Raw genomic sequence first — 56,636 nt, 5'->3', positions numbered from 1 at the left:
AAATTTTTTACAGCCTTTTTTTTAAATATTTCTACTAAATAGATGCAAATTGCTATAAATCATCAACTTAATAATATTTGCTTTTTCTAAAGAAAGGCATATAAAACTGAAATAGTTTCATATTAAGCTTGTTTTTCCTAAAGTTTTTCTTTTGTAAAAAATAAAAAACCGACAATAACAAATCCAAGGTCTCCGTTGTTCTATAAATATATTCCTTTTAAATAACGGCAAATAAATATATCATGTACAGAAATTTATTTTTATTTCTTTGTTTTATTATGGTACTCACAGGACATGCTCAAAGTATTGAATCGCCCAATCACCAATTAAATCTGACATTTCATGTCGATAACGGTGTCCCATGTTATTCTTTACTGTATAAAGGGAAAACTATTATTGGAAAAAGTAGACTCGGTTTTGAAATGAAAAATATACCATCCATGGTAGATGATTTCAGCATTTTAAAAAGTTCGACATCTGCTTTTGATGAAACATGGAAACCCGTGTGGGGAGAGGTAAAAGAAATACGAAATCAATATAATGAACTGGAAATTACTTTGGAGCAAGGTAATCCGAAAAGAACTGTTATTATACGATTCAGATTATACAATGACGGACTTGGGTTTAGGTATGAATTTCCAAATCAAAAGAATCTTTCTTATTTTACAATTGCCAAAGAACTTACCCAATTCAATTTAGGGAGAGATTATACTGTATTTTGGATAAGAGGAGACTACGATACAAACGAATATAATTATACGACATCATTATTGTCAGAAATTCCCCAACAGATAGATGGCGCTACTGAAGAAATTTCGGCACAAACTCCGACTAAGGAAATAACCGTACAAACTCCTCTGATGCTTAAAGGTAACGGGGTTTATATAAATATACATGAAGCCGCTTTAAAAGATTACCCTGCTATGTTATTGGAACTGGATAGTACCGGCGTAATATTATCTACACACTTGACTCCGGACCCATTAGGTGGAAAAGGCAGAATGCAAACTGCAACTCAAACTCCTTGGAGAACAATATTAATAAGCGATAATGCCGCAGATATTCTGGCTTCAAAAACTATTCTCAATTTAAACGAACCCAATAAAATTGAAGATACTTCATGGATAAAGCCAATGAAGTATGTAGGTGTTTGGTGGGAAATGTTCATCCCTAAAGGGGGATCTTGGGCTTATGCAGACACTTCTAATATAAAACTCGATGAAATAGACTATTCTCGAATAAAGCCGAACGGACGACATGCTGCGAACACCGAGAATGTAAAACGTTATATAGATTTTGCGGCTAAACACGGTTTCGACGGAGTATTGGTGGAAGGTTGGAATATCGGATGGGAAGATTGGTTCGGAACAATGAAAGAAAATGTTTTCGATTTCGTTACTCCCTACCCGGATTTCGATTTAAATGAGCTTAAAAAATATGCTGCACAAAAAGGTGTGAAATTGATTATGCATCATGAGACATCAGCCTCGATTCCAAACTATGAACGCCGAATGAATGAAGCTTATCAATTTATGAAAGACAATGGCTACGATGCTGTAAAATCGGGATATGTCGGAACAATCATTCCTTTAGGAGAACATCATTATGGACAAACCATGGTAAATCATTATCTGAGAGCTATTGAAAAAGGTGCTGACTATAAAATCATGATTAATGCCCATGAACCTGTACGCCCGACAGGAATGCACCGTACTTACCCAAACTATTTAGCTGCTGAATCGGCTCGAGGGACAGAATATGAAGCTTTAGGAAATATTAAACCCGATCATCAAACCATATTACCATTTACCAGACTCATCGGAGGTCCAATGGATTACACTCCGGGAATTTTCCAAACAGATCTTAGCTATTATGATCCAAATGTAAAAAATAGGGTCAATACAACATTATCAAAACAATTAGCTTTATATGTAACGATGTACAGTCCTTTACAAATGGCAGCAGATTTACCGGAAAACTATGAAAGGTTTGCTGATGCTTTCCAATTTATTAAGGATGTCCCTGTTGACTGGGATGATACTCGAATTTTGGAAGCCGAACCCGGGGATTATATCACCATCGCCAGAAAAAAGAAAGGGGAAAACGAATGGTTCGTCGGCAGTATTACAGATGAAAATAAAAGGATTTCAAACATCCGCTTAGATTTTCTTGATCCAGACAAGAATTATATCGCAACCGTATATGCTGATGGAGAAGACGCCGATTACGAAACTCATCCACAATCCTATACCATCAAAAATTACCGAGTAGATTCTAAATCAGAACTGACTATTCCTATTGCACGTAGCGGAGGTTATGCCATTCATATAAAAGAAAATACTTCTCAAACAAATTAAAAAGACTATACTTTCTATAAGAAAAGGCTATTTTGTTATTTGTCAAAATAGCCTTTTCTTATAAATTTTTATTATTCAGAGGTCACATCAATTTTATTCTCGACCTTCTTTTTCCCCAATGGAAACCTATAGTAAATTGAATAAGTTATTCCCAGAACCGATCCTTTATTTCCATAACCGGGAATAAACCATGGAGTAGAAAACTCATTATTTTTCGCTTTTATCAACCATTTATAGCGTACAGTCCACCCCATCATCAAGTCTTTATACAAACGAACACGAATACCACCTAATGCCTCAATCCATTGTGCTCTGGACTTTTGTCCGGTAATACTTTCATTATATGAAGTTCCCCAATAGGAAGATTCCAACGTTATATTCGTTATATCATATTTAAAAGAAGAAAAGCCATATCTTAACCCTATAAAAAAATTTCCAGGCCCATCGTTATTGTAATGGAAATTATAATTTATACCAATGCGGTTATAAAGTGCCGGTTTACCAACATAAGTAAAATTCATTTCCTCTGGTCTATTATCAGCTCGTCCTATTCCAATTTCCCATGTAGGGAAGAAACGATTATGCATATTCAACTCCAAGCTCGCCTCATAATTTCCATACTTCTGCCCGAACAAATTTGCTACAGGGTTATACAAATCAACACCAAGTATAAGCCCGTTTAATAACGGGAATTTATATTTAGATTCTTTTTTCTCTTCTTTTTTTTGAGGAGTCGAGTTTGTCGATTGTCGTTGCTGAGCGAATGTTGCAGAAACGATCAACAAAAAAATGACCGACAACAAATTATTCCGCTTCTTCAACATGATAGAAAAGTTTTACATTCTCAATATTCATGTTATCGATCTCTTTGGTCAATAATGTCGCCGATACAAGTTGATGGGTCGTATATCTAAAATCATCGATTATATAGTTAAACATTGCCCCGCATTCGGCCGATTCAAATCTCACATACGAATGATACACAAATGTCAACGTATCGAATTTGTATCTGGGATTCAAGTTTTCCTGATCATACCGCAAAACATATTTTGTTGTGTCTACACCATCTCTCAATGGAGCCATAAATTGATTTACCGAAGCCGTATCCAAAAGCAAAGAATCATTTATCTGGCCGATTCCCCATACTGTCAACGAATCTATCGCAACTCGTTGCGTCGTATCAGCATCGGAATAAAAAGCAATCAACGGGATACTGCTACGATTCTCCATACAGCCATCATCCCCGCATGATACAAATCCTATTCCCAATAAAAAAACTACTAAAATAATATCTAAAATTTTTCCCATTTTACAATTTCATTAAACGCTTTTCGTTTTTTCGGTGTAGAAACAAATACATCGGGATTTTCTGGATAACCGATCGGTATCAACACTAAAGGTTCGATATCTTCGGGAAGATTCAAAACTTCAGCACATAATTTCGTGTCAAAATTACACACCCAACATGTGCCTAGCTCCTGCTCTGTTGCAGCCAAACAAAGATGTTCGACTGCAATTGCAACATCCACATCACAAAAATCCTTCATATCGCTTTTCCGCTTCCACGATTGCCGATGATCTCCACATGCAACAATATAAACCGGAGCTTGAGTAAACCAATCTCGATCATAACACTGTTGTAATTCTTTCCGGTCTTTCTCATCCTGAATTACGATAAAAAGCCAAGGCTGAAAATTTACTGCCGAAGGAGCTAATCGAACAGCTTCTAATATATATTCAAGTTTCTCCGATTCTACAGCACGAGATATATAAGCCCGGACAGAGCATCGCAAACGTGCTAAAGTCAGCAAATCGAAACCTTCATTATCACCATCGGTCTTTTTCATAATTATATATTTTTAATCCGGAAATTATTTTATCTCTTTTTCAATATTATATCGATTACGTTCTACCGAGTTTCGAGAAATTAATTCTCCTAAAAAACCCGCCAAAAAAAGCAAAGTTCCCAAAACCATAGCCGTAAGTGAAAGATAAAAATAAGGAGAATCTGTTACCAAACGGTACGGCATATTATGATACATCGAGTATAGTTTATAAGCGCCAACCGCTATTACCGAGAAAAATCCCAACACAAACATCAGACTACCCAAAAACCCGAAAAAATGCATGGGCTTCACCGCAAATTTATTAAAAAACCAAAGGGTTAGCAAATCTAAATATCCATTTACAAAACGGCTCAAACCGAATTTCGTTACACCATACTTACGAGCCTGATGATGAACCACCTTTTCTCCAATTTTCGAAAAACCTGCACTTTTTGCTAAATACGGTATATAACGATGCATATCACCATACACTTCGATATTCTTAATTACTTCATTCCGATATGCTTTTAATCCGCAATTAAAATCGTGCAAATATATCCCGGTAACTTTTCTCGCCGTTGCATTGAACAACTTCGTAGGAATAGTTTTCGATAGAGGGTCATAACGTTTCTTTTTCCATCCTGATACAAGATCATAGCCATCTTCCATAACCATACGATACAATTCCGGAATCTCATCAGGACTATCCTGCAAATCGGCATCCATAGTAATTACGACATCTCCTTTCGCTCTTCCGAAACCGACATGTAAAGCCGGAGATTTTCCATAATTACGGCGAAACTTAACACCCTTGATATGCTCGTCTTTCGCACTCAACTCCTCAATCACTCCCCACGAATTATCGGTACTTCCATCATTTATAAATAATATCTCGTACGAAAAATTATTCGCACTCATCACCCGGGTAATCCATTCTGTCAGTTCAGGGAGAGACTCGGCTTCATTATATAATGGTATAACTAATGAAATATCCATATTCTTATTTATAAGGTTTTTATTTTCTTTTTCCGAGAAACTATCAAAGCTATAATTATAGATAACAAAGAACCGAAAAACACATTTGCCCAAATCGTCTGGAACACCATCTCTATCGGAGAAGGTGCACCTCCTTTTGCCAAACCGTCCCTCATCATTTGTAACATTTCCGAATTCTGTGCTTGTGTCATCTTTTCGATCAAATCAAGTACTGCAGACATTTGCATCTCTATATAAGTCGGATTTATATATCTATAATAAACATATTCGGCAACTCCGCTTAATAACGACGCAAAGAAAAATAAGAATATCCCGAACATCCACAATTGTGAGAAACGAGTATTTCCTCCGTCTTGTTTCTTATAATGCCGCATAATATAATAAAGAATAAACGGAATCGCGATCAATAAAACTTCCGATATAAAATTCGCGACAAAATTATTCAAACTAAATGTAGTCAATACAAATTTCACAATCAAATATATCCCGAAATAAACCCCGTATTCCATTGCGTAACGCGCGATCGACTTTTTAGGTGCTTCTCGTAACATTCGTAACCCTATTTTACTAATAAGACTTATTATCAACAACGGCAAAGTTATTATTTTTTACGTCATGAGCTCTGATATGAGACAATAAAATGTGCAAATTAGGATTAATCGGAGAAAGATAAGCAAAAAAATACATCGAACTAACTATTTAGTTTCTAAACGGATGAACTCTTTCTGTATATTTTTTTCAAACACAACTATTGCAGAACAGAAAAAAATATCTACTTTTGCAGCCGGGTAAGTCCTACACGGTCAGCTCCCGGTCAATCCCCCAGGGCTTGACCGCAGCAAGGGTAGCCGGTCGTAGCGACGCGATGTAGATCGCTTACCCATCTGCCGATATAGCTCAGTTGGCCAGAGCACGTGATTTGTAATCTCGGGGTCGTGGGTTCGAATCCCTCTATCGGCTCAAAAGACAACTCTAAAGTTGTCTTTTTTTATTTTGCACTCTATGAGCTTGTCTAATTTTCTCAATGATAAAATTCTCAAACCTGACCTGAACAAAATTTTAGATAACCTTCCATAATCTTCTTACAAATCCATCAATAAGAGAATCCTATAAAACCTTTTTAAAAACAGTATAAAAGGAAGATTTTCTTCCCTATTCCAATTTATCCACATAAAGTATCAAAAATTCCCATTCTAAGGCATTTGATACAAATATATTTGCATATCGATCATTAACTAAAATTTATATATATGAAAAAGACATTTACCACTTTTCTTGTATTCGTAGCTCTTTCATTAGGAATTAAAGCACAAACTACGACATGGTCTTTTGAAAATCTCTCCGATGGTACAATTACGGGAAATACAACCATAAACGGATTAGAGATTAATGCCAGTAAAGTTTGGACAGTAGAACCCAATGTCAAAACTTTCGGTACTGACCAATATTCTAAAAGATTAAAATCCGGTGGAGGAGACCGCTCTCTCACTTTCCCCGTAACCGGACCGGGTACAATCGAAATAGCAGCTCTATCGAGCAGTACCAGTGAACCGGAAAGATCATTCACCATAGAGGGATATACTCTGTCAACAAAAGCTGAAGGCGATGAAAGTACAGATTACATAACGATGAATTATACCGGTCCGGCAACGACTCTTACTCTCACAACTAATGCCGGAATAAACTTTTATGCCATTAGATATACTCCTAACGGAGAGAAACCTGTAATAAGCAATAAATTATGGGATTTGTCAACATTCTACACCGAAAAAGTTGAGTTTACAGAAACATGTATTAAAGATGGGCTGGTTATATACGTAGGTCCAACACCGGAAGGATCTTCAAAGACTTTAGCTATGACTTGGGCGTCAAGTAATAAAAGTTTCAATATCGATGGAACAAAAACTAAATTAGCAGGACAGCTAAAAGCCGGAGGCGATTCAAAAATCGATCCTGTTACAAATATTCCGGCAAACCGCATTATAAAATTTAAACCTACTTCGGACGGATCGATTTCCGTAGGTGCAATTACCGGAAGTACGGGACAAGACAGAAATGTTATTATCAGCAAATACAATGCAGGTACAATATCTGTATTAACAACCGAAAACACGAATATTGTAGAAGGGACTAACGGATTTGAGCCGTTCTCAACAGATTACACATATAATGCCGGTGATGAAATTTGGATATATGCAGATAATAATATCCAATATTGGTTTGTACGATTTACCGGAAGTGTAGATCCTGACTTTAATGGAGAATTATCAGGAATTTCAACCAATACGATAGAGTTTTATCCTGAAATTGTTATCAGTAACAGAGAAATTCGAGCTACAGAACCAGTCGATATGGAAATATATGCTATATCCGGATCTAAAGTTGCCGAGCAAAAAAACACGACTACTATAACTACTCAGAATATGGAACGTGGTGCATATATTGTAAAATGCACATCATCAAAGGGGAAAGTCGTTACAAAGAAATTTATAAAATAATTTTTTCAATTCGCTCAATTGCATCCGAACGCCTGCCTAAAACAGGCGTTTTTCTTTTATAAAATCAAGTATCACGCTTGTTCTTTTAGAGTCTATTTAAATTTCCCAACAACAAAATATTATCAGGTCATTTTTGTGTTTTCTTTCGTCAAATAATAACCGGCTATCTTCTTTATAAAAAGGAAAAATAGAAAAGGCTGGAGTCGGGAATTCCCGACTCCAGCCTTTCTATGATTTTCCAGTGTAAATATCGAAGTTAACACCCCAATTAATATAGGGCACTATTTTAATCTACTTATATGAAGTAAAAACAGCGCTTTATTCTTTGTGATTACCAGCAAATTCTTTATATGAACTCATCAGACAAGTAATCTCATAAAAGAAGTGAACACATTCTCGCTTTTTTATGTATGCTTTATCTTATCTTGATGTTCTGCAAATTCTAAAATTTGAGCTAAACTATATTTATATCTTTCTCCCAATAGGGAAAAGTATTCTTTACAGAAATTATCATACGTATTTTTTGCCAGACCTTTTTTCCCCGAATTATATAAAATATAACATTTCGTAGTCAAAGCATCTTCATTTAACGAGTCATATAAGAAAATAACATCCGTAAGCTGCAACTTGGTTACATCGTTAGAATCACTTTCTTGTAAAAGCCTATTCAAAAAATCGATAGCAAGACTTGTATAGTCGCTCTTAAATTTATCTACCCAATCTATCTGCGTATGTGGAAGCAAAGGTCCTAACATCAAATAATCAAGCAGTTCCGGCAGGAGTTGTTCCTTTAACTCCGGATGCTCCTTGACCTTTCTCATTTGGTCTAATACCCGGTAATAATCACAAGACACGTCTTCCCCTAAAGTCAATTTCCAAAACCGATTATCATTGTACAGTTGAATGTTACCTATCTCTGAAAGAAGCGTTTTAAGTCGTGTAATAGAGACATTACGATTATTACGTGCCGACTTTTCTTCTTTATCCGGCCACAAGATCGCTTCTATATTTTTACTATTTATACCCTTCCCTTCATTTTCACTATACAATAATATAAGAAGCAAAAGATTTTTCAATATAGGAGTAAAGTGTACGGTAATATCTCGTCCCTCCTTATCTATTATATTGAATCCTCCGAGCAAATTGATACATTGTCGGAAGTTATTTTTCGTCTTATTCGTATGAGGTTGTTCAAATGTTTCTGTTTCATGGAGCATATCTTGAAAACGATTTTTTCTCTTTTTTCTCCGATAGATATAAATTGCAATCAGAGACAACAAAACAATCCCGCTTCCTACATAACTTCCCCAACGTATCAATTGGACGGACTTATCCGGAATCTCTTGTACAATATCGGTCTGAGCTATCGGAGGATAATTTATCTCGAATATGGAAATATCAGAACTCCCTGTCTTAAAATTTTTACAGAACAACGCATATAGTTTCGAATCTTGTTCTGAATGAAACAATGTATAAAACGTATAGTCCGATTCTATTACCGCCTGATTTATGGAACTCGACGCTTCTTGCAAATCCGACTGATTCAAAGAAATTTTAAATAAAGTTCCTTTCTGCCAATTGGTCAATACATAAAAACAAGAATCTGCAGGATTATAAACCATATTCCCACAAGGCAAAAATTGGCGTTTTTCTTTAAATTGCCGAATGAGCTTTGTCTCTTTTGTTTTCAGATTTACAGAATATAAATCATAATATATATGCGGATTCAGTTCTTGTTTGCCGGTTTTACATCCGCGTCCACCGAAAATATAAAGATGATCATCGACAATTACCGATGCAGAAGAATATCTCGGAGGAATCACAATAAGTTTATCATTTTCCCATTCCGCTTTTTCAGGAGTTATTTTGAATAAATCATTTTTATATAAATAAAAACCATATCCTCCAAAAGCAAATATAGAATGCTCTTTCTCATAAAAAGATGCGGTATGATGCCAAAAACTATGTTCTTTAACCGGAGGTGTCTCTTTGTTCCAACTCTCACTCTCAAACGAAAATTCCGACACGGTACGTTCATCCAAATTATAAGAAACAAGTTTGTTTCTTACCGTGTCAAAAATCAGTTGATTCGTACTTCTTGATGCCGGATATCCTCCCTTTACAAATATAGTACTATCTTTTCCCGACTCCGGATTATAACATATAACCGTCTGATGGTCAGGAACTATATATATAAGATTTTTTTGAGGATCGAAAGCGTATTGTGGATTAGTAAGTTCCGGAAATTCTTTGGAATATAAAAAATCCCATCGCGTATGATTGTCAATAATCCATTCCGGATTTACGGCAATAGCCGGAATATCTTGGATTTCATCATAACAACAATCTACCGTATGCCGTTTAAGTTGCCAATGCCGCACCAATTTATCATTGGAATAGATTTTTATATCACGGATATTCATCGGAGGGATTTCGGCTGATGAGAAATTAGGATGCCTGCATACTCCGAAATAAAGGCTCACTTCTCTCCAATCTTTAAAAGAAAAAGGTATTGCTATATGTATTTTATCATAACTTAACAATACTGAATCTTTTTTGGCAGAAAATCGAATATTTACAGGAAACCACTTATCCAGCTCAATTCTATTAGTTATAGGGTATATATTATCATTTATAGAAAGTATAGGGTATTGATTATTTCTTTCATCAGCAATAAAATTAAGCGATATGACATCTTGCGTGTCACTTATTATTTTAAATACAGTCCCGAAAATAAACTCATTTCTCAAACTCATATCGAATGAAAGAACAAGTTCTTTATTTAGCCTAAAGGGTTTGTTATTATTAAGAACTAATGCCGTACGCTCCGCCCCCATATATTTATGGGATTTGAAATACAGTCCGTAATTAGGTTCATTTGCATTGAGAAAGACTGGTAAGAATATAAGAAATAACAATATTATTTTTCTCATGGTTAAAAATGTATTTAATACAAATTCTTTTATTCTGTTCATGAACGTTTATGAGAATAAAATAAAATCAATGTGATGATCATATTTCTACATTTCAGCAAATCACTTTAAATAAACGTTCGTTTATTTGGATTCATTTTTCTGGAAAATTTTAAATTTTTTTTCTTACCTTAAAATGCTGAAGATAAAAATATTTTTAGCATAATTGTTTTTTGGGTTAAAAAATTCTATATTTGTCCAAATAAACGAACGTTTTTCTGGAAAATTCTTTAAAAAAAGCTATTTCCTATTTTAGCATCAATCACATATTTCCTTATAGCATATCATTAATTTACAAGGTTCTACATAGATTATTCCCGAACCTTATCGAATCTGTATTTTTTGAGTTATACTTCCGTTTTTAGTCAAAATTTTGACTATATAAATCTTTTTATCCAAAGATGCAACGGGAATACTCGTCTTATTTCCATCTAAAATAACCGATTTTAAATTTTGTCCGTACATATTGAAAATCATTGCCGTACCCTTTTCATTATTCGGTAACTGCACAATCAAATTGCCTCCATTTTGATATATCAGCGGCATATTTTCTGTCACTTTATTTACTGCAGACAGACTTGGAACTTTATATATATTTTCTCCCTGAGGTATCTTATAATAAAAAGCTACACTGAAATTGTACAACGGATAAGGCTGATCATAAATGATCTTGAAATTCTCATCTCTCGGTTCATAATTGGGTCTCAAAGTCGTCTCATTCTCATCTCTCGGATATACATATTCTCCATCAATTTTTTTATCTAAATCAATGTAGTTAAAAAACGCTTCGTAATCATCACTATCTCGGAGGTTTCCATGTCCGTTAGTCTTTTGCGTAGCATAAGACACTTCGACATTTCCGGTCAGCGGAGAAGCACTTGTCAATATTACACAATCATTTTTTATTTCTATATTTTTAATAGTCTGTTCTATACCGTTATTATAAAGAACAAATCCGAAATTTTTTTGAGACTCGACTAATTTTGCATCAAAAACAAGAGGTAACTTGGTTACCACGAACCGAATCGAAATTTCATTAGCATTTTCTGGATTACGAGTAATTTCAATCGGTTGTAACGGTTTAAAGTTCTCTCCTAAAATACAGGTCTTATAATATACTTTCCCCAACATTTCTCCATACCAACGATAACCGTTACTATCGAGATGACCTCCCCGATCGGTCATCGGATATACCGGTCCTGCACATACAATATCTTCATTTTCATTAGAGGCATTTAATTGAGCCATACCGACCTCCAACGTAGTACCTCGAGTATATTGAGCTCCCGTCTGATATGTAATAAACAACGGAGCATCGTCTTGTCCATAATATTTCTTTACGGCATCTTGCATATTGTTCTTTAACTGCAATAAATATTTATAATATAGTTCCCCGTCAGTAGTACTGCTAGATCCGACAGTCATACCTTTATTTTCGTACGATGTATAGTTATATTCACCTTGCATAAAAAATATTACCGGACAAGAAATACTTTTATTATTTTCGAAGGCAAGTTTCGAACCTTGTAGCAGAGTATTACTGAACTGGCTGTAACAAGTAGAAAATTCATTTTCTTTAGAAAGTTCCTCTATACTTGTTCCGCTCGTACCGGCAGATGTCGCCAAAATATTTGTTCCCGGTTGAAGTTTCTTTTGAATATGATTTACTGCACCCAATAACGGACATTCTGCGATTGTTCCGGCATTCCGACTCCGAATATTGCTATTATTGGCAAAAGCAGCCGACACATTTCCTATCAACGGTTTTATTTCGTCAAAATTTTTATTGCCATAATTAATCCATACCTGATCTCCGATCATAAAATTTCCCGGAATATTTTCCGTCGATATGACAGGCCAAGACTGATGACCAGTCGAAAGACTCTGTCCATACATGATTATATGCTGGTAACTTCCGTCTATCTTTTCCGGATCTAATGTTGCAGCCATTTCTACAGAGCCAACAGCACAAATCCCTTTTTCAAAAGAACGGATATTCCCTATTTGATCGGTATTTATTCCAAGATCTTGTAAGAATGAAGCTCTTCCTGCTGTCAATGCATCACAATTCGGAAACAAAGGAATGGAGTTTTGACGATTTATATATTCTTCTGTCGAAGAAATAAGTCCGGACAATCGAGACAACTCATACCCTGAAACATTTCCATTTCCTGTTTCCAATTTAAGAGGAGCACCCGTTTGAACACCAAAGCCTAAATAAGTATTAGAGATAAAAAGATCTTCTCCCTCCACAGGAGTATAACGAAAGCCCATGTCCGAAGATTGACTTTGAGGATCAGTCATATTCGATTCAATGATCGAATTATATATCCGTTTTTTCAAAAGTTGAGTAGAAGTATTGTCATTTTCTTTCCAAAAACATAATCCACAACCGAATCCTCTATTTCCAGAAGCCGTATTTTCAGTTACAGTACAGTTTACAATACTTATGCTGCTACCTTTCTGAGCCGAAGGAATATATAAAGCAGCTCCACCCTGAGTCTTCACAAAATTCCTCCAGATTGTGCAATTTATTATTTGCATATCCATAATATTATTGGAAAGGGCATTTTTTATAGCGATAGCACCTCCGGCATCAGTTGCATTATTTTCCGCAAGAAGAGAATTTTCGATACGTATCGAACTCCTGACTGTCTCAGCCGTGTTGATATTATTCTCTATATTGATACCTCCACCCCTTTGTGCTACCGAACAATCTCTAACAGTAGAATTTCTCAATTCAAAAGACTCTATTCCGAGTATTTGAAGACCTCCACCGTTAGAATTCGCAATCGACTGAAGGTTACAATTTTTGATCGTACATTGATCTAACACTAATTTCCCTCGCATTTCAGAGAAAATAGCTCCTCCCTGTTGGGCTTGATTATCTGTAAATATACAATTATTAAATTCTACTTGATTTGGAGTATAAAGATATACTGTTCCCTTGCAAGATACAGAAATATTATCTTTGAAAAGACAATTCGTGAATACGCATCTCGAGTTCTGAAGAAAAACTGCAGAACCTTTTGTCTGATTTTGCGCACCGTCTGTAAATGACAAATTCTTATATTGTGTCTCTTTATCATTAGAATTAATATAAAAAATTCGTGTAATACCGTTACCCGTAAAACCTGAAGTCGAAGGAGAATCTCCAATAACAGAAAATGCCATTTGAGGTATAGCAACACCCTCCATTCCGGAAACGTCTTTAGACACGTCTATTATACCGGATACCCTAATATTATCGCCTTCTTCTATCAACGAAAGAGCTTTTGTCAATGTAGCTACCGCTCTGCTTTCAGATAACCCATTATTCGTATCTGCCCCGCTAACAGACAAATATATATCTTTAGCCATAAGAGACTGAACCGACAACAGACATAAGGCAATGGCAAAATATTTGCCAATAAAAAGATTTTTCATGATAATCATTTATTTTGTGTGTCGTACAAAATAAATATGCGGATAATAAAAAAACGTATTATTTTCTATTACATAGAATATTAAATTTATAATAAATCGAGTTTTTAGGCAATAATACCTCCCTTTTGTATTAAAATAGATAAAATACAAACAACTAAAAGACTGTTTATTCTTTACAAAAGAATTTTAAAAACAGATTGTCAAAACATATTGTGGATATACTTTATAAAAAACCGTGTAAAGGTCACATTTTTGCGTATGCGATTCGCTGACCGTAAATAATCCGCTAATTTCAGGGATAAAGTCTTTTATATGGATACTCTCTCTGAAATCTACCCCTGTCGCATCCATCAGTTTAAATACAGACTCTTTGGCAGACCACAGTAATAATGTGTGGATGAGTTCATTGTTCGAGTCGATCGACTGTATTTCGGAAACACTTAAAAATTTTTCCTTTAAAGAGAGAACCTTTGTTGCAATTCTTTCGACATCGATTCCTATCGGCCGGGAAGATATTGCAACTGCAATACAACATCGAGTATGAGAAACAGAAACATATTCAGATGAAGAAACAAGATAGGGCTTTCCATTATCATTATATTCTATTTCCGTCTCCTTCTTTTGCAGCAAGTTTATCAAAATTCGGGTAGTAAGCTTTTCTATTTTCCGTTTTTCCGTTTTACAAGAAGTTATTATCGACTCATATAAATGTGCATTTCCTAATATCGATAACAGTTCTTCCGAATTTTCCGCAGGCTTCCAAAGAGCAATCCGGATACCCGGAATCATTTCTTGTATAGAGATTAACGGCATATTATTTTTGAGGTTGTACGGTTTCTATCAAATGCATAATGTCTTGCGTTATATATTCTATCACCGGGGCAACTGAATCTCTTTTAACAGGAATATCGAAGTATAATGCCCCCCGGAAAAGATAGGAAATACTATCGGTAACCGTAAATTGCAACGGAGTCGCTGCATTTCCGGCTAACAAATACAATGTCGCATATAAATGCTGTTCGGGATTTTCATATAACTGAGCCTGAATTTTTTCTGCTTTGATCCCATGACGATATACCAGCTCTTTACTTTCAGCAAAAATACGAGTTCTATTTTTTTTATCTATGGGTATATAACTGCAATAAACCGTAGCTTTATAACGAGGATATACAATATTTATCCACTCAGGTACAACAGTATTATCTATAATTCCTTGTGCGCTTTGCGATATTTCAAAAGAAAGAGGGAAATCGGCCTTATCGACCAATTTATATGTCTCCAGATGAGGATCGATTCGCAAATATCCATCGGGTTTAGGAGAGTAATCCTGACGGCATCCCGCCATCGTAAGCAGTATCAATAGGATAAAAAGAAACATTCCGAACCCATAGTGATACAAATCCCAAGGTCTTCTATTTTTTTTCTTCACGGTTGATCCTGACTTTAATTTTAATTATACGGCGTTTATCAACTTCTAAGATAGTAAACTGGTATCTTCCGTAAAAAATTATCTCTTTCTCAGCAGGAAAATCTTCCTTTATCTCCAAAATCAAACCGGCAAGAGTCTCCGCATCTTCCGAAATTTCATCGAAGTCATTTTCATCTATACCGGTAATTTTATAAAAGTCATTCAACAAAGTTTTTCCTTCAAAAATATAAGTGTCTTCATCGATTTTGACATACTGTTGTTCTTCTTCATCATACTCATCACTGATTTCGCCGACAATCTCTTCCAAAATATCTTCCATCGTAACGATTCCCGAAGTCCCGCCAAACTCATCTACAACGATAGCCATGTGAATTTTCTGTTTTCTGAATTCTTCCAACAGATCATCTATCATCTTTGTTTCCGGAACAAAATATGCAGGCCTCAACAAACTCGACCAATCAAAATCTTTCTCTTTTATATACGGTAGTAAATCTTTAATATAGATAATCCCTTTAATATTATCCTGTGAACCTTCATATACCGGCAATCGAGAATATCCGGTTTCAACGATTATCTTTATTAATGATGGAAGACCGATACGTATATCTATATCTGTCATGTCAACACGAGAAGTCATTATCTCTTCCACAGTCTTTCCTCCGAACTTGATAATTCCCTCAAGCATTTCTTTCTCTTCATTCTCATCGACCTGAGTCATCTCCAATGCCTGAGAAAGCTCGTTCATAGACAAATTTGTAGTTCTTCGCGAAATATGTTTATTAATAATATGGGTAGATTTAATCAACACCCAAGATAACCAGCGAAATATTTTTTCAAGGCGGGTAAGTGTTCCTACTGCTCTGCGTGCCATAGTCAAAGAGTTATGCTTCGCATAAATCTTCGGCATAATTTCCCCGAACAATAACAACAGAAACGTTAAAATTACAACCTGAAACAAAAACGAAATAACCGGACTCTTGAATATGATCGTTTCCGAAATGTAAAAATTGCAAAGCATTACCACTGCGATATTAACTAAGTTATTAGCAATCAATATTGTCGCCAATAGATATTCGGAACGAGCTAACAGATTTTTTATTAAAATGTCCTGAGTCTTTTTTTCTTCTTCGATTTCGGCTCGGTCTTGCGGAGATAAAGAGAAAAACGCAATCTCCGAAGCAGATACAAAACCGGAAAAAACTAAACACAAAAACGCCATAAAGAGTGCAAATATAGCACCTGATGTAACGGGTAAAACCTCTATTGAGGTAAGAAATGTCGATAAATAACTGTCCGGGTCCAAGTAAATAAGTATTAGTTAAACATATCGGAGATATCCCTCTCGGGATCTCTCCGGCATACGCAGAAACACTTTCTTCTCTTCAGATCGGGAAGGAACTATTTCTGTGTGAGTATGTTGTACTCGTTGCAAAAGTACAACTAAAAAATTAAAAAGGCAAATCATCTATATCATTATTCCCTGAATCCATGCTACTCCCTTGTGCAGGGGAAGTTAATGTCGGTTGCGCAGGATTCTCGATTTGGGAAACCGACGACATTCCTATCTGTTCGTTTTTACGTCCCAACAACTCCATATTGTCAGCATAAATTTCGGTAGTATAACGGGTAATATTGTTTTGATCGACCCAAGAACGTGTACGAATTTTTCCTTCGATGTAAAGCTGAGTCCCTTTACGGACATATTTTTCAGCTATTTCCGCTAATCCCCGCCATAAAACGATATTATGCCATTCTGTTTTTTCAGGAATCTGAACTCCCGCACGAGTAGTATATGCACGATCGGTTGTCGCTAATGGAAAATTCGCCACACACACATTATTATCGAGATATCTTATATCGGGATCTTTACCCACATTTCCTATGAGTATAACTTTATTTACTGACATAAATAATATTAATTAGATTATTTTTCAAATATACAAAACTCAAATGAAAACACCACCTCTTCGAATAATATTTTCCGGAGTTACTTGCTTGCTTTCATCGCCTTAATAATCGCAGAAGTAAATCCGGAATGGTCCAGCTCATTCAAGCCTTTGATCGTTATTCCTCCGGGAGTAGTAACTTTATCTATCTCAATAGCAGGATGTGTATCATTATTCAATATCAATTCGGCAGCACCTTTTACAGACTGTGCGATCATTTTCATTGCCGCTTTTGGGTACACCCCCATCTCCACTCCGGCTTCTGTTGCTGCATATATATATTTTAAAACATAAGCAATTCCGCAAGAAGTCAAAGCTGTTGTTGCCGCAATCTGCGACTCGGGAATAAGCATTGCCAATCCCATTTCATTAAAAATATCCGCAATTTGCCGCTCTTGTTTTTCCGATGCATTAAACGATGCGATCAAAGTCATACTCGCCAACTCCGAAATAGCCGTATTTGGGACTAATCTGAAAATCGTCATTTTAGAAGAAGTTATTTGAGCCAATTGTTCAAGACTTACGCCTGCAGCAATAGAAATCAAAAATTGTCTCTCCGGATCTATTTTCAACTGTCCCAATACTTCGGACACCAACCAAGGTTTCACAGCCAAAATAATCGCATCCGCACAATTTACAGCCTCTTGATTTTGAGTTGTAATTGATATTCCGGAAGCATGATTTTGTAACTGTTCCAACTTTTTTATATCCGGATCAGCTACTATTATGTCGCTGTTCTTGATGATTGTTCCCTGAGCTAATCCTTTAGCGATAGCTCCTCCCATATTTCCAGCTCCGATAATTGCGATTTTCATAATTGGATAAATTAAATTTTACTTAAAATATTCTATAACTGATTTTTATTTAGAGCCTGTTTAAATTTTCCGAAAACCAACTTCATTCAGACCGACTTGCTGTTTTTTGCTCTTTTTGCTGCTGTTCCTGCATCAAATCATCTCCGAGATGAGTCGTAGCTTCGATAATTTCCCGATCACGTATTTCTTTAGCCTTACGGGCATATACTATCATACGCATAGATTGATCATAAGTGAGATAATTCCATATCCAGTTCAACAACACGATTACCTTATTCCGTACTCCTAAAATAGATCGCAAATGAACAACCAACCACATTATCCAAGCAAACCAACCTTGCATTTTCACTCTATTGAATTCGGCTACAGCCCGATTACGCCCTACTGTTGCCATAGAACCCAAATTTCGATAACGGAAAGGCTTCATCTTCAACCCTTTTTCATACCGAACCAAATTTTTCGCCAATAATTCTCCTTGCTGTATTGCAACCTGTGCCAACTGGGGATGTCCGTTCGGGTATTTTTTATCAGTCAACTGAATGCATTGATCTCCAATCGCAAATACATTATTCAATCCTATTACTTGATTGTATTCATTAACTTTGATACGGCCTCCCCGTCCTATTAACGAAGAATCCATATTTCCGATCGGTACACCTGTTATTCCACTTACCCAAATAAACGTACGCGTTGCTATTGCACTACCATCTTCGAGAATAACTTTATGATCACGATAATCTATTACTTTTTTATTCAACAAAATATTTACTCCCATTTCCCGAAGGAATTGTTCTGCGTGTGCCGATGATTTTTCCGACATTCCCGCAAGCAAACGAGGCCCTGCTTCGATCAAATAGACATGCATCAGATTACTGGACATATCGGGATAATCATTCGGTAATACAAATTTCTTCATTTCCGAAAGAACCCCAGCTACCTCCACTCCGGTAGCTCCTCCGCCTACAACCACGACATTCAATAATTCTTGCTGTTCTTGTTTAGTCGCACAAGTAAGAGCCCGCTCAAAATTCGCTAATAAAGCATTTCTCAGCCCCATCGCCTCAGATACATTTTTCATCGGTATCGCCTCTTCTTCGATATGCCGATTTCCATAAAAATTAGTCGTCGTACCGGCCGCCAAAATAAGATAATCATATTCAATCTTTCCGATAGAAGTCTGAATTATATTTCTTTCGGGAAAGATCGCCCGAACCTCTGCCATACGGAAATAGAAATTTTTACGATGTTGAAATATTTTGCGGAACGGGAAAGATATAGAAGTCGGCTCCATCCCGGCCGAAGCGACCTGATATATTAACGGTGGGAATTGGTGGTAATTGTTTTTATCAATCAACACGACTTGGAAATTCGATTTTTTCAATTTATTCGCCAATTTCAAGCCACCGAATCCGCCCCCCACAATAACGACACGTTTTTTATCGTTCTTTGCAATATTAAAGCTCATATTTTTTTAATATTTATACTTAATCTTCCATAATATACCATCGAAATTTCAGACATCGACAGTAACTTAACAAAGGTACGCAATTTTACGCATGAACATAGCCTGTCAAGAAAAATTTATCTTTTATCCCCATTTTCTTTGAGATGCAAAACATGAGATATTATACATGATTATCAAACAGATAACAAAGTATATCTAAATTTTCCGATAAAAAATCTCTTTTGATGTACAAAAGACAAAATAATAGCTTAATTTTGCTTTTATATATCATCATGCGACCTAATATTCTTTGATTCAAAATCAATAACCTATACATAATGATAAAAATAAACAAATTGTTGTTGATCCTGACATGCAGTTTTGCGTTCGGATTATATCAACCGGAATGTTCGGCGGGTATTTTTAAGAAAAAGAAAAAAAATGAGGCGAACAAAGAAGCTGTTAAAGAAAAGAGTAAATACGAAAAATTCTTTTCTGAAAAGCATACTACCGTAGACGGATTGATAAAGATGCACAAAATGAAAGGGAAATTATATTTCGAACTCCCGGTAAGTCTTTTGAATCGCGATATGCTTTTAGGATCGACAGTCTCCGAGATCAGTGACAATGCAAATGCAATTATCGGTTCTAAACCGACAGACCCGATTCATTTCCGTTTTTCAAAAATGAACGATGTTATTTGTATGAATCTCGTTCAATCGGAAAATATAAATTCCGATCAAGATGAAAATATCCAACGCTCCATTGCAAAAAGCAACATAGATGCGATATTAGAAACATTCAAAATTTCGGTCTATACACCAGATAGTAGTGCGGTAGTATTTGATGTAACAGACTTTTTCGTGGGGGACAATAAATTGATGACCCCATTCGACAGATATAGTGCCAATCTGAGTTGGGGCATGAAAAGATCTGAAATTTTCCAAAGTGACAAATCGAGTTTAGGAGAGATAAAAGCCTTTCCCGACAATGTCTTAATTCGCAGTAATTTGTCCTACACATACACTATTTCGGGAAGTCGCGGAACATTGGCGAAAGACGTGCCATTCACGGCATTGATGACCCGATCTATTATTTTGTTGGATGAAAACCCTTACCGTCCCCGCATTACAGATAGCAGAATAGCCATATTTCCTGTACAAATAACTGATTATTCCGCAAAAGAGCAAAAAACCAAAAACATATATTATGCCTACCGATGGCGATTAGAACCTTCGGATATGGAAGCTTACAAACGCGGAGAAAAAGTCGAACCTAAAAAACCGATCGTTTTTTATGTAGATAACAACTTCCCGGAAAAATGGCGTAAATATATTAAAGAAGGCGTAAACCAGTGGAACGAGCTATTCTCGGAAATCGGATTTAAAAATGCCATCAAAGCTGTCGATTTCCCTGAAAATGATCCGGAATTCGATCCCGATAACATCAAATATTCCTGTATCCGTTATGCTCCGATTGCCATAGAAAATGCAATGGGACCCTCATGGGTAGATCCACGCAGCGGTGAAATTTTAAGTGCGTCTGTTTATTTATACCACGATGCAATAGAATTGTTAAACAATTGGTTATTTATCCAAACATCTCAAGCTGATAAACGGGTACGACATACTCTTATACCGGACGAAATTATCGGAGACGGACTACGCTATGTTATCTCACATGAAGTCGGACACTGTTTAGGCTTTATGCATAACATGAGTGCGTCTTCCGTAATTCCTGTCGATTCATTACGGTCTCCCTCTTTTACACAAAAATACGGTACGACAACTTCTATCATGGATTACGCCCGGTTCAACTATGTAGCACAGCCGGGAGATATGGAGAGGGGAGTAAAATTGACTCCGCCCCGTTTCGGAGAATATGACCGTTTCCTCGTTAAATGGAATTACACACCGCTACCGAACGCATCAACAGCTAAAGAAGAATATAAGATAACATCTAAATGGATCTCAGATTTATCCGGTAATCCCATATACCGTTATGGGAAACAGCAGGGACAGATTATCGATCCGAAATCCCAAACAGAAGATTTAGGCGATAATGCAATGAAAGCAAGCGAATACGGGATAAAAAATTTGAAATATATTTTGGAAAATCTAAATAATTGGGTGGATAAAGAAGATCCCGATTATTCTTATCGAACTTCTATTTATAACGGAGTAATCATGCAGTATCTTACTTATTTAATGCATGTTTACGGTAATGTAGGCGGTATTTACTTAAATGAGAAACATGTAGGAGATCAAGTTGAAGCGGTAATGAGCGTGCCTGCCGAGAAACAAAAAGCTGCCGTAAAATTCCTGTTAGACCAAATATCCTCTATGGACTGGATCGACAACAAAGAACTGATGAAAGAAATGTCTCTGATGGGTTCTCCTGCAGACCTGCTGAGAAATGAAGTTATGAAAGCGGTTATCGCCTCTCCGAATAAAGTAGAATTATCAGCACTCAAGGCAGGGAAAAATGCTTATTCTGTAACAGACTGTTTGGAAGATGTTTATCAATATGTATGGAAGCCTACCTTATACGGAGAAAAACTATCCGAGAATCAAATAAAAATGCAGAATCTCTTTGTAAAGTATGTAGGAATCGGTGCTGGAATAAAAATCGGGAAAGATGCCAAAACAAAATCTTTGTCGGGAGAAGGATTCATCGGTATTCCCGATTTTCTGAAAGGCTCATCTCCAATAGCCCACAGTTCTTTCTGCTCTTGCCATCCGGATGCATTAAAACACTCAGAAAAATTTTCTCTGAATCCGGTTGCCGGATATGAACCGTCATCGGCGACTTATTTTATTGCTCGCCCGCAAGATGGATTATATTACGGCTATTTGCTTAAAATACAGAATATTTTGAAAGGGAAAATAAATCATCCGGACAAAAACACCCGGTTGCACTACCAATTGTTGTTGCATAATCTTGATAATTCATTGAAGTTATAAGGAGTTTGAAAATGAGCAATATAAAAGTAATCATAATATTATTGATATGTCTTTTCACCGCCGCAGGAATGCCTGATGCCTCTGCCCGTAAAAAGAAAAATAAACAAAATGCAAAAACAGAGGAGGTAAAAGAAATCTCAAAATACGAAAAACTGTTCAAAGATAAAAAACATATTCAGGCAAAGGGACTTTTTACCATGCATTTAGTAGAGGGAAAAGTCTATATGGAAATTCCTGTCGGTACATTCGGACAACGAATGCTGATGGGATCGACGGTAGAGAAAATCAGCGATCCTTTAGAATCCTCCGTAGGAGCTCAGCCGACCCCTCCTATACAAGTTATTTTCGAGAAATCAGATTCCCTCATCAAAATTTGTAAAGTCAACGAAAAAATTAAAATCTCAGATAAAGAAAAAGGTATTCGCACCGCAATTGCAAAAAGCCAAACCGGAGCTATCATCGCTTCCTTTCCAATAGCAGCATATACCCCGGACAGCTCGGCTATAGTATTTGAGGCAACCTCATTTTTTATCAGTGATGATAAATCTCTCAACCCTTTAGACCCTAAAGCTTATAACAGTTTAGAAGGGTATGTAAAAAGGTCAGGTACATTCAAACGCAGCAAATCTCAAATTGCAGGTGTAGAAGCCTATCCTGACAATGCATCGGTAACAAGCTGTTTAAGTTATTCGGTCTCCCTTTCTCTATTCGGAATTTTTAAAATGGTAGAGGACAAGCCCTTGACAGCTTTAGTAAAACGGACATTCCTGAAACTTCCGGATGAAGGCTTTATTTCTCGCGAAGCAGATGCCCGAGTCGGTACTGCTTACTCACAATATATTGAATATTCAGGAGATCAGCAAGGCTCAAGAAACAGGTACTATGCCAACCGCTGGCGATTAGAGCCCAAAGATAAAGACGCTTTTCTATCAGGGAGACTTTCTGAGCCACAAAAACCTATAGTTTTTTATGTAGATAATACTTTCCCTGAAAAATGGCAGGAATATATATCTCGCAGCGTAGCACAATGGAACAAAGCTTTCGAGAAAATCGGATATAAAGACGCTATCCGCACAAAAATATATCCGCAAAACGACTCTACTTTCAACGACACGAACTTGAAATACTCTTGTATTCGTTATGTCGTTTCTCCGTCCGAAGGGATCAATGACAACGTATGGACCGATCCTCGCACCGGAGAAATTATCAGTGCGAATATTTATATTTGTCACAATCTTCCGATGCAAATTCAAAGAGATCGTCTATTACAGACCGCAGCTTACGACAAAAATGCCCGTACATTGACTTTGAATGAAGAAGATTTTGGAAAAGCTTTTGTCTCCATACTGATGCGTAATATCGGCCACTGCTTGGGTCTGGCCGATAATCTGGCCGGATCGGCTGCATACTCTGCCGACTCGTTGCGTTCTGCCGATTTCACGAAAGAAAAAGGAATCAGCGCGTCGGTAATGGACGATCTGACATTCAATTACCTGTTATCTGCCGATCTTTATAAAACAGGAGACTCATGGTGTCAGGAGTCGATCGGAGAATATGATTATTGGGCTATACGATGGCTGTACGGATCTTTTTCTAATGCCGATAATACTCTTGAAAAAGAATCTGCTATGCTGAAAAAATCGGTATCGGAGAAATCAGGAAATCCGGTTTACATGTACGGGAAACGACAAAACAGAAGAGCTTTTTACGACCCCCGATCCATGTCGAGAGATTTAGGGAATAATGCCGTCGAATCTGTAAATTTCGCCTTCAAAAATTTATCCGAAGTAATTGCCGGCATGAATAATTGGATCGATAAACAGGATTACGATTATTCTTTCCGAAAAGTAATCTACGGATATGTAATCAACCAAGTATATGATTACATGGTACACGTTTTTCAAAACGTAGGAGGAATTTATATAAATGAAAAATATGCTGGAGATCCCACCCCCACATATCAATCAGTGCCAAAAGAGATTCAAAGAAATTCACTATTATGGATCATGCAACAAATCGAAGATTTAGCTTGGTTAGACAATCCCGATTTGATTAAAAATTGCGGACTCGAAAGTAACATCAGTAATTTCGCACAAAAATATTTCGGGAACTTTATTTTCGTACAATTAAATGCAATGGCATTGAGCGAAAGCAAATCGGAAGACCCCTATACACAACTTGAAGCTGCTCGTGATGTAATAAATTTTTTAATGAAAGAATCTAATGCCGGAAAAATACCGAGTGACAACAAACTGTCATTACAAAGCATGTTTGCAGATAACCTGATTCAATGGTCTAACTTGACAGGAAAGGCTTCAGGGACTTCCTCTTCTTTTTCTTCGATATTAGGTTTAGCATTAAAAGATACAAATACGAAAAACGTATTGCAATATTACGATTATATCCGAAAATACCCGGAACTTATAAATTCCACAACAGAAAATGAAGGAATGTCGGCAATGCAAAGTATCCGCTTTAATGTCCTCCCGGAGCGCTCACATGAATGGTACGGAATGTTGCTTGATTTTAAATCATCTCTTCGAAATGCTGCGAATAAAGCTCCGACAGAAGAATTGAAAAATACTTACTTATACCAAATCTATAAAATAGATAAAGCGTTAAGTAAAGATTAAAAAAACTGTTGTTACATAAAAATCCCTGATTTAGGACGGTTTCCAAATCAGGGATTTATTTTACATATCTGTTCCGATTTTATCGAATATCACTTTACAATACGTGTTCCCGTATCAGATAATATCGCCGAAGCTTGAGTAATAACAACCTCTTTAACTCCGGCATCAATCGCCTGAAAAGCATTTTCAAGTTTAGGAATCATTCCACCCTGAACAACTCCGTCATGCACATATTGTTCGAACTGGTCCTTATTAATAACCGGTATTACGCTATCATCATCATTTTCATCGCTCAAAACCCCCTTTTTCTCAAAACAGAAGACCAAAGTCACATCAAAATATGCGGCAAGAGCTTTTGCTGCCTCTCCGGCAATAGTATCGGCATTTGTATTCAATAATTGCCCCTTTCCATCATGCGTAAGCGGAGACAAAACCGGCACGACTCCGGTACGAATCAGTGCAGCCAACGTATCGCCACGCACCTCCTTTACATCTCCTACAAAGCCGTAATCCACCTCTTTTACAGGACGCTTTTCAGATCTGATAATATCCATATCCGCACCTGTCATTCCCAAAGCATTCACAGACAGCGACTGTAATCCTGCAACAATATTTTTGCTCACCAATCCTCCGTAAACCATAGTTACGATTTTCAACGTCTCCGCATCCGTAACCCGTCTCCCGTTCACCATTACGCTTTCAATACCCAACCGAGCAGCGACTTTTGTTGCAGAACGCCCTCCACCGTGCACCAAAACTTTATGTCCGGGAATTTGAGCAAAAGTTTTTAACAGATTCTGTAAAGTATCGGGTTCTTCCACAATCTTACCCCCTACTTTTATCAATGTCAATTTTTCCATATCCTAAACATTCTCTCCGCCGAACTCCATTAAATAAGCTTTTATAAAAGCATCGATATTCCCATCCATTACTCCTTGTACATCTGAAGTTTGGTAATTGGTTCTGTGATCTTTAACCCGTCTGTCATCAAACACATAGCTACGTATTTGCGAGCCCCATTCGATTTTTTTCTTTCCGGCCTCGATCTTTTCCTGCTCCGCCATACGATGCTTCAGTTCTTTATCATACAAGATAGACCTCAACTGGCGCAAAGCATTTTCCTTATTTTTCGGTTGGTCTCGAGTCTCGGTATTTTCGATCAATATCTCCTCTTCTTCTCCGGTATAAGGGTCTTTATATTGATACCGTAAACGTACACCGGATTCAACTTTATTTACATTTTGTCCTCCAGCACCTCCTGAACGGAATGTATCCCACGAGATGCAAGCCTGACTGATCTCGACTTCGATAGTATCGTCGACCAAAGGAGTTACAAAAGCCGATGCAAAAGAAGTCATACGTTTGCCTTGAGCGTTGAAAGGCGACACACGCACCAAACGATGTACACCGTTCTCGCTTTTCAAATATCCGTACACATAATCTCCTTCGATCTGTATCGTTACACTCTTAATACCGGCTTCATCTCCTTCGAGCAGATTCGAAATCGAAGCCTTATAACCATGAGATTCACACCAGCGCAAATACATACGCATCAACATAGAAGCCCAATCCTGACTTTCCGTTCCTCCCGCTCCTGAGTTAATTTTCAGAACTGCACCTAACTTATCTTCCTCTCTACGAAGCATATTCCGCAACTCGAGATTCTCGATTAGAGTAATCGTTCTCGCATAAATCTCATCCAACTCAGATTCTGTAATAACTTCTTCCTTTACAAAATCAAAAGCAATCTTCAATTCGTCCACAGATTTTTCAACCTCATCATAACTCTCTATCCAAAACTTAAGGTCTTTCACTTTCTTCATCTGGGCTTCGGCCTTCTTACGGTCATCCCAAAAATCCGGGACATGAGTTCTCAATTCTTCCTCTTCGACCTGAATCAATTTCGCATCGATGTCAAAGATACCTCCTCAACGCCAACTTGCGTTCTTCCGTCTCCTTTAGTTGCTCTGTCGTAATCATTTCTTAATTTAAATATATTAACCAAATTAAAGTACGCCGTACTGCGCAAGTTTCATAATACAATCGACTTCACGCAACACGGTGTTTATAAATTACTGCTAAAATAAGCAGCTATTACATATACATGGCTTCTATCTCGGCACGATAGAGCTGATTTATAATCGGCCGTCTGATTTTCAACGTATTCGTCAGCTCACCGGTTTCCATGCTGAATGCACGAGGCAGCAACGTAAAACGTTTAATCTGTTCGAATCGTGCAAAATTAGCCTGCAATTCAGAGATACGCTCTTGTATCAATTTCTGAATACTTTGATTCTTAACCAATTCCTCCAAATTTCGATATTGTATCTGTTTCTGAGCCGCATATTCTTTTAATGCTTCATAAGCCGGAATAATAATCGCCGTTACATATTTACGCTGATCTCCGATAACTGCAACCTGATCGATATACTTATCCTCTCCCAACTTCGTTTCGATAGCTTGCGGAGCTATGTATTTACCGGTCGATGTCTTAAATAAATCTTTAATACGTTCGGTCAATACCAATGATCCTTCAGCATTCAATTTACCGGCATCTCCGGTTTTGAACCATCCGTCTTTTGTAAAAACTTTGGCAGTCTCTTCCGGCTTTTTATAATATCCTTTCATAACAGTACCGCCCTTTACCAAAATTTCATTATCCTCACCCATTTTCACCTGAATACCGGGCAGAGTAGTACCTACTGTTCCAAATTCATAGCCAGAAGATTCAAAACAAGTTACCGTAGCAGTTGTTTCCGAAAGTCCGTACCCGTATATGATATTTATACCGCAAGAATGCAAAAATTCATTTATCGTATCCGACAAAGGCGCTCCGGCAGTCGGGAATATATTCCCGTTTTCAACACCTATCGCTTTCCTTATTTTAGATAAAACCAACTTATCCCAAAAACGGTATCGGCACTCTAAAAAGAAAGGTACTTTTTTTTCTAAACGAAGAAAATCTATATTTCGTTTCCGACCCGCTCTCAGAGCCTTCATCATCATTATTCGCCGAATACCCTTACTCGCAGAAATTTTCTCCTGTACAGCCGTATAGACTTTTTCCCAAAAACGGGGAACACTACACATAATAGTAGGACGAACCTCTCTTATAACCGATTGTATTTCATCCGGTTTCTGATTTATAACAACTCGCATGCCCTTCACCAGACAAAAATAAGTCCATGCACGTTCAAAGATATGAGTCAACGGCAAGAAACATAAAGAAATATCTTTCTCAGAAACCATTTTCAGTCTTTGAATATGAATACGCATAGCCTCATTGAAATTTGAGTTCGTAAGCATCACCCCTTTAGGTTCTCCCGTCGTTCCGGAGGTGTAAATAATACTTACCAAATCCTCATCCGAAGCACTCAGCATACGCTTTTCCAACATATTACGAAGAGTATTATCCGCCCGTTCGCCGATCTTATATAATTCTTCAAAGCGAACCGATGTAGTATCATCCTCAGCTAATTTTACAGAAGGGTCAAGAATAATGAGTTTTTCTAATGAAGTACAGTTTTTCCGGGCAGCATAAGCATTATCATACTGGAATTGCCCTCCGACAAACAAAAAACGAACCTCCGCTTCATTAATAATATACTCGATTTGCGATTGAGAACTGGTTGCATAAAGGGGTACGACTACTGCCCTATTTTCGTATGCTGCAAAATCTATAACCAGACCTTCCGGTCTATTCTGCGTATAAGTCGCTATATTTTCCTGTTCCCGGACTCCCATTGTAAGGAAAGCCAACGCAATATGCTCTACCTGTTCCGAAAATTGAGTCCAAGAAGTAGATATCCATTTGTCATTCTCAAAATCTTTATGACGGAATACTTCCCGATCACCATACTTCTCCGCTTGGTTGCGTACCAACTGAGAAAAGTGTTTTATTGCCATATAATTTATAATAAAATCAGTCACAAAGGTAATGATAAAAACCGAACGTTTACTATTTTAATAAGTTTTAAGAACCTGTTTAAATTTTGCACAGATCAGTATTGAAAGTTTCTTTCGAGGATATTTTCTCGTTTTATAAGGATAATAGCAGACTATTCGATGAATGAAACCGGGAAAACGAACTGACAGAATTTCCTCATTGGAAAATTCAATCCGTCTCCCAACATTTTTTCTTTAAAACAGAATTATTCATTACTTTTGCCAAGTTACTCAAACAGATTGCTTAAATGAGCACAGACGAACTTTATTATCAAGCTATCGATCTTCTAAAAGAACTTATAGAAATTCCATCCATAAGTCGGGAAGAAAACAAGGCGGCAAATGTCCTCGAACAATATTTAAGGGACATTTATCCCTACAAAAATCAAATTTTCAGAAAAGGGAATAATGTCTGGGCTGTTTCGCCTCATTTCGACAAAAAACGTCCTACCCTCCTGCTCAATTCCCATATCGACACAGTAAAACCTGTATCCGGATGGGAAAAAGAACCTTATACCGCAACAGAAACGGATGATCGAATTTTCGGATTAGGAAGTAATGATGCAGGTGCATCATTAGTAAGTTTATTGCATGTGTTCATTTTTCTCACCGAAAACCGACAACCCTATAATCTCATCTTCCTTGCATCTGCAGAGGAAGAAGTTTCAGGGAAAAACGGTATAGAATCCGTATTACCGGAACTGCCGCCCATCACCTTAGCGATAGTAGGCGAACCCACAGGTATGCAACCCGCCATAGGAGAAAAAGGATTGATGGTTCTCGATTGCTCGGTATATGGCAAATCGGGACATGCAGCACGGAACGAAGGAGAAAACGCAATTTATAAAGCGTTAAAAATAATCGAAAATTTCCGGGATTTTCAATTTCCGAAAGTTTCAGAACAATTAGGAGCTGTAAAACTCAACGTTACACAAGTCCAAGCGGGTACTCAACATAATGTAATACCCGACCGTTGCGACTTCGTAGTTGATGTTCGGACAAACGAACTCTATAAAAATGAAGAAGCGTTTTCTATTCTACAAAAAAATATCGATTGTGAAATGAAAGCCAGATCTTTCAGGCTCAATTCATCAAGAATTGAAATGAATCATCCGATCATTATACGGGCAAAAATGTTAGGATTGCAGCCTTTCGGATCTCCGACCCTTTCAGATCAGGCCTTAATGCCTTTTACCTCCGTAAAAATAGGTCCGGGAGACTCGGCACGGTCACACACGGCAAACGAATTTATTTTGAAAAGCGAAATCAGAGAAGCAATCGATTTATACATAAAATTATTAGATCGGCTTTCTTTAGAGCCTGTCTAATTTTGCTCGGGTCAGATTTGAGAGTTTCTTTCGAGGATATTTTTCTGTTTTTAGGAGAAAGATAGCGGGCTATCTGACGAGGGAAAACGGGAAAAAAGACCGAAAGAAAACGCAAAAATGACCTGATAGTATTTTCTAATTGGAAAATTTAGACAGGTTCTAAAAGATTTTCGCCGCTATTTTTCCGATAAGCGGCATATCAGCATGTTTTTTCCACCACAAAACTCGTTTCGGAGTATATGTAAGAATCCTAAAAAAAGAATACTTCCAATCATATCTGCGATAAGGCAAAGGATACAGATTTATTTCTGTAAAAAAACTCAGGCACATTTTAATAAATTCATCCTCCATGCGTTTCCTGACCAACAGCCTGATTACGCTTACCACCAAATAATCTATTTTTCTATCCAATCCGCTTCCGACAAAAGAATCAGACAACTCCTGACGGTAAATACTTAATCCGTCAATCACTTTCAGATGATCATAAAAGCGTTTTTCTTCATATTCTTTTCCCTGTTTATTGATTACAGATTCACTATTATAACAGTAATAATAAAGCAACACCGGTAAAAACGTAACCGTCTCGGCAACACAAAATGCCCGTGATACAAAATCCTCATCCGAATGTGCTATTTTTTCCTGAAATTTCAAGTTATTTTTAAGCACAAACCTTCGATTAAAAAAATATCCCCAAAGAATACCCAACGGTTGCTGCATATTCATATATTCTGCACCGGACATCTCCCTGCAATAAGGAAACAATTGGTTACTATACGGTTTCTCGTTTCCTTCCGAATCGATTTTTAAATAATCGAACCCGATAATATCCTGTTCATATTGGGAAATCAGCAAAGACAACAAATGAGAAAAAGATGCCGTATTGATATAATCATCGGCATCGACGAACATGATATAACGGCCTTTAGCATAATTCAGCCCTAAATTCCGAGCTCCTCCCGGACCGGCTTTGCGTCGATGATAAACGTGCAACTGCGGTATTTGTTCTTCCATCTTCTGCAACATTTCCAAACTCCGATCCGAAGAACTGTCATCTACCGCTATAATCTCATAACTACCTTCCGGAACTGTAGAAGATACGATACTTTGCAAACATCTCTCTATATAGGATTCCGCATTATAAACGGGAATAATAATACTGATCTCAAGCATAACTCAGGATTTGGAAACGAAGATACATTTTTTTCACGACTTTCCCATAAGCCGAATAAAAAAGCTATCTTTGTCAATCAATCGGGATGTTTATGAAAATACTGCTATTAGGGGAAGCCAGCAATTTGCATTGGACATTGGCCGAAGGTCTCCGATCCCTTGGGCATCAAGTTACAGTCATATCCGACGGCAGCGTATGGATGAATAACAATCGTGACATCTCTCTGAAACGTAAAAGTTACAATCTTTCCGACACGTTACGCTATGCAGGGTCGCTCATATACCATCTGAAAGACCTGACAGGATACGATATCGTACAAATAAAAAATCCCTGCTTTCTCGATCTCAAGGCAAGTTCTTGCTATCATATTTTCAAATTTCTCAAAAGACACAACAAGAAGATATTTTTAGGAGCTTTCGGGACAGACCACTATTGGGTAAAATATTGTCTCGATAAAAAAACATTCAGATATTCGGACTTTTATATAGGAGACCGTTTCAACACATATATTCCGAATAATGAAAAGACTATCCGGGAATGGATATCCGGCGAAAAAGCCGAAATAAATAAAAAAATGGCAGAAGAAGCAAACGGAATATCATGCTGCCTATATGAGTATTATATTCCCTATTATTCTGAATTCAAAGAAAAAGCGAAATACTTGCCGTTACCGATAAATCTGCAAGAACACCCGCTACGGAACATTCCGAAATACCCCGAACAGGTACAATTTTTTATCGGAATACAAAAAGACCGCAATGAATTAAAAGGGACAGACCGAATGCTCAATGTATTGCAAAAGCTGGCAGAAGATTATCCGGATATAGTAAAAATGGCTAAAGCCGTCTCTGTCCCTTATCAAGAATATAAGCAAATGATGTACAACTCCGATATTCTGTTCGACCAACTATATTCATATACTCCGGGTATGAACGGGTTGATCGCTATGGCGAAAGGGCTGATCGTTATCGGCGGAGGAGAGCCGGAAATGTACGATCTCATGGGAGAGCAAGAAAACAGACCTATTATCAATGTTTTACCGGACGAACAGGACATTTACCAAAAAGCTCGGTCATTGATAATGCATCGGGAATTGTTAGAACAATTATCTTTAGACAGCCGCCGCTTTGTAGAAAAACATCATGATCACATCAAAGTAGCCAGCGAATATCTTCATTTCTGGGAATCCCGATAATCTATCTCGTCGCACGTTCGTATAAAATACCCTTAACAAGCCAAATATAGTATTTGAAAGGCGATACCGGTCGTTTTTCTCCTTTTCTGAAAGCCTGCCAAGTAAATTTCACCATTGCCGGGAAAGCCAACCAGCCCTTAAAGTGGTGGCACAACGCCCCCATAGTCATTGCCGCACGCAAAGTAAAAGCACTGCTATCGCCATTAGACATGCATGGGTGAAGAACAATATATTTAGGGAAAAAACGGGCTTGCAACCCTTGTTTCAAACAGGCATCGACAAACATAAGTTCTTCTCCTCCGGATAACCGGGCACTTCCCAACCCGAACCGTTCGTCAAACCATATTCCCTTTCGCTTCACCGTTTCCACTCTAAAAGCTATTTCAATAGAACTCGGAGCATACCCTTTCCATCGAGTATAAGATTTCTCTACTAAAGGATATTTTTTATATTCCGGCTCTCCGTCAGGAGTCTTTGTTTTAAAGAATGCAAGATCTATCTCTGTGTGAGATCGAAAAGTTTCTAAAATCGTATCGAACGTATCTTCAAAATAAAAAAGATCGTCATCGGCAATAAGTGCGATTCCATCATTGACAAACGACATCGCATGATTGCGGTTTCGGCATAGCCCCCTACCCGGCAAAGTAACTATCTGTACATCTTTCCGCCTCAATGCATCAGGAATAAGCGAGAGAAATTTCTCATCGCTATACTGAAAAGAAACGACATAACGTATATCTTCCCGCTCGGGTTTCAATAAATGCGGTACTCGTGTTATTCCATCGTCCAGCGTACAAACCAAAACATGTAATACCATAACTTCTAATTTCATTTACCGTTTTTTCAAGCGACCTACCCATCGATCAGCCCAATTGTATAGTCTCGGACTTATATAAAAAAGAAAACCTTCTATCTTATTTTTACATCCTCCGCGACGATATAATACTCTACAAAATGATATTTTATATGCCGATATATGTGTATAAAATTCTTTTCGTTCACTCAAAGACAGGCTATCGCTCGACCGCACCGCCGTACATATACATGCTCCCACTATACGATTTATATACAATGCAATCTTGTTATGCTCTTTACCGAAAACGATCAAACGTTCAGCTACCGTTACCAAATCGAGACAACGTTGCAAAGATGCTTTTCTGGTTGTCGAACCCGGACGGCAATATACATAATAAACAGGATAGCGACTATATAAAACCGATTTAGCATAAAAGAGCGCACGAGGAATAAATTCAGTATCCTCATGTACAATTCCTTCTACAAAACGTAACTTATGACGTAACAGTAATTCACGACGCCACAAATAGAGGCAAATGGCCAGATTATTATTCAATACTTTGAAAAAATCGAGTCCGGAAAAAATTTTATCGGCAGGTGTACTTCTAAATTTTTCCTGAAAACTCTTTCCATCGGTATTTATACGATCTATCGCCAATACTTCGACTCCTCGATCATCGAACAATGCCAACAAACGTCCCAAACAATTGTCTTCTATCCAATCGTCACTATCTACAAACCAAATATATTCACCCTGAGCCCTGCTCAATCCGTAATTACGGGCTGCTCCTTGTTTTTTATTGTTCTGAGTCAATACGACGACGTTGGCATGCTCCATCGCATAACGTGATAAGATGACATTACTGCTATCGGTCGAACCGTCATCTACGACAATAATTTCATAGCTATCGGCAGGGATGTCTTGCCGCAAACAACTTTGCAGGCAGCGGTCTATGTACTCCTCGCCATTATATACCGGTATAATTATCGATAACCTTACCATAATATCAATTTATTTATCACCATTTCCGTCCGGTTTATTCAATATCCTCCAACCGAGTCTCTTTTTCAGCATCGTTATCGAATAAATCACCGACATGCCCGTAAACAACCATGCTGTTAACATATACCAACCGGTTTGTCCGAACCGACAGAATGCGAATACGGGCAGACAAATCAAAAGCACAGCCATCAGCACCCGATAAAACGAATGCTCGAATTTCAATTTATAATATCGCCGGCACAAAAACCACATACCTGTTCCGTAAAGAAAAAAACTCATCAAATAAGCGATGCCGATTCCTTCAAGTCCCCAAAACATATATGCCGTTATATTCAGAACAAAAGACACTGCATCTGAAAGAAATTCCGTAATCATGAATAACTTTCCCGCACCTCTTGCAAGCAGCACAAACCCCATAGTCCACGAGACCGCCTTAAACAAAACCCCTATAATCGCCCACGATATATAATCCCCTATCCGCAAAAAATCTGTCGTATAAAGAATCCTGATAATCCAAGACTGACAGACAAGAAACAGACAGACGATAGGCAACAAAATAAGCAACGAGGCTTCAGCCTGTCTCGACACCTGTTCTCCGACCAGTTTCCGGTCATCGGCTATTGCAGCCAAACGAGGATAATATTCTGTTCCCATAGCCGTAAAAACCAATCCGACGTAACGAGTTATCAAAGTATATCCGGAAGTATAATACCCGACATCCGCAACTCCGGAATGAGCATTGAGCCAAGCGATAAAAAGATAATTCAATAATGTCGTCACAAAACCGCTTACTGTCATATAAATACCGAGCATAACCATGGGCTTTCCCCTATTCCATGTTTCTCCTACCGACAATTTGGCTGCTTGTACCGGTATTTTCCGGCTATAAATCCACGCAAAAAACAAACTTGTCAGAGCAACAAGAATCAAAGACGGCACAATACCCTCTATACGCCAAAAATAATACATCGGCAGAGACAACAATAATGCGACGACAGCCCCCCAAACACTGCTTTTCGCAAGAACCTTTATCTGTCCCAATCCCTGTAAGAGAGCCTGTTCTCCTGAAGACAGGGCATTAAAAAGCAAAGCGCATGAAAGCCAAACGAACCCCCAGATATGCCGATCGTTGTCGAAAGTCAAACGACTCAATAAAGGAGCAAACGACAAAACGACCACAGCCCCGGCCAAACCCACAAACCAAGACCAGCGCCGAACGACAGTTATCACCTCCGACAACCTGTGTTCGTTTTTCTGCGACACGGCTTTCGAAACATCCCGTACCGTACTTTGACGCAAACCCAGTCCGGTAACGGCTGTAATCATCTCAAGCGCAGCATTATATAAATTTATAATACCTACCCCCTCCGCTCCCAGCCATATTGCAATAAACTTTACTTTCACAAAAGAACAAATAATGCCGATAACCTGTACTCCGCCGAATAATCCGGTAGATTTTACGATGCGTCGATATGTTGAAACAGAGTCCTTTTCTGACATTATTCTATTTTATTTTTCATATTCCGGAAGCCAAATTTCATAATAGCCGTTAGTCCAAACCTTAAGGTATTTATTCTTTTGCAAAAAGCTATTTATCAGAAGATTCTTTCCCTTATTCGCATTATTTGCCATATAATCATCCGAATAACCATCCGGCCAATCGATCCACAGTCCTTTGAATTTCTGAAGCACGACTACCGGAAGATCCTGACGCTCTCTACCGGCACGGGACAAAGCTCCTTCCAACAGGTCCTTATCGTATAAATAGAGCCACGGATTATAAGCATAAGGTTTTGTCCGTGTTAAATAATGCAACATCGGAGAGTTATCATAAATCAACGTATAGTCTCCCTCCGAGACATATCCGCCCAATGCAGAAAGCACTTCCTGAGATACAGAAGCTCTTTTTTGAGAAGTATAAATTCCCCTTAAAAAGGGATGATCAACCGAATAGATTTTCTTAAAACGCGATCCTTGATCGAAATAGGTATAACTTATATGTCTCTGAACCGATAGACAGACAAACAATATCAACAAAATCGATCCCGTTTTTCTCAGCATACGATTTGAAATCCCCCTCGAAACCGGCAGCTCCCGAACCTCCTTTTCCGAATAAGCTACAACTAACGGCAAAGTCAAAAACATCGAAAATCTGCCCACGAGATCAACAGCTCCGTCACTCCCCAAAGGTTGAACGATCAAGAACATCCCGGCAGCAAAAGCCACTGTTTTTATTACCGGAGGTTCTTTCCACAATATAAACAAGACCGTAGCTAACGAAAGGAAATAGAGCAAATATAAAGCTCCATAAAAATATAGGAACAAAGAAAGAACAAGAACTGCAGAGATACCGATCATTTTGACGAATACTCTATTTCGGTATCTTTTTATTAAATAAAAGAACGTCGTACCCCAAAGCGCAAAAAACAGACCGGTAAACCCTATTTCTAAATATTGTCCGGCTGTTGTTCTGAACATCGAATAAACATTATGAGAGCTCCCAGAAGATCGACCTATATGAAATATCCAATCGAGACATGTAAAGAAAGGTTGTAAATGTCCGGCTTTCCACATGAACGAAAAGACTAAAAAGAATGTCAGAAAATATCCCGTCAAAAAGTAAGCCATGACTCGAACAGTCCACTTCATTCTTTTTCGAAAAATCCATGCCTCATAAAGAATCATCAAAATAAATAAAACTCCGAGAATATTCGGAATACGGGTAAATGCATTTACTGCAAACACCATTCCCGCCCCGATAATCCAACCTTTATTATTCTCAGAACGCATACCCTTCAACAGCAAGCCTATACCACCTACATATAATAATGCGCTGACATTGTTATAATAAAGGCTCGACACATCATCAAAAATGTACAGAACAGCCATAGCAACCCCGACACGGACAGCCCAAAGCGGCAAGTACGGTTTTAAAATACGGCAAGTAAACGCCGCTGTCAAGATAATTATCAAAACTCCGGCAAAACGCATCAGTAACAAGCCGCCGTCAGGAAATAAAGAATAAAGCGATCCTCCTAATATCCCCGCAAACCAATACATAAATGCATACGTCACCGATTCAGGATCATTAAAAATCTGTTGATAAAATGTCATAAAGAAACCTTCATCGGCAAAATCAAGGCCTTGTGGAATAAATATGAGCCGAAATAAGAACAAAATCGATAAAAATACCCACTGCGGTATTTTCTCGATCGCCAATATCATATCACTCTTTCTGCCCATTCGTTTAAATTCAAGGTTAATCTTCGGTTACCAACTCAATTCATACGTATCATATACGATTCCTCGCCCTCCGAATCCCTCTTTTTGAGCGATCAATCCGGAATTAAGAAAGTATCCTTTATCCTCCGTAGATTGTCCAAAATCAAAGACCTCCCTGTCTGAATAACGATCGGTAATCAAATAATGGAACAACAAGTCGAGAGCTCCGAGCTCTTTTCCTTCAGAAGATGCGGATATATATTGCGAATGAACCCACTTATCCATTTCGAAAATTACACAACCGGCGACAACCCGTTCTCCCTTACAGGCTGTAAATAACCGTATATTATTCGGGAAACGACTCCTCAGAAGGGATATTTCTTCCACAGTATGCACCGGTCGCTTATGATAACGATCCGACAAATTTTCTGATAATACTTGCCAGAAACTTTCTAAATCAGAAGATTCCTGCACGGTAATTCCAAAAGATAAGGCTTTTCTTATTCCTCGTCGGCGTAACTGACTGAAAGGCATCCTGCATGAAAGAGAAACCGTCGTCGAAAGATTACGGGCAACCAGCCTTGCATTATTCCTGAACAATGCATATAAATCCTCCTGTGAGGGATACCGATGATAAATATCCGGAATACATTTATACACTAATTTAGAAAAGCCCCGTTCCGACAGCCAAGAAGACAACAGAGAAAAAATACCCAATACCCTATCTGCCGTACATTTTGAAGACAATATCAAACCTCCGTATGTCAATCCCTGATGAGACCAAAGAATATCGCCCTCCCGATTAGCAGGTAACACGGCGATCAACTTCCCTCTATAACGAAACAATAAAGAATTATCGATAAACCTATCTGAATGATAATCCATATAGTTCCGAAAAAAAAGAAACGTCCCGTTTCTGGAATTTGCAATAAAACAATCCCATTCAGGCTGTAAAGCCGGAATATATTGCTGTATTTCGATCCGGTTTTCCATATTACCTGATTATTATTTATTCAACCACGGTTCAGGGTTAAGTTTAGTCGTCTCTTTCCAAAGCTGAAAATGCAGTACGGTACGGTTATTCTCCTCCGGATCGGAATAAATTCTTCCGATAGATTGTCTTGTAGTCACTTTATCTCCAGCCTTTACAAAGACCTCACTAAGATTAGAATAGATCGTCAAGTAATTTCCGTGTCGGATAATTACAGAACTATTATAGCCCGGCATCACGAATACTCGAGTCACCACACCATTGAATACAGAACGGGCTGTCGTTCCCGGCGTCGTCTGTATATCTATACCGCTACTGTTTACCTGCACATATTTCAACTCCTGATGCTGCTGTTGTCCGAAATGTCCTACAATCATATATTTGCCCGATAAAGGCATCGGTAAACGTCCTTTATTCTGAGAAAAGCTATTCGACAACTCAAGCTCATCCTTAGTCATGGCATAACCGCCTTTTGTCTGAGATTTCCGAACCTCCCCAGCAGAAACAGAACCTTTTTTCCCTGATTTCTTATCGGCATTTGCCGCTTTTTTAGCTGCTTCTGCCGCACGTCTTGCCTCTTCGGCAGCCTTACGAGCCTCCTCAGCAATCAACTGTTCGATGCGACGATTCAAAGCGGCAGCCTGTTTTCTCTGAGCATTCAGTTCTTTTTGAAGTTCTTTTTCCTTCTTCTTAAGATCTGCCACAACCTCTTTCTGCGACTCCTCTTTCTGTTTCAACTTATTTGCAGCATCGGTACGTTTTCCCAATACCGCATTTTTTTCAGACCGGGTTTTAGCCAATTCTGCTTTCTTCTTTTCTAATTCTGCCTGTTGCTCAGAAATCTTTATCGCCTCTTTCTTCCTCCAAGCCGAATATTCCCGTAAATAACGAATCCTTCGATAAGACTGATTTAAAGAACTCGACGAAAAAACAAACATCAAAGTTTCATAACCCGAATTTCTACCTGCAATTCCCCGTATAGCCTTGGCATAAGCCTCTTTCTTGGCATCCAATTCCTTCTCAAGCCTGGCTATCGTTTCATTAATTTTTCTCTCTTGTTTATTAATATTCGAAATTTCGGCATTTAAAGCCGCGATCACTTCCTTATGTTTCGTTATCTCAGCCGTCAACTTATTCAATTGATGCAAAGATTGGAGAGCCGACTTTTTCGTAGTCTTCAACTCCTTATCGGTCTTCGCAATAGATCGCAACGCTTCTTTCCTCTGTTTCTGCAAATCTTTTACTTTTTTAGACGATTGAGCAACAGAGGTCACGGCAACCACAGCCATCAAACAAATTATCAATATACGCCTCATCATTTCAAAAACATATTTAACAAATCACGTACCGATACTCTCTTATATTGTGAAGACACCGAAAAATCTACATTGAAAGTCTTGTTCCATTCCGGAGAAATATTCTCCATTTTAAGAGTCAAGCTCTTATTTCCTATCCCACTTGTCCGGACCTCCATTTCCGAAGGAAACCAAAATTCTCCTTGATTCGTAAATTTCGAATAGCTCCATGTCATCTGCATTTGTCCGGATATATCCAAAGCTCGTGTTTCCCTTAAACGAGCCAACTCATCCAAATCAAATAAACATGAAAAACGAGACATATCTTTTATAGAAAAACTCCAGTCCGATTTTTCTCTTATCCAAGAAAAATTCCGGTAATCCGATATATCCAAATGACTTTTCCCAAATAAAAAAGGTCTTCCCAAAAACAACGCCTGTATAGTAGAAAGAGACAGATCGACCGGCAATTTCGATCTATATGCCGCTAAAGATTCAGCGACATAGCGTTTCCCCATTTTATCCAAAATCCAGATACTGTCATTCGTCAGTCGAACGCGGAACATTTCGATTCCTAAAAACGGTTGAACCGATATTTGCAAAATCTTATCCTTTATTATACGTATCGTCGCTTTACTCTTCAAATTTCCCGCACTTGTGGTTATCACCAAAGATGTTTTCGCAGAGTAAGACGTATAATCCGGACTATTTTTCAGGCAATCGGCAAAAACACGTTTTTCCGACTCCGACTGTTCTCCGGATATTTTCGTTTTTTCTCCGATATGGGAAGTCTTACATCCGACAAACATAATTCCTAAAGCCGTAATCACAGCCCAGACGAATCTTCTCATTCTTCGTAATATTTTTTATCCTTTATTTTCTGAGGTAACATTTTAGAGTCGCTACCCTTCTCAAGGGCATTATTCCAATACTCCAAAGCGCCATCGACATCCCCCGTCATAAACAATACATCTCCGTAATGTTCCAACAACGCAGCACTGTCATTTCCACCCTTATCCAATGCACTTTTCAAATATATCTTTGCCAGTGTATAATTTCCCTGTTGAAAAAATACCCACGCATACGTATCGAGATAAGTCGGATTATCAGGCTCTTGTTTAACGGCATCTCCACTCATCCTCTCTGCCTTCGATAAATCTTTTTTCTGAAGAGCCAAATAATAACTGTAATTATTCAAAACCCCGATATTCCCGGGATTATATTCTAAAGCCTTATCGAATGCAGCATAAGCAGAATCCGGCTGCTGCGCCTGATAATAGGTATCGCCTATTTGTCCGTACAAATCAGAAATAAGAGCGCGATTTTCAGGATTGGTATGCTTTAACCCCGTTCTCAACGTCGCAACGGCCTTCTCGTACTCTTTTTTCATCATATAAGACGAACCTAAATAAATATATAAAACAGCCTCATCGGGTAAATAAGAAAGGGCTTTTTCTCCTGCAATAATAGCATCATCATATTTTTTCTGATCTAAAATAGCACCTATCAATTGTTGCCAATATTCTAAACGTACAGGAGCTAAATCTACAGCAATCTGCATCTGTGCGACGGCATCGCTCTTTTTCTGTCGTATCCACAATACATCAGCATACAATTTATGAAGTTCCTCTTCTTGAGGATGCATTTCGAGCAATGCGGAAAACATCGCATCCGCTTGGTCCAGGTTCTCTTTTTTCTGCAACAACTCCGAAAGGAAACCTGTCAGTATTTTTTGTTTAGTCTCTACATCCAGATTTTTACTCAGCAAAGCATCCAGAATTTGGTTCTGATAAGCCTCTTTATCCCCCTTTTTATTGTAATAGTTGGCTTTAGACACCATCAAATATGCATTGTCCGGCTCTATTTCACCGGCATGTTGATATACTTTCCAAGCATCTTCATCTCGATTCGAATCAAGATAAAGATCTCCCAATAAAATAAGATAAGTAATATCTTTCGGATGAGCATCGATCAAACGCTGCACTTCGGCAAAAGCCTTGTCATCTTGTTTTAAGGCCTTATACAGTTTTACTTTTTGAAGGATTATAGGTTCTACGACACCCATCGATTGTTCCAATTGATTGTACGCATCAATAGCCTGCTGAAAATCTCCCTTTTGCGCATATACCTCCGCCAACATATAATTCAACTCCGGTTTATTAGGATTATATTCTATCATCCGTCGAATCAGAGAAATCGCCTGCTCAGCATCACCGAGATTCTGTGCAAGATTGGCAGCCATAACATTGTACCAATAGTTATCGGGACTTTTCTCGGCAGCTTCTTTTAAACAATCATAAGCAAGCTGCGGCTTTTTTAAATGCAGGTAATAATTGGCTAAATTATATTTGACAACAGCACTCGACGTATCTATCGCCGCAGCTTGCTGCAACAAATCAAATGCAGCATCTTGTTTCCCGAGATTTTTCATTCGGTCGGCTTCCAGAAAAAAATAGTCGAATTTACGTTGGTCCGATTCGGACAACCCCCTTCCGATATCTGTTTTTTTTCTGCCGAAATTACGACTACTTCCGCAAGAAAAACAAACAGACAATAACGCCAGACATACCAATAAACGACAACCTATATATTTCATTTACATAATATTGTATTAAAAACACTCTTATTTCACACCTGTATGTCCAAAACCTCCCGTCCCCCGATCACTATCTTCAAGGGTTTGCACTTCTACCCAATCTACCCGGCAATACTCCTTAACAACCATTTGACAAATGCGCTCACCATCATGAATGACAAAATCTTCGTTTGAAAAATTAATCAAAATAATACCGATCTCTCCTCGATAATCGGCATCGATCGTACCCGGAGAATTGAGAATTCCTATTCCTTTTTTCAATGCCAGTCCGCTACGAGGACGTATCTGGGCTTCATATCCTTCGGGAAGTTCGATATATAGTCCTGTAGGAATCAGGACTCGCTGCATCGGTTTAAGTACCACAGGTTCATTCAAGTTGGCACGAATATCCATTCCGGCAGCATGCTCCGTACCATATTCCGGTAATTTATGCCTCGATCGGTTAACTATCTTTACTTTAACTTCCATAATCAACTATTTCCTGTTTATTTCAATCATGTTTTCATTATCGAAAACAAAATATATCAACTTGCGAAAATAACGAAATATGCTTAAACTATCTTTCTATTTTTTTATTTTTAATGCTTTCTCTAAACTATTTTCTATAAAAACAACCGATTCCACTCAATTATTCTGCAATTTCAGCCTTGTCATAAACATCCGACTTTAAAAACCAACCTCAATTAGAAATAAGACTAAGAGTCTGTCTAAATTTTCCGACAAAAAAATACTATCAGGTCATCTTTACGTTTTCTTCCGGTCTTTTTTCCCGTTTTCTCTCGTCAGATAGCCTGCTATCATCCTCGTAACATCCTCGAAAGAAACTTTCAAATCTGACCCGAGTAAAATTGAGACAGACTCTAAAGAGAGACACGATCATATATCGAGGTATTATTTTTTTTGTATTTTTGCCAAACAACATCGTATTCGAAACAAAATGAAATATACAGAATCCAAAATGTCGTGGGAACGTTTACTCTCCTCGAAACGATTCGGACTGGAACGTTATCACGAAGAACGACAACATTCACGTTCCGATTTCCAAAGAGACTATGACCGCCTTGTTTTTTCTGCTCCGTTCAGAAGATTGCAAAACAAGACCCAAGTATTTCCTCTTCCCGGAAGCGTATTTGTACATAATCGTTTAACTCACAGTCTCGAAGTTTCATGTGTCGGCAGATCATTAGGTAACAATGTTTCGTCTGTTCTACTCGAAAGATATTCAAATGAACCTTGGGCAGGGAAACTACACGGTATCGGAGCTATTGTCGCCGCCGCTTGTCTGGCACACGATATGGGAAACCCGCCTTTCGGACATTCCGGAGAAAGAGCTATCGCCACTTATTTTTCAGAAGGAAACGGTCTCAGCTTAAAAAATAAACTGGGAACAGACGAATGGAAAGACTTGACCCATTTTGAAGGGAATGCAAATGCTTTTCGATTATTGACTCATCAATTTAACGGACGACGAGCCGGAGGATTCGTTATGACTTATTCGACTCTGGCATCGATCGTAAAATACCCTTATGCATCGAATCTTGCAGGGGAAAGAGGAAAGTTCGGTTTCTTCACTTCCGAGGCTGATGATTTTGTCAAAGTAGCAGATACTTTAGGTATGTTGCGTATGGACATTCCCGGAATACGATACTGCCGACACCCGCTCGTTTATTTAGTAGAAGCGGCAGACGATATCTGTTATCAGGTAATGGACATAGAAGATGCACACAAGCTCAAAATATTAACGACCGACAAAACCAAAGAACTGTTTCTCGGGTTCTTTTCGGATTCCCGATTGAAACACATTCAGGAAACATTGAATATCGTATCGGACATTAACGAGCAAATCGCTTACCTACGCTCTTGCGTCGTAGGGATATTGGTAGATGAATGTTCTCGAATTTTCTGTGAAAAAGAAGAAGAACTTTTGAAAGGAGAATTCGATGGCGTACTTATGGATCACATTGGAGAAATTCCGCGAAATGCTTACAAAAATTGTTCTGATGTAGCTTATGAACACATCTACAAAGCTTCGGATGTTCTGGATATAGAACTTGCCGGTAACCGTATCATTTCCGTTCTATTGGATAAACTGATCGACGCGGTCATCAATCCCGGTAAAGCATACTCGCAGCTGCTGTTAAACAAAGTGCCGGGACAATACGAAACTCGAAACGAAAACATCTATAAAAGAATCCAAGCCGTTATCGACTATATTTCCGGCATGACAGACGTATATGCACTGGATTTATACCGGAAAATAAACGGGATGAGTCTTCCGGCCTTATAACCAATAACAAACAACAATGAAACGAATATATTTTTTCATACTATCTTTTCTCTTTACTACGACATTGCTTTTCGGTGCAGAATATACCATCGAAACCATCCCTAACGTACATTTACAAAATGCTAAGGCATTCGTAAGCAATCCGGATGCAATACTATCTCCTTCGACGGAACAGCAAATAAACTTACTATTGGACTCTCTTCAAACGAAAACAAGTGTCGAAGTCGCCGTCGTAGCAGTAAATTCCATTGGGGATGCCGATATAAAGCAATTCGCTACCGCATTATTCGAACATTGGGGTATAGGAAAACGGGAAAAAGATAACGGACTACTGATACTATTCGTTTTAGACCAACGTAAAATCACATTCGAAACAGGATACGGATTGGAAGGTATTTTACCGGATGCTATCTGCAAACGCATTCAAACCCGATACATGCTCCCTGAATTTAAAACAGGAAATTACGATAAAGGAATGTTACTGGGATTGAACGCCATATATCACAGATTAAGTACTCCGGAAGCCCGAAATGAATTATGGGTACAAAATCAATCTGCACAAGAAGACTGGGGTAAAGTATTATGGTATTATGCAATCACATCCCTTTTATTTTCCATGATATTACTCTTTATGGTACGATCATCCGTGAAATCATCGAAAGCAAAAGACTACTACGAACAATACAGGACCTTGTCCGGATATAAAAGTACTCTGGCCGTACTCTCTTTTATTTTTCCTGTTTTCGTATTATTTCTGTATATTTGGATTTCGATCCGATTAAAACGACTCAGAAATAAACCCCGAAAATGCAATCGATGTGGAGCAAAAATGAAAAAACTCAATGAAGAGGAAGATAATCGTTATTTAACTCCACAAGAAAACACCGAAGAAAAATTACAGTCGGTCGATTATGACGTCTGGCTATGCGACCAATGCGGAAATACAGAAGTCTATCCGTATGAAAACCGTTACACCAAATACAGCACCTGCCCGCAATGTCATGCAAAAGCCTACAGCTTAGACCGAGATCGCATACTAATCGCACCTACTCCGTTTTCAACCGGAACAGGAGAGAAAACATATCATTGCGCACACTGCAATTTTCAGAAAAAAAGCACTTATATAATACCGATGATTATCGTCGCATCCGGAAATAATCGAAGAGGAGGTGGCGGTTTCGGAGGTTTCAGCGGAGGAAGTTTCGGTGGCGGCCGATCCGGAGGCGGAGGAGCAACATCCGGATGGTAATTTATATGCATATTTATTCCATATCACCCTATTCTATACAAATAGAAATATTCTAAAATCAAAAATAGATTATTTTATAAACCGATTCCGGAGAGCATCAATTCCCGACAAAAGTACACCATTAACAAACAAAGAGCCACAAAATGCCACAAGCCTATTTTCTCTCTCCTATATGCATTTCCCCCAATATAGGTCTAATTATTGAGTAAATATACAAAGAGATAAAAATATAAATAATATTATTGCAAAGCTTTGTATTATAAACACATAATATAATTTAAGAAGAATCATTCTAAATAATAAAATTATTATTTTAGGATAATTAACACTGTATTTCTATACAAATATCTATATTTGCACACCATTTTAAGCATTATCCAAAATATCACAAATGTTTATCATGTTACTAAAATGCGAGAAATAAGTAAGAAAACAGTTAAAACTGATAGAAATTTACAACAATCGATTCGAATAAATCAAATAAGTAACATCCGGTAATCGGATACAAATTTCAATATAAATAAACAGTCGAAAGGACATAACCTAAACTGTGTTATCGATATTATTTTTCAGCGAAGTTTTTTGATTTTAAAATATGCTACTTACTAAACTATAATTTCTTAGAATATTACTCATGCAAAAATATCTTTTTATTTTTTTGGTATGTTTATTCTCCGGACTCCCGTTATTTTCTCAAAATAATGATAAGGACACAAAAAACTCAAAAGAAAAAACTTCAAAAGAAAGAATTTTCATGGGAGTTGTAAAAGATCAGTCGGGTGAACCTCTTCCGGGAGCTGTGGTATATGTCAAAAGCAAACCGGCATCAGGAACATCGACAGATGCATACGGGAATTTCATATTAAAAAATATTCCGGAAGGTAAGCAAATCATCATTATCAGTTGTCTGGGTATGGAACCCAAAGAATTTACCTTCACCGGACAAAAATCTGCGATAATCGTTCTGGAAGAAAAGGTAAAAAAGATACAGGATGTCGTGGTTACCGGTATCTATGTTCGTAAAAAAGACAGTTTTACCGGTTCGGCAACAACTTATTCAAAAGAAGATCTAAAGACAATCGGTACAAAAAACCTAATTCAAAGTTTGAAAACTTTAGAACCCTCCCTAAGAGTAATGGACAATAACACTTGGGGTTCTGACCCGAACCGAATGCCGGATATGGAGATCAGAGGGAAAACCAGTATTGTCGGAGAACTTTCTTCAGACTATGACAATACTGCCAACCAACCGCTTTTCATTTTGGATGGAATAGAAGTCACAATAAATGACATCATGAACTTGAATATGGACCGTATCGCCAATGTTACTGTGTTGAAAGATGCAGCATCCACCGCAATATACGGGTCAAAATCTGCCAATGGGGTTATCGTTGTGGAAACCGTAAAACCCGAACCCGGACAATTAAGAGTTTCTTACAGTGGAAACTTCCAATTGCAGATGCCTGATCTGACAGGATACAATCTTATGAACGGAGAAGAAAAGCTACAGTACGAACTTCTCGCCGGACGTTACACGGCTAAAGATAATATGGAAAGTCAGGATGCTTTAGACGCCCTTTATTACAGCCGACTGAAAGAGATAAAGAGAGGCGTAGATACTTACTGGTTGTCAGAACCTTTGCGAGCGGTCTTCAATCACTCTCATAATCTATATGTAGATGGAGGGGACAAAGCCATGCAGTATGGTATAGGACTAAGTTATAATGACGAAAGCGGAGTAATGAAAGGTTCTGACAGACAAATCATGAGCGGAAACATCGACCTCACCTATCGTAAGAATTCTTTAATTTTCTCGAACAAGTTCAACGTTGATTTGGTAAATTCAAAGCGGGAACCGGTAGAATTCTCAAAATTTGCCGAAGCAAATCCTTATTACAGAAAAACGAATGACGACGGTACTGTATCGGAACTGTTAGAACCTCTCGAAGTTGCAGGAGAACCGATCTATAACCCACTATATCTTTACAACATCGTTAACAATGATGTGACCGATGACATCACTCTACGAGACAATTTCAGCATTATATGGCGATTTCTTCAATCGTTTCAATTGAGAGGCCGTATAGGAATCAGTAAGTTAATCTCTCAAAATGAAGCATTCAAGTCTCCGAGCCATCCGGATTTCACAGGTGTAGACAAAAAAGGCTCTTATTCTAAAAATGACAGTGAAACTTTTTCTTATAACGGAGATATTACCCTGACTTACGGTAAAGTCATTAAAGACAGACACCAAATAAATGCCGTAGGAGGATGGACATTTAGTGAAAAAAGCACCAAAAACTCAGGATATTCCGTTTACGGATTTACCAGCGATTTACATCAAAATCCTCAATTTTCTGCTGGATTTGACGAGGGAGCAAAGCCTACTTACAAAAACGCGACAAGTCGATCGACAAGTTTCTATTTAAACGGGAACTACTCATACAGGAATAGATATATGGTCGATGCGAGTTTACGTTTCGACGGATCGTCTGTATTCGGAGCTCAAAAATTATTCACATCAACTTGGGCAGCAGGTATTGCATGGAATATCAACAACGAACGATGGTTTCAAGTCGATTGGATCGACCTTTTGAAACTGAGATTCTCTATCGGTAACCCGGGCAACCAAAACTTCGATGCTTATCTTTCGTCCGGAACATACATTTACAACCCCGAATATCAAAACCATTTCGGGACAAGTGCGATTATAGAAAAATTTGCCAACAAAGGGCTGGAATGGCAAAAGACGATCGACAAAAACTTCGGTATAGATTTTGAATTTCTGGATAGTCGACTGCGAATAGGTGGAGATTATTATTATAAAGTAACCGATCCTCTTTTAGTCTCTATCCCTATGCCTCCTTCTGTCGGGACAGACAAGATATATACCAATTTTGGCGGACAGATTTCCAAAGGTTTTTCCGGAACAATCAGTTATACAGCAATAAAACGTCCCACGACACGACTAAACTTCAATCTTACTTTCAGCAACGGAACTTCCGAATACTTCAATATCGGTAACAAACTTGACTTTATGAACGAAAAAGGAAGCAGTACATCCCTACGTCGTTACTATGACGGAGCAAGTCCTGACGATATATGGGCGGTACGTTCGGCAGGTATAGATCCGGCAACAGGACGTGAAATTTTTATCAAGAAAGACGGAAGTTACACATTTCAATACGATGCAAACGATGAGGTTGTTGTAGGATCTACGGCAAAAGATCTCGAAGGAGTTTTCAGCGTATCGTTCTATTACAAACAGTTTTCCGCATCTGTCAACTTACGTTACCAATTAGGAGCACAAACTTTTGCTTCTGCTTTATACAACAAAGTCGAAAATATAACAGAACAGGGGATGTATTATAATCAAGATAAAAGAGCCCTGTACGATCGTTGGCAGAAACCGGGAGATAAGGCAAAATTCAAGGCAATCGACAATTTTGAAAGTACTCCGATGTCTTCCCGTTTCGTAATCAACGAAAACGTACTATCCGGTGAATCTATCAGTTTCGGTTACGAAACCGCAGGTAAATGGGTACGAGCAATGAAAGCTCAAGGTGTTTCTTTCCGTTTGTATATGAATGATATTTTCAGAATATCCTCATTTAAAGAAGAAAGAGGAACTGATTACCCGTTCTCCAAAAGCGTTTCTTTATCTGTAGGTGTACGATTTTAATTAGAAAGGGATTATAGGTTATGAAACAATATGTCATTATTATCACACTAATAACAATACTTTTGGGAGGAAGTTCCTGCAAAGATTGGCTGAAAGTGGATTCGGAAGATCGTATCATGGAAGATGCTCTTTTCCAAAGTGAATCGGGTTTCTTCACCGCATTGAACGGTGTATATGTACACCTGCTAAACACCAACTTATACGGAAGGACTTTAACAGCAGGAACATTCGATATATTAGCACAGTATTACGATACGACAAAACCGTTAAATTCTCATACATACAGGTCTTTAGCAAACTTCGAACTCCAAGCTAAAAAAGATGCGGTAGCAGATACTTGGAAAGAGGCCTATTTCCTGATCGCCAATATAAACATCATACTGGAGCACTGCGAAAACGATCGTTCGGTACTCTCCGATTCTAATTATGAATTGATAAAGGGAGAATGTCTGGCATTACGCGCGATGTTGCATTTCGAGATGTTTCGCATTTTCGGTCCGATCTATTCCTACGAGCCGGGAAAAGTCTGCATTCCATATTCAGATGATACAGAAAAAAATGTAAAGCCTTTATTAAGCGCAATAGATGTCGTAGATAAAATATTAACGGATTTGAACCAAGCCGAAAACTTATTATTAAATGTAGATCCGGTCATTACCAAAGGTCCACAATCCAGTGCCGAAGGAAATAACAGACTGAGATACAGAAATCTTCGTTTAAATTACTTTGCTGTTCAAGCATTAACCGCACGAGTATATCTATATGCCGGAAATACGACAGAAGCCGGGAGATATGCACGGAAAGTCATTGCCGGAGCATCTAAATTTTTCCCGTTCGCAACCCGTGAACAAGTAAACGGACAAGCTGCCACCGGTACTGTGAACCGTGAAGCTGAAGACCGCATATTTTCTTCAGAAGTTTTGTTCGGAGCTTATAATACACAAAGATCTACCGATATATATGACAAGTTGTTTTCTAATAAACTGGAACTTAAAAATCTCCTTACAATGACTGAAAACGGCGTAAAGGCTTTATATGATGATGAAGGAGATTTAAGGACTTGTCACTTTCAGGCTCTACGGGATATTGAAGCAAACGACGGTCGTTTTTTTGTCAAATACGGCTTTGTAACCGACGGTGATTTGGGATATGCATCGATTATTCCCATTTTACGAATCTCGGAAATGTATCTTATCATAGCCGAATGCGAAAAATCTCTCACATGGGTCAACGACTTGAGAAGTGCAAGAAAAGCAGCACAAGTCTCTTCCGGAGGAAGCCTTGACGGAAGTATAGAAGATGAATATGTGCGGGAGTTTATCGGTGAAGGTCAACTATTCTGGTATTATAAACGAAAAGGAATTACAGAAATACCCCGATTATATGACAGGAGTGCAGGAGATATGAAAATAGAACTATCGAACTATCAATTCGATCTCCCGGATAAAGAGTTGGCAGAGCGTGAATAAAATAATGAAAAAGGGAAAAAGAAAATGAAGAAAATCATATTTCTAAATCTTATAGCTATTTTAGCACTATTTACCGGATGCAGGGAAGAGATACCTGAATATTCGGGAACTTCAGGTATATATTTTGCTATGTCCAAAACCAAAGGCGGATTGGATGACAGCAAATTAGACTATACCGATAATACGAGTTTACCGTTTGCCGTATTCGACAAGGAAGACTCCATACTGATTGTCAGAGTAAAAATCATCGGAGAAACAGTTCCGCACGACAGAGAAATTTCTATTGAAGTCGTGCCGGAAAAAAGTACGGCTATCGCCGGAGAAGATTACGAACCCTTACAAGAAAAATATTATGTAAAGGCAAATGAAATCTATGCCCAAATACCGATTCACTTCTATAAAAAAAGTTCATTAAAAGATAATGAACGGACACTTCAAATTCAACTGAAAGAATCAAAAGATTTCAATCTGCCTATGCCATATTGGTTAGCCCCCAACAGCTCTGACAAAACCGGCATAGATGTTATACACCACACGATCTCGATCAGTGATAAATGGGTAAAATTACCGGGATTCAACGAATATTTTTTAGGTCCTTACTCTGAAAAAAAGAATAGGCTTATTTGCGAACTGTTCAATTTGACACTGCTTGATTTCTTAGAGCCCATGTCAACTGTAAAAATAAAAACGTTAGGAATCAAATTCGACCAATACCTAAAAGAAATGGAAGCCAAAGGACAGACCGTTTATGAAGATTATCGAGATTCGGAGGGGAATCTTGTAAAAATGACTGCCGGAGAAGGTATTCAATATTAAAAAAGGATTGACAATGAAATATAATGCTTATCTATTGGTACTTTGCATGTTGTTACTTTCATCTTGTTTCAGAGATAAAGGAAATTACGACTATACGGACATCAATGACATTACCATAGGAGACAAAGGATTTGCCGCCGATACGATTTACAACGTACGGGCAAATGTAGATAGACTGACAATTACACCGGAACTGAATTTCTCATTAGACCCTGAAGAAAAAGGATCTTATAAATATGAATGGGTCGCTGTCGGAACACAGAAATATCCGGGCGAACGTTTTGTTCTGGGAACTGAACGAAATCTGGACTGCATCATAACCCTTCCGGCCGAAGCGTTCACTCTCTATTTAAAAATAACTGATCAAAACACCGATGTAGTGTTCAGCAAAAGCGTAGAACTGAATGTCAGTACATCATATACTAAGGGATGGATATTGGCCTGCGAAGACGAAGCCGGAAATGTCCGCGTCGATATGTTGTCGATAAGCCGGGATACTCTGCATTTAAAAAATATCCTGACAAACAGCAGTAGTGTCCCACACAAAGACATTAACCTGATATGGGTAGATAATAGCCCCGAATTATATGAAGAACAAGTCTATGTATGTACAGCTCACAATACCTTCAGATACGGACGTGACGAATTTGATCAGCCTACGGAATTGACAATCTTCGACCCAGACCAAAAAGGATATCGCAATAACATTGTTATCACAGATATTCAAAAGCTAAAAGATAAAAGAGGTATGTTTCTCGCTGACGGTAAAGCTTATGTCCTATCCAGTTCGAACGAAGGAGAATTCGGAAATCCGGTCAGCTATTACGAAGAAGAAAGCGGATATAAATATTTTAATATCGGAGACAAAATAGCCTGTAACCGTAGTGGAGAAGATATATCTGCTGCTGTTATCGATCAATTCATTCTATATAATACCGATGATAAAAGATTCACCTATCTAAGGACTTTGGCTAATAGTATGAAAGATTTGGCAGATAGTGATAGCGACAACACTTTCAGTTGGAATACCAAAAAAGATTTTGCTCCCGACGGACTCGATTTTGTAACTACAATCAACTCGCTTTTTGGTAGCGGACAATCTGCGACATTGCTAAAAAATCCGGCTGACGGAAAGTTATACCTCTACACTTACACGATTACACGTACCGGAGGCTCTGCAACTAAAGGCGGGAAATACATGGTTTCAGGGGCAACGAATATAGACCAGTCTGAATTATTCAGTTTAACAAACCGACAAGGATACTTGATATATGCAGCCGGAAATACGTTATACGGTTACAATTTCAGAAACGGAAGTGCAGCTGTCGAACTCCGATCTTTTCCGGGCGAAAAAATCACGGCAATCTTCAACGATGTTATCTCGGATCAGAAAGATCAAGACTTCTTTTATATCGCCACATACAAAGAAGGGCAAGAGAACGGAGGAACTTTAAGAAAATATCAGGTAACCGACTCAGCCGATAAAATAGAAATTATCGATCAGGAAATTTGGGGAGATTTCTCCCGTATAAAGAATATTGCATTTAAACAATTTTAAAAGATCAAAATAACAAATTTATTCTTCAACCAAAATCATTAACTATCATAAATTATGTACAGTATGAAATACAAGTTGTTTGCTTTGTTGATTTCATTATCAGTAGCTCTGCCAGACGCAAATGCGGGATGGTTTAAGCGAAAAAGTAAGAAAAATAAAGGTAAAACCGAACAAACAGCACCAGCAAAGAAAAAAGATAAATTTGCCGATGCCATTCAAAAAGCAACACCTCACGATGGCGTATTTAAAGCATGGGTTACACCTAAAAATGAACTTCTTTTGGAAATAACGCCGAAAAATCTGGATAACCTGTATTTATTGGCAAACCGGGTATCGGAAACCAGTAACAGCTCAAACTTTACCGCAGGAGAAATGTTGGGAGACCCGTTCATGTTCTGCCTTTCCGCAGATACAAGCAACGTATATATGCATACGGTACAAACTTACGATAAAGTAAAAGAAGACGATGCTATCGCTACATCTTTCAAACGGAACTTCAATAACCCGATTTTGAAAACATTCAAAATAAAAGCATCCCGCAACGATACTCTATTAATAGATGTCACCTCTTTTTTCGTATCGAATGAAAAGTGCATCACTCCGATTCGCCAAAGTGTCCGCACAAGAGAAACGATGAGTGCCTCTTATGATGCGTCAGCCTCAAGATTAAAAGAGGTAAAGAGTTTTGAAAAGAACATAGAAATTACCAGCATTCTGAATTTCAATATTACAGCAGGAGGATATACCCTCACAATGCGCCGTTCTATAATAGAACTCCCCAAAGAACCGATGAGAAGCCGTTATCAAGACAATCGAGTAGGATACTTCAGTTCTGGTTATTATTATTACACATCCGAAGCGGATAAAATCCTGCCGAAAGAATTTATTCACCGCTGGCGTGTAGAGCCGAAAGAAGAAGACTTAGAGAAATATTTCAAAGGAGAGCTGGTAGAACCTAAAAAACAAATCGTTTATTATGTAGATTCTGCATTTCCTGAAAAATGGAGAGGTGCAGTAAAAGCCGGTATCGAAGATTGGAACAAAGCCTTTGAAGCAGCAGGATTTAAAAACGTAGTAGTAGCAAAAGATTATCCGACAGACGACCCGAATTTCGATCCGGACGATATTCGCTACAATTGCGTACGTTACATGACCAACGACATTGCTAATGCCGCCGGACCGAGTTATATAGATCCGCGTAGCGGAGAAATTCTGGTTGGTGAAGTCATGTGGTATCACAATGTAATTTCGTTAGTTCACAACTGGCGCTTTTCCCAAACCGGAGCAGTAGATGCACGTGTCCGTAAAATGATTTTCGATGATGATGTAATGAATGAGTCTTTACGTTATGTAGCATCCCACGAAATCGGCCACACACTCGGATTGATGCACAATATGGGTGCAAGTTACTCCTTCCCGGTTGATTCTTTACGCAGTCCCTCTTTCACACAAAAATACGGGACTACTCCGAGTATCATGGATTATGCCCGGAATAACTATGTTGCGCAAAGAGGAGACTTTGAAAAAGGCGTACGGATGGTTCCTCCATTAATGGGTGTTTATGATATGCACGCTATCAATTGGGGGTATCGTATCTTCAAAGATGCAAAAACTGCAGAAGATGAATATCCTTACCTGAATAAAATCATTGCAGATAAAAAAGGAGATCCGATGTATGAATTCGGAGCACAGCAACTGTTCCTCAACGAAGACCCTACCGACCAAACTGAAGATTTGGGAAATGATCATATCAAAGCCAGCAACTACGGTATCGAAAACCTGAAATATATTATTTCAAACATCGACGACTGGTTTGCTCAGGAAAATAAGAACTACGATGATATACAAGAAATGTATATGGCCTGTGTAAGTCAGTATATGAGATATTTGACTCACGTAATGCCTTACCTCGGAGGAGTGGAATATAAAGACATAGTACAAGACGGGAAACGCAATTATGCAAAACGGTACATCACAAAAGATAAACAGAAAAAAGCGATGATATGGCTTACCGATCAAGCACTGAATTGCCGGAAATGGCTTCTTCCTGAAAACATAATGAGAATTACCGGATTGGAATCTAATCTCTATGACAATTTCCAATACTCTATCGTAGGACGAATCTTAGGTCCGGGAATTATGGGAAGCATTTATGAGGGAGAACGTTCAGGACAAGAAAACCTATATACATTAGATGAATATCTGAAAGATGCAACAAATGCGATATTCGTAAATACGATCAAATCAAAATCCCTGACTCAGGAAGACATGAACCTTCAAAATGCCGCAGTTGCAGCATTGATGAAATACTCCAACCTCGACCCGTCTATGAACAAAGGGTTAATGGGTGGATTGGCTGATCCGGAACAAGAGTTGAAAAAAATGATGGATTCGGTAGCAAAAGAAAGCAATGCTTTTTGTAAACAACACGATAAATGCAATTTTCATAAAGAAGAACAATCTTATGCCCGGCATAATATGACGCCAGCAAAATTATCTGCCGGTGTCGGTCGTCCGATTATTACCGCGACTTTAAAAAACATATTAAATCTGTACAAGGCAAAAAGAGGTACAGGAGATGCTCGTACAAGAGCATACTATGATTACCAGATTACAGTTATTCAAAAATTGTTTGACAAATAATAATTAATGGGAAGCGGCTGTTACCGCTTCCCCTATTTACTAACTAAATAATAAATGATCTATGAAAATTACTGATCTGAAATTTT

General features: G+C 38.1%; 39 protein-coding genes and 1 tRNA gene. 14 read left to right on the top strand and 26 right to left on the bottom strand.

The window, feature by feature from the left end:
• Positions 1-242: 242 nt before the first annotated feature.
• Positions 243-2,357: a glycoside hydrolase family 97 protein gene (locus Q0093_RS12670; protein WP_297931064.1), complete on the top strand. Its 2,115-nt coding sequence runs from the start codon at positions 243-245 to the stop codon at positions 2,355-2,357.
• A gap of 71 nt (positions 2,358-2,428) precedes the next feature.
• Here Q0093_RS12670 and Q0093_RS12665 read toward each other — a convergent pair whose 3' ends face one another.
• Genes Q0093_RS12665 through Q0093_RS12645 form a run of 5 tightly spaced genes read right to left on the bottom strand, consistent with a single transcriptional unit; the run spans position 2,429 to position 5,730 of the window.
• Positions 2,429-3,181, bottom strand: coding sequence for a DUF6048 family protein (locus Q0093_RS12665; protein ID WP_297931061.1), 753 nt, complete (start codon positions 3,179-3,181; stop codon positions 2,429-2,431).
• Positions 3,162-3,665 (bottom strand): DUF6452 family protein, encoded by a 504-nt coding sequence (locus tag Q0093_RS12660; RefSeq protein WP_297931059.1) that lies wholly within the window; start codon positions 3,663-3,665, stop codon positions 3,162-3,164. Before Q0093_RS12660 ends, Q0093_RS12665 begins: the two co-directional genes overlap by 20 nt.
• The gene (locus Q0093_RS12655) at positions 3,650-4,204 is read right to left on the bottom strand and encodes a nitroreductase family protein (RefSeq protein WP_297931056.1); all 555 of its coding nucleotides are present in this window, start codon (positions 4,202-4,204) and stop codon (positions 3,650-3,652) included. The genes Q0093_RS12660 and Q0093_RS12655 overlap by 16 nt, the downstream gene beginning before the upstream one ends.
• 24 nt (positions 4,205-4,228) lie before the next feature.
• On the bottom strand, positions 4,229-5,179 hold the full coding sequence (locus tag Q0093_RS12650) for a glycosyltransferase (protein WP_294178372.1): 951 nt from the start codon (positions 5,177-5,179) through the stop codon (positions 4,229-4,231).
• 8 nt (positions 5,180-5,187) lie between these two features.
• A complete protein-coding gene (locus Q0093_RS12645) occupies positions 5,188-5,730 on the bottom strand; it encodes a DUF4199 domain-containing protein (RefSeq protein ID WP_297931053.1) in 543 nt (180 codons plus the stop codon).
• A gap of 335 nt (positions 5,731-6,065) precedes the next feature.
• On the opposite strand from Q0093_RS12645, the gene Q0093_RS12640 reads away from it, so the two are divergent.
• Positions 6,066-6,139: transfer RNA gene (locus Q0093_RS12640), tRNA-Thr, on the top strand.
• Positions 6,140-6,429: 290 nt separating this feature from the next.
• On the top strand, positions 6,430-7,677 hold the full coding sequence (locus tag Q0093_RS12635) for a T9SS type A sorting domain-containing protein (protein WP_297931050.1): 1,248 nt from the start codon (positions 6,430-6,432) through the stop codon (positions 7,675-7,677).
• Positions 7,678-8,081: 404 nt separating this feature from the next.
• Here Q0093_RS12635 and Q0093_RS12630 read toward each other — a convergent pair whose 3' ends face one another.
• The 8 genes from Q0093_RS12630 to Q0093_RS12595 all read right to left on the bottom strand — a co-directional run bounded on the left by Q0093_RS12630 (position 8,082) and on the right by Q0093_RS12595 (position 19,730).
• Positions 8,082-10,610, bottom strand: a complete 2,529-nt coding sequence (locus Q0093_RS12630; protein ID WP_297931048.1) for a hypothetical protein — start codon at positions 10,608-10,610, stop codon at positions 8,082-8,084.
• A gap of 363 nt (positions 10,611-10,973) precedes the next feature.
• The gene (locus Q0093_RS12625; RefSeq protein ID WP_297931045.1) at positions 10,974-14,075 is read right to left on the bottom strand and encodes a T9SS type A sorting domain-containing protein; all 3,102 of its coding nucleotides are present in this window, start codon (positions 14,073-14,075) and stop codon (positions 10,974-10,976) included.
• A 186-nt stretch (positions 14,076-14,261) separates the two neighbouring features.
• Positions 14,262-14,888, bottom strand: coding sequence for a 4'-phosphopantetheinyl transferase superfamily protein (locus Q0093_RS12620; RefSeq protein ID WP_297931042.1), 627 nt, complete (start codon positions 14,886-14,888; stop codon positions 14,262-14,264).
• Position 14,889: 1 nt separating this feature from the next.
• On the bottom strand, positions 14,890-15,504 hold the full coding sequence (locus tag Q0093_RS12615; protein WP_297931039.1) for a gliding motility protein GldD: 615 nt from the start codon (positions 15,502-15,504) through the stop codon (positions 14,890-14,892).
• A complete protein-coding gene (gene gldE, locus Q0093_RS12610; RefSeq protein WP_297931036.1) occupies positions 15,488-16,723 on the bottom strand; it encodes a gliding motility-associated protein GldE in 1,236 nt (411 codons plus the stop codon). Before gldE ends, Q0093_RS12615 begins: the two co-directional genes overlap by 17 nt.
• Before the next feature lie 229 nt (positions 16,724-16,952).
• A complete protein-coding gene (locus Q0093_RS12605) occupies positions 16,953-17,411 on the bottom strand; it encodes a single-stranded DNA-binding protein (RefSeq protein WP_297931032.1) in 459 nt (152 codons plus the stop codon).
• Between the two features lie 80 nt (positions 17,412-17,491).
• Positions 17,492-18,265, bottom strand: coding sequence for a pyrroline-5-carboxylate reductase (proC, locus tag Q0093_RS12600; protein WP_294179241.1), 774 nt, complete (start codon positions 18,263-18,265; stop codon positions 17,492-17,494).
• A gap of 82 nt (positions 18,266-18,347) precedes the next feature.
• Positions 18,348-19,730, bottom strand: a complete 1,383-nt coding sequence (locus Q0093_RS12595; protein WP_297931029.1) for an NAD(P)/FAD-dependent oxidoreductase — start codon at positions 19,728-19,730, stop codon at positions 18,348-18,350.
• Positions 19,731-20,047: 317 nt separating this feature from the next.
• Here Q0093_RS12595 and Q0093_RS12590 point away from each other — a divergent pair, with 317 nt between their 5' ends.
• The gene (locus Q0093_RS12590; protein WP_297931026.1) at positions 20,048-22,672 is read left to right on the top strand and encodes a zinc-dependent metalloprotease; all 2,625 of its coding nucleotides are present in this window, start codon (positions 20,048-20,050) and stop codon (positions 22,670-22,672) included.
• 11 nt (positions 22,673-22,683) lie between these two features.
• Positions 22,684-25,305 carry a zinc-dependent metalloprotease gene (locus Q0093_RS12585; protein WP_297931024.1) on the top strand — a complete coding sequence of 874 codons (2,622 nt, stop codon included), beginning with the start codon at positions 22,684-22,686 and terminating at the stop codon, positions 25,303-25,305.
• A gap of 89 nt (positions 25,306-25,394) precedes the next feature.
• Here Q0093_RS12585 and argB read toward each other — a convergent pair whose 3' ends face one another.
• The 3 genes from argB to Q0093_RS12570 form a co-directional block, all read right to left on the bottom strand.
• On the bottom strand, positions 25,395-26,165 hold the full coding sequence (gene argB, locus Q0093_RS12580; RefSeq protein ID WP_294179247.1) for an acetylglutamate kinase: 771 nt from the start codon (positions 26,163-26,165) through the stop codon (positions 25,395-25,397).
• Positions 26,166-26,168: 3 nt separating this feature from the next.
• A protein-coding gene (prfB, locus tag Q0093_RS12575; RefSeq protein ID WP_297303043.1) for a peptide chain release factor 2 occupies positions 26,169-27,285 on the bottom strand; the annotation gives its coding sequence in 2 pieces (ribosomal slippage) (positions 26,169-27,221 and positions 27,223-27,285; 1,116 coding nt in all).
• 114 nt (positions 27,286-27,399) lie between these two features.
• A complete protein-coding gene (locus Q0093_RS12570) occupies positions 27,400-29,211 on the bottom strand; it encodes a long-chain fatty acid--CoA ligase (RefSeq protein ID WP_297931021.1) in 1,812 nt (603 codons plus the stop codon).
• A 287-nt stretch (positions 29,212-29,498) separates the two neighbouring features.
• Here Q0093_RS12570 and Q0093_RS12565 point away from each other — a divergent pair, with 287 nt between their 5' ends.
• A complete protein-coding gene (locus Q0093_RS12565; protein WP_297931018.1) occupies positions 29,499-30,578 on the top strand; it encodes a M20 family metallo-hydrolase in 1,080 nt (359 codons plus the stop codon).
• Positions 30,579-30,737: 159 nt separating this feature from the next.
• Here Q0093_RS12565 and Q0093_RS12560 read toward each other — a convergent pair whose 3' ends face one another.
• Positions 30,738-31,748 carry a glycosyltransferase gene (locus tag Q0093_RS12560; protein ID WP_297931014.1) on the bottom strand — a complete coding sequence of 337 codons (1,011 nt, stop codon included), beginning with the start codon at positions 31,746-31,748 and terminating at the stop codon, positions 30,738-30,740.
• A gap of 92 nt (positions 31,749-31,840) precedes the next feature.
• Here Q0093_RS12560 and Q0093_RS12555 point away from each other — a divergent pair, with 92 nt between their 5' ends.
• Entirely contained in the window at positions 31,841-32,944 is a 1,104-nt protein-coding gene (locus Q0093_RS12555; RefSeq protein WP_297931011.1) for a glycosyltransferase, read from the top strand.
• Position 32,945: 1 nt separating this feature from the next.
• Here Q0093_RS12555 and Q0093_RS12550 read toward each other — a convergent pair whose 3' ends face one another.
• Genes Q0093_RS12550 through dut form a run of 9 tightly spaced genes read right to left on the bottom strand, consistent with a single transcriptional unit; the run spans position 32,946 to position 43,314 of the window.
• Positions 32,946-33,776, bottom strand: coding sequence for a glycosyltransferase family A protein (locus Q0093_RS12550; RefSeq protein ID WP_297931008.1), 831 nt, complete (start codon positions 33,774-33,776; stop codon positions 32,946-32,948).
• Positions 33,777-34,742: a glycosyltransferase gene (locus tag Q0093_RS12545; RefSeq protein WP_297931005.1), complete on the bottom strand. Its 966-nt coding sequence runs from the start codon at positions 34,740-34,742 to the stop codon at positions 33,777-33,779.
• Between the two features lie 9 nt (positions 34,743-34,751).
• On the bottom strand, positions 34,752-36,242 hold the full coding sequence (locus Q0093_RS12540) for an O-antigen translocase (protein WP_297931002.1): 1,491 nt from the start codon (positions 36,240-36,242) through the stop codon (positions 34,752-34,754).
• Positions 36,243-36,251: 9 nt separating this feature from the next.
• Positions 36,252-37,985: a hypothetical protein gene (locus tag Q0093_RS12535; RefSeq protein WP_297930999.1), complete on the bottom strand. Its 1,734-nt coding sequence runs from the start codon at positions 37,983-37,985 to the stop codon at positions 36,252-36,254.
• A gap of 27 nt (positions 37,986-38,012) precedes the next feature.
• Entirely contained in the window at positions 38,013-38,957 is a 945-nt protein-coding gene (locus Q0093_RS12530) for a GNAT family N-acetyltransferase (RefSeq protein ID WP_297930996.1), read from the bottom strand.
• Between the two features lie 12 nt (positions 38,958-38,969).
• Positions 38,970-40,274 carry a peptidoglycan DD-metalloendopeptidase family protein gene (locus tag Q0093_RS12525; protein WP_294178784.1) on the bottom strand — a complete coding sequence of 435 codons (1,305 nt, stop codon included), beginning with the start codon at positions 40,272-40,274 and terminating at the stop codon, positions 38,970-38,972.
• Positions 40,271-41,101, bottom strand: a complete 831-nt coding sequence (locus Q0093_RS12520) for a DUF4292 domain-containing protein (RefSeq protein ID WP_297930993.1) — start codon at positions 41,099-41,101, stop codon at positions 40,271-40,273. Before Q0093_RS12520 ends, Q0093_RS12525 begins: the two co-directional genes overlap by 4 nt.
• Positions 41,098-42,846 carry a tetratricopeptide repeat protein gene (locus Q0093_RS12515; protein WP_297930991.1) on the bottom strand — a complete coding sequence of 583 codons (1,749 nt, stop codon included), beginning with the start codon at positions 42,844-42,846 and terminating at the stop codon, positions 41,098-41,100. Before Q0093_RS12515 ends, Q0093_RS12520 begins: the two co-directional genes overlap by 4 nt.
• A gap of 27 nt (positions 42,847-42,873) precedes the next feature.
• The gene (dut, locus tag Q0093_RS12510) at positions 42,874-43,314 is read right to left on the bottom strand and encodes a dUTP diphosphatase (RefSeq protein ID WP_297930988.1); all 441 of its coding nucleotides are present in this window, start codon (positions 43,312-43,314) and stop codon (positions 42,874-42,876) included.
• A gap of 490 nt (positions 43,315-43,804) precedes the next feature.
• Between dut and dgt the strand changes: the two genes are divergently transcribed.
• The 7 genes from dgt (at position 43,805) to Q0093_RS12475 (ending at position 56,550) form a co-directional block, all read left to right on the top strand.
• Positions 43,805-45,133 carry a dGTP triphosphohydrolase gene (dgt, locus tag Q0093_RS12505; protein WP_297931067.1) on the top strand — a complete coding sequence of 443 codons (1,329 nt, stop codon included), beginning with the start codon at positions 43,805-43,807 and terminating at the stop codon, positions 45,131-45,133.
• A 16-nt stretch (positions 45,134-45,149) separates the two neighbouring features.
• The gene (locus tag Q0093_RS12500) at positions 45,150-46,382 is read left to right on the top strand and encodes a YgcG family protein (RefSeq protein WP_297930985.1); all 1,233 of its coding nucleotides are present in this window, start codon (positions 45,150-45,152) and stop codon (positions 46,380-46,382) included.
• Between the two features lie 754 nt (positions 46,383-47,136).
• Positions 47,137-50,064, top strand: a complete 2,928-nt coding sequence (locus Q0093_RS12495; protein ID WP_294178779.1) for a SusC/RagA family TonB-linked outer membrane protein — start codon at positions 47,137-47,139, stop codon at positions 50,062-50,064.
• Positions 50,065-50,084: 20 nt separating this feature from the next.
• Positions 50,085-51,533, top strand: a complete 1,449-nt coding sequence (locus Q0093_RS12490; RefSeq protein ID WP_294178778.1) for a RagB/SusD family nutrient uptake outer membrane protein — start codon at positions 50,085-50,087, stop codon at positions 51,531-51,533.
• A gap of 24 nt (positions 51,534-51,557) precedes the next feature.
• Positions 51,558-52,349, top strand: coding sequence for a DUF4843 domain-containing protein (locus tag Q0093_RS12485; protein ID WP_297930981.1), 792 nt, complete (start codon positions 51,558-51,560; stop codon positions 52,347-52,349).
• Between the two features lie 13 nt (positions 52,350-52,362).
• Positions 52,363-53,907, top strand: coding sequence for a PKD-like family lipoprotein (locus Q0093_RS12480; RefSeq protein WP_297930978.1), 1,545 nt, complete (start codon positions 52,363-52,365; stop codon positions 53,905-53,907).
• A 63-nt stretch (positions 53,908-53,970) separates the two neighbouring features.
• Entirely contained in the window at positions 53,971-56,550 is a 2,580-nt protein-coding gene (locus Q0093_RS12475; protein ID WP_297930975.1) for a zinc-dependent metalloprotease, read from the top strand.
• The last annotated feature ends 86 nt before the right edge of the window (positions 56,551-56,636 follow it).

Origin of the sequence: uncultured Coprobacter sp. (genome assembly GCF_947855755.1) — a bacterium.
Classification (GTDB): Bacteria; Bacteroidota; Bacteroidia; order Bacteroidales; family Coprobacteraceae; genus Coprobacter.
The sequence above is the reverse complement of the archived record's forward strand: the minus strand, read 5'-3'. Positions and strand labels throughout refer to the sequence as shown.

Coding starts and splice junctions, on each gene's coding strand:
- Q0093_RS12670 (WP_297931064.1), top strand. CDS start 243: ATGTACAGAAATTTATTTTTATTTCTTTGTTTTATTATGGTACTCACA.
- Q0093_RS12665 (WP_297931061.1), bottom strand. CDS start 3,181: ATGTTGAAGAAGCGGAATAATTTGTTGTCGGTCATTTTTTTGTTGATC.
- Q0093_RS12660 (WP_297931059.1), bottom strand. CDS start 3,665: ATGGGAAAAATTTTAGATATTATTTTAGTAGTTTTTTTATTGGGAATA.
- Q0093_RS12655 (WP_297931056.1), bottom strand. CDS start 4,204: ATGAAAAAGACCGATGGTGATAATGAAGGTTTCGATTTGCTGACTTTA.
- Q0093_RS12650 (WP_294178372.1), bottom strand. CDS start 5,179: ATGGATATTTCATTAGTTATACCATTATATAATGAAGCCGAGTCTCTC.
- Q0093_RS12645 (WP_297931053.1), bottom strand. CDS start 5,730: ATGTTACGAGAAGCACCTAAAAAGTCGATCGCGCGTTACGCAATGGAA.
- Q0093_RS12635 (WP_297931050.1), top strand. CDS start 6,430: ATGAAAAAGACATTTACCACTTTTCTTGTATTCGTAGCTCTTTCATTA.
- Q0093_RS12630 (WP_297931048.1), bottom strand. CDS start 10,610: ATGAGAAAAATAATATTGTTATTTCTTATATTCTTACCAGTCTTTCTC.
- Q0093_RS12625 (WP_297931045.1), bottom strand. CDS start 14,075: ATGAAAAATCTTTTTATTGGCAAATATTTTGCCATTGCCTTATGTCTG.
- Q0093_RS12620 (WP_297931042.1), bottom strand. CDS start 14,888: ATGCCGTTAATCTCTATACAAGAAATGATTCCGGGTATCCGGATTGCT.
- gldE (WP_297931036.1), bottom strand. CDS start 16,723: ATGGCGTTTTTGTGTTTAGTTTTTTCCGGTTTTGTATCTGCTTCGGAG.
- Q0093_RS12605 (WP_297931032.1), bottom strand. CDS start 17,411: ATGTCAGTAAATAAAGTTATACTCATAGGAAATGTGGGTAAAGATCCC.
- proC (WP_294179241.1), bottom strand. CDS start 18,265: ATGAAAATCGCAATTATCGGAGCTGGAAATATGGGAGGAGCTATCGCT.
- Q0093_RS12595 (WP_297931029.1), bottom strand. CDS start 19,730: ATGAGCTTTAATATTGCAAAGAACGATAAAAAACGTGTCGTTATTGTG.
- Q0093_RS12590 (WP_297931026.1), top strand. CDS start 20,048: ATGATAAAAATAAACAAATTGTTGTTGATCCTGACATGCAGTTTTGCG.
- Q0093_RS12585 (WP_297931024.1), top strand. CDS start 22,684: ATGAGCAATATAAAAGTAATCATAATATTATTGATATGTCTTTTCACC.
- argB (WP_294179247.1), bottom strand. CDS start 26,165: ATGGAAAAATTGACATTGATAAAAGTAGGGGGTAAGATTGTGGAAGAA.
- Q0093_RS12570 (WP_297931021.1), bottom strand. CDS start 29,211: ATGGCAATAAAACACTTTTCTCAGTTGGTACGCAACCAAGCGGAGAAG.
- Q0093_RS12565 (WP_297931018.1), top strand. CDS start 29,499: ATGAGCACAGACGAACTTTATTATCAAGCTATCGATCTTCTAAAAGAA.
- Q0093_RS12560 (WP_297931014.1), bottom strand. CDS start 31,748: ATGCTTGAGATCAGTATTATTATTCCCGTTTATAATGCGGAATCCTAT.
- Q0093_RS12555 (WP_297931011.1), top strand. CDS start 31,841: ATGAAAATACTGCTATTAGGGGAAGCCAGCAATTTGCATTGGACATTG.
- Q0093_RS12550 (WP_297931008.1), bottom strand. CDS start 33,776: ATGAAATTAGAAGTTATGGTATTACATGTTTTGGTTTGTACGCTGGAC.
- Q0093_RS12545 (WP_297931005.1), bottom strand. CDS start 34,742: ATGGTAAGGTTATCGATAATTATACCGGTATATAATGGCGAGGAGTAC.
- Q0093_RS12540 (WP_297931002.1), bottom strand. CDS start 36,242: ATGTCAGAAAAGGACTCTGTTTCAACATATCGACGCATCGTAAAATCT.
- Q0093_RS12535 (WP_297930999.1), bottom strand. CDS start 37,985: ATGGGCAGAAAGAGTGATATGATATTGGCGATCGAGAAAATACCGCAG.
- Q0093_RS12530 (WP_297930996.1), bottom strand. CDS start 38,957: ATGGAAAACCGGATCGAAATACAGCAATATATTCCGGCTTTACAGCCT.
- Q0093_RS12525 (WP_294178784.1), bottom strand. CDS start 40,274: ATGATGAGGCGTATATTGATAATTTGTTTGATGGCTGTGGTTGCCGTG.
- Q0093_RS12520 (WP_297930993.1), bottom strand. CDS start 41,101: ATGAGAAGATTCGTCTGGGCTGTGATTACGGCTTTAGGAATTATGTTT.
- Q0093_RS12515 (WP_297930991.1), bottom strand. CDS start 42,846: ATGAAATATATAGGTTGTCGTTTATTGGTATGTCTGGCGTTATTGTCT.
- dut (WP_297930988.1), bottom strand. CDS start 43,314: ATGGAAGTTAAAGTAAAGATAGTTAACCGATCGAGGCATAAATTACCG.
- dgt (WP_297931067.1), top strand. CDS start 43,805: ATGTCGTGGGAACGTTTACTCTCCTCGAAACGATTCGGACTGGAACGT.
- Q0093_RS12500 (WP_297930985.1), top strand. CDS start 45,150: ATGAAACGAATATATTTTTTCATACTATCTTTTCTCTTTACTACGACA.
- Q0093_RS12495 (WP_294178779.1), top strand. CDS start 47,137: ATGGGAGTTGTAAAAGATCAGTCGGGTGAACCTCTTCCGGGAGCTGTG.
- Q0093_RS12490 (WP_294178778.1), top strand. CDS start 50,085: ATGAAACAATATGTCATTATTATCACACTAATAACAATACTTTTGGGA.
- Q0093_RS12485 (WP_297930981.1), top strand. CDS start 51,558: ATGAAGAAAATCATATTTCTAAATCTTATAGCTATTTTAGCACTATTT.
- Q0093_RS12480 (WP_297930978.1), top strand. CDS start 52,363: ATGAAATATAATGCTTATCTATTGGTACTTTGCATGTTGTTACTTTCA.
- Q0093_RS12475 (WP_297930975.1), top strand. CDS start 53,971: ATGAAATACAAGTTGTTTGCTTTGTTGATTTCATTATCAGTAGCTCTG.